Below are 52,748 nucleotides of genomic sequence, written 5' to 3' on the forward strand. Positions count from 1 at the left end.
CACTGGCCAACGAGGCGGCAAGCGACATGGAGGTCCACACCGTCGACGCTTGGGGCTCACTGGAGAAGACACACGCGCTCCAACCGAGAGCGGCGGCGACCATTGGCTTTACACCTTCTGAATGCGCCACGATGCTGGAAGTCGTTCTCGCCGAGGTGCGGCGCCGGGTCCAGCAGTGCGAGCTGGAAGGCGTAGCGGCCTTCGGCGGCCTTCAGGATCCGCCTCGAAGGATTCTCGTCATTCTCGACGACACACGGCACCTTCTGTCTGATGACGACTACTCACCTTCCGGCGACGGACAGTCGAAGGCGCGGTCGATCGAGTGCATCGAGGAGGTCGTTGAGTCTGCGGAACGCGCCGGCGTCACGTTCGTCTTCAGCTCGCAGTGGCGAGAGGGCGAGTCCGGGCTGCCCGCCAAAATTCTGGACGGCCCTATCGCCCGGCTCCACCTCAAAGCCACCCGCTACGAGTCATTCTCAAGCGATTCGAGCCGGGTGGTCTATCGGCACGGCTATTGGAAGCCGAGCGTTCAGTCCGAATCAATGCTGCTTATGCAGGAGCGGCAGGATGATCGACCGCTCTTAGGCCCTGCTGAGCCGCGGGGTCACCTTGCCGCCCCTGGATGTTGCTGACCAAACCATTTGCTGTTAACGTCTGCCCCAGCGCCACGACCGGTGGCGGACTCCGAGCAGAATGATGGACCTGTGCGCCATGTCTGCGGTGAGGACAAGGTTCCAGGAATCCCGGTCCCTCAACAGCCGATTCATTCAGGTGTTGGGCACAGGACAGCACCTTGATTGGATACTCCGTGGTTGCCAACCGCACACTCAAGGCCAGATCCCGCGAATATGCCGACTGGTATGGCGTCCCCTACCCGCGAGCCCTCGCCGATCTCACCGCACCAGGGCTGAGCGTTCCGCTCAACAGCAAGATCCCCCGTGAACGGATGGACTTCGACCCCGCGAAAGACCGCCACCTCATCCTTACCGGTGACTTCGAGCTCCGCGCTGGTTGCCTGGAGCGTGTTTTCGGGCGCTTTTCCTACAAGCCCCATGTGGAGTGCTTCATCATCGACGTGACAGGGGACCTTGCCCGGGCTTTCAGTGATGTGGCTGAGGACGGTTCGGAGGGCGCAGCGATGAACCCTACGGCCGCAACCATGTTGCTGGAGTCGCTTGTCGCTGCCGCCGACGACCCAACCGCGGTGCCGGCTGACCAGTTCGACGTGATCGCGGTCCACGGTCTGTCAGAAATGCTGGAGGCAGCACCGGAGTCGGCAGGGATCCTTGGCCGTCTTCTTGAAATTGACAGCCCGCAGCAGTGCTTTGTTCTTGCCGGCGACTGGATCGGTAACTGCCCTGTTCCGGGTGGCCCAAAGATCAGCGGAGCGACCCGGCTGCACCACGGGCCGCTGGGTGACCTCACCGGCCTCTCAGCCAAAAACCAGGAGCGGTGGAGGGAGCTGGACCCTGCAGAAGGGGATGTCGTTTACCAGAAGCGGGGCTACGTGCCGATCAAGGGCACTGCAAGAAAGCGAGCCTCCTGACAACGATGAAGGGCCCGCACCGTTTGGCGCGGACCCCTCATTCGGGTTCCTGGCAGCTGAGGCCAAACCAGGCGTTCATCGGTGGTCTATTGGTTGTCCTGCGGACCAGTGTCCCCCAAAAGGGACCGGATGGCGCTGACGAGAGCGGTGCCTTCCAGCCACGCAGAGGCAGCTGCCTCATCGCGGGGCACGACGGACACGTCCACGCCGTTTTCCCACCCGGTCATCTCAGCCAGCAGGATGTCGCGGTCCCGACGGCGGAGCTCCAGGGAGTACAGCGTCCGTCCCATCTTGCGAAGGTGCGCCAGGGTGTTCTCGAGGTAGCTCTGCGTCATTTCGGTCAGGGCATGCTGGTTCCCGTAGCGGTCCACCCAGTACGCAGACTGCTTCAGTGTGTCGAGGCTGATCGTCCCGGCGTTCTCGTTCATGGGCGACATGTGTGCGGCACCGCCTGGGTGCTTCACCGCCGCCGCGCCCGCACACAGGAAGAATGGCTGCTGACGAGACACCAGCCCGCTGACTCACAGAATGGAAGCATGCGTGATCGCTGAGAAGCCGAAGCATCCGGCCCTGCCGAAGTACCTGTACGCGACCGGAGCATGGAGCAAAGAGGTGCACGCCTACACCCAGGAAGAGTGGGGGCTTGGCGGCTCGCTGCCCAGCGGAGGCAACTACCAGGCCAGGACCTTCACCGGCCTGGCCATCGTCGCCATCATCGCGACTATCCCAGCGATCCTCGCGCCCCTGGGGTTTCTCTTTGGAATCCTCGCGCTGGTCATGTCGTTCTTCGGCTCTGCCAGCATCGGCATGGCTCTGATCCTCATCGTTGGCGGCGCCGTGGCAACCGTCCTGTTCACCGGCGGCTGGCTGCTGAGCATCCACGCCCTGCGAGGTGAGCTAAAGGCCCGAAAGCTCCGCAAGACCAAGGGCCTCCCAAAGCCAACGTACGGTGTTACTGACGACCAGGCCCGCCGGTGGTTCGAGGAACACCCCGGCACGCTGGAGATCACCAGGGAGAACTTCCCGCACAGCACCCGCCCGTTCCCGAGCGAGCCCGACTACCTGCCCAGCCAAGAGAAGCGAGCCTAGAGATGGTGTACGACCGTGAGCGGTTTGAGCGCGAGGACGCCGTCTACGCCGAGCACAAGAAGGCAGTGGCTGCCGGCGAGAAGCGCGTCCTGCGCAAGACCAGCACCGGTGAGCTGCACAGCTACCCGGCCGACGAGATCGGGTTCACGCCCGGACGGGGCCAGGCGCAGGTCAGCACCTGGTGGGGCATGGGGATCGTCACTGCCTTCCTGGGGCTCGTGCTGATCGTCGGCCTGTGGCTGTTCCAGCGTCCGCTGTGGGAGGGCGGGTCGCCGGAGTGGGGTGCCCTGTGGCTGATCGGCTTCGCCGGACTCATGACGCTCTACACGTTCAACCTGGCCCGCGACGAATACCGGGCCACCAAGCTCCGCAAGCTGCGCGGCTCCCCCAAGCCAGGCACGTCCGGCGCCGTCGACATCAACCTTCTCGAACTGGGACAGTCGTCGAACGGACGGGAGCAATAACGTAGCGGCTGGCTGCTGTCGGCTCGGCTAAGCTCGTCGGCATGACGGGAACGACAAGCCCTGCCGATTCGCCGGCGGGGAGGGCGGCGGCAGCCTCCAGGGCGCAGTACAAACAGGACGACTACCTCCGGACCCTGCAGGATCTTAGCCACGATGAGATCCGTGACCGGATTAGGGAAACGGCGGCTCTGGAGAAGGCTGCTATGCAGGAGTGGCTGGACTCCGGGGACTGCTACATCATCTCCCTGGCCGGGAAAGTCCACCTGCCCACCTGTGACAGCATGAAGCGGTTCGTGGACCGCGACTCTGCCTGGATCACGAACCTCCGCTTCCCGCAGCGGCTCCAAGGAGAATCGCCCGATGAGGACCCCATCCCCGTCTGGCCGATCCTGCGGACACGGGCCCAAATCGAGGCGATGCCGAGACGGACCGCGTGCCCCCTGTGCAAGCCGGACCTAACCCACCTGGACAAGGCCCGGCGGGCTATCACGTGGACGTACCTGCCGGCTCGCAGCCTGAAGTCCAAGCACTTCGGCACCGAGTTCCGCCTGCCCGAAGGCACGCTCCTCGGTGCTCTCACGAGAATCACCACAGTCGAGACCATCGACGGTCTCGACTTCAAGGCCGAGTTCGAATACGCAGAAGCCCCCGTCTCCGATCCGGACACCGAGTTGATGTACCAGACGGGGACGAGGGCTTTGGCCCAGCAACAGTCCTAGACCGCCACGGGTGCTTTGATCGCATCGTACGGGTCGTAGCCGACGATCTCGAAGTCTTCGACGCGGTAGTCAAAGATCGAGTCCGGCTTCCGGGTGATCTTCAGCTGCGGGTAGGGCCGGGGCTCCCGGGAGAGCTGCAGTGTCACCTGCTCCTCGTGGTCCTTGTAGATGTGGGCGTCACCGAAGGTGTGAATGTACTCCCCGACCTCGAGACCTACCTGCTGGGCGACCATGTGCGTAAGAATCGCGTAGGAGGCGATGTTGAAGGGAACGCCGAGGAACATATCCCCGGAGCGCTGGTAGAGCTGGCAGCTGAGCTTCCACGGCTTTCCGTCAGCGTCGGGGGTGACGTAGAACTGGAACATGGTGTGGCACGGCGGCAGGGCCATGTCCTCGATCTGCGCGACGTTCCACGCGTTGACGATGTGCCGGCGGCTGAACGGGTTGTTCTTCAGGCCGTCGATGAGGACCTCGATCTGGTCGATGTAACCCCCGCCCGCCTCAGCGGGGATGTCCCAGTGGCGCCACTGCCTGCCATAGACGGGGCCGAGGCTGCCGTCCTCCTTGGCCCACTCCTTCCAGATGTTCACGTTCTTGTCCCGGAGCGTGTGCTCGTTGGTGTCGCCGGCCAGGATCCACAGCAGTTCCTCGATGATGCCGCGGGTGAAGACCTTCTTGGTGGTGATGAGCGGGAAGTACTCCGCCAGGTCGAACCGGATCTGGCGGCCGAAGACGCCGATGGTTCCGGTGCCGGTGCGGTCAGGACGCCGCGTGCCGTTGGCCAGGACGTCAGCGAGGAGGTCCTCGTACGGGGTGGGGATGGTCATGGATGAGCCTTTCGGAGGGCAGGTGTTCTTCTACCTTCTATGCGGTCGCAGCCCTGACGGCACCTGACTTCCGGTTCTGCCGCACACAGGAGGGATAGACTCCGTCCAGGGCCCTGGCCGGCGCACCATTCAAGGGAGACACCATGGCAGAACAGAATCGCCTGACACCGCAGCAGGAGGCCAACCGTCAGCGTGACGGGAAGTTCGGCGCCTACGGGCACTCGGACAGGGACCTTCCGGAGTTGGGCGACCGCCGTCTGGTACCGGCCGGGACCAGTCAGGGTGGCCTTCCTGCCTGGGCGGGCAAGGGCCCGCGCGAGAGGCAGCCGGCACTGGATCAGGAGAGCCAGGCACTGCTCGACAGCGACCTGGGCGCCATCCTGGAGGACACCTCTCTCAACGAGAAGGACAAGGCCCGGTTCCAGGACATGGCCGAGCAGCTGTCGCGCTATGGGACGGTCGACATGGCCGCCACCCGGGGGCCACGGGCCATCCGCTTCGGCAAAGGCAGCAGGTACGGCGGGGACATGGTGCCCCGCCAGTTCAAGAGCTTCCACGCGAAGACGGAGAGCAATGCTGCCCGCCGAGCAGAAGAGTCCATCGCCTTGGTCAGTGCCGCTGCGAAGGTTGTGCAGGAGAACCCGGCGGTGCTGAAGAAATCACGCTTCGCCAGGTTGTTCGGGCAGTAGCGGGCGCAACAAACACAAAAAAGGGGAAGGCCGGTGTGGCCTTCCCCTCTTTGCTTGCCGCGGGCGCTAGGCCATGGGCTGGTCGTACTGCTGGCCGCGCGGGTCAGGACCGAGCAGCATGAACACCAGCAGAATGATGGCGCCGGCGAACGGGATCAGGCCCAGCAACAGCAGCCAGCCACTCTTGTTGCTGTCATGCAGCCGCCGTACTGACAGGGCCAGCGAAGGAATGATGACGGCAAGGACCCAGATGGCTGCCAGGGCAAGGCCGAGGTACGTCCCCGGCCCCGCAGTGGAGCCGTAGGCGGTGTAGCTGACGCCTGCGTTGATCATGATGTTCAGGACGACGCTGACGAGGACCGACACGAGGGTCCACCACCAGTATTCGCTGCGGCTGGCGCGGCCTGAGAACGTGGCGTACTTCTTGAAGAACCGCTTGGCGGCAGCCGTGAACGGGGCGCCGTACCACGGGGCCCACAACGGCGGTTCACCGCCGCCCGTCCAGGGCTGCTGGGACACGTGCGGCTGCTGCGCAGCGTAGGGCTGTTGCGACGGATATTGCGGCTGGCTCAAAGGTATTCCCCCAGATGACAAAGTGATGAGACAGGCTGATCATACGTTTAGTGCGGCCAATTGCGTCCTGACCTGCGGTAACAATTGCCCCAATTCGTGGGACTGACGTGCCGCCGGCTGCCGCAGGGCTACACGCCCAGGGTGCTGAACACCGACTGGCAGACCGACAGCCAGGTCACCGACGCGGCCGCGATCACGACCTTCTCCCACCAGACGTCCTTGCCGGACACAATCCCCGGGCGCCAGTGGAACATGATCAGCACGACAGCAAGGAGAAGCATGACTGCTGCTGTCAGCATCCGGCCCTGCAGCTGGTCCCATGGCATGCCGTTACGGATGTCCTGGCCCAGGAGGAGCCCGAGAATGGCGGCAAGGATCATTGCCGCAACGACGCTAGCGCCAACGGCGGCCACCTTCACGAATATGGCAAGGGCACTGTCCCGCTCCTCGTGGGCTGCGGCGTCCGGCATCTCAATGTCCTGTGCCATGGCTTAGCTGTCCTCGTGGCGGAGGACGGTGCGCAGCTGGGCGCTGCGGGTTGCAACCCGGCTGGTCCTGCCGACCTTGTGGTGGCGGGTGTTCTGGTTGGCGTGGGTCCCGGCGGCACCGGCACCTGCCAGTTGGGTGCGGGGCCTGGCCGGCTCACTGACCAGGGTCAGACCGTGGCGGTTCTTCAGGGTCGGCATCGGGCGTCCTTTCGGGATTGTCTGGAAGGTGGTCTCTTCCACACTCCGATGTGTGCGGCGCTGCCCGGTGCCGTCCCCATCCCAGCCGGCGTTTACCGCCGCTTCATGTGGGGACTCTACCTTTGGGGAACGACATATCAACGACAGGACGAGAAGCCATGAGCACCGATGAATTGACCGAAACGACCACCGACGCCAGTGCGCTGTTGCGGGGCCAGGAGGTCCGGGTTCACACGCGCGGCCATGACCTGGGCACAGGTGTCGTCGATGACCTCACAGAGGACGGCTCCATCGTCTGGGTGGTGTTCGGCGGCGCCGAACCGCGGCGCATGTTCCTTGAGGAAGACGCTGCCCGCTATACCGTCCTCCCGCCGACGTCGGTCCGCTAACTGCCCGATCGTTCCGCGATCCGGCGGGCGAGGTCACTGTCCCCTGCCCCGATGCGAGCGGTGACTTCACGGGCCCAGGAGTCGGTCTCGAGGTCGAACAGGGAGCCGCCGGCCTCACGTACCTGGACGGCCAGCTCGCCGTAGCGGGACCCGAGGATCTTCTTTCTGCCGGTCAGTATCTGGAGCCCGTCCCGGAATGTGGTGACGTCCTGCGCCTGGCGGCCGGAGAGGGTTTCGGGGTCGATGTTCCGGACGTAGGTGCGGACCAGGTCGGATCCGAGCCGATGGTTGTCCTGGGCGTAGGCGAGACGGTCCAGGGAGATGGCGAAGCGGGCCCTCGGCTCGTCGGAGATGTCGGCCTGCAGGGTCTGGAGCTGGGTGTTGGTCATGGGTGCTCCTAGAAGGGGGTCGGCACTGGCTGGGCGGTGATGGCGGCTGCCAGGGACGGGACGGCGGAGATGATGCGCTTGGTGATTTCCCGCGCCTCGGCGGCAGAGGCGAAGTTGGAGAGGTCGCCCATCATGTCGTGGACGTTGGCCTGCAGGTTGTGCAGGGTCATCCCTTCGAGCTTGATGTCGCCCCCGACGATGTCCCAGGCCCGCTGGAGCCGGCGGACGTCGTCGGCGAGCTTGCTGTCCAGGGTTTCAGCCTTAGCTCCGCGGACGTAGGCCCCGACCACGCCGACGCCTTCCCAGTGGGCGTTCTCGCTGTGAATCAGGTTCCGCAGCGAGACGGCGAGGCGGCCTTCGGGATCGGAGTCGAGGGTGCGTTCGATGTCGGCGAGGTGGTCTTCCAGGTTAGGGCCGCCGCGGTAGCCAGGGTTCCGTAGGCGGATCTTCTGCTGGTACCTGTCAGCGACCAGCCAGCGCAGCACGGGCTCGGAGTCGACGATGCGCCGGACCAGTGCCCGGGCCTCACCCTCGGTTGCGAGATCACCAAGCCGGCCGCCGAGGTCGAAGACGTTCCTTCGGATGTTGCGGCAGGACTCGTCGCGGCCCAGCAGGACCCGTCCGGCCTGGATGTCCTGGGCGCGCCGGAACAGTGCGACGTCTGCCTTCTGCGCTTCGGTGAGATGCTCGGGGTCGGCAGCCCGGACGAACCCCTTCACCAGGTCCAGCCCGATTAACTGGGTGTCCTCGGAGCGGTTCAAGTTGTCCAGGGAGATGGCAAGGCGGGATTCCGGGACGGCATCCAGAGCCTTCACGGCCATGGGCAGGTATTCAGCAAGATCCATGGGCTGCATGTGTGCGGCGGCGGGAGAGCAGCTCCACGGGCGGCGGTGGATGGTGCCTTTCGCCGCCGCAGTTCACCGGCCCATACCCGGACGGTGCGGCGCTACGAGGCTGCTACTCGTTGGCGACAATTTCGGGGCAGAACTTTGCTGCCGCCACGATGGAGTCCTGGTACTCCTTGGCGACAGCAGGATCCTGCATGTATGTGTTCAGCTCGCGGGTACCGGCCCTGCCGTCTTTTATTGCCAGCTCGGCAAACGCAGCGATGGGCGGAACAATGTCCTTGAGGTCATCGGAGGCCTGCTCAGGCAGCGTCCGCATCTCGGCTTCAACCGCGTCTATCCGGCCCAGCTCTGCTTCGGTGTCGTCCAGGGGCGGGCGGTAGAAACGGTCAAGGACCGCACAGGTCTCTGCGGTGGACAGGCGCGCATCAGAAACAGACGCGACTTCAGCGGGTGCCGTGGGAGCAATGTCAGCAGATGTCGTGGGCGCCACCAATGTTGCAGGGGTGGAGGGCTCGAACGATGGTGGGGAGGCGGTGATGCTGCCCGAGCATCCGGTCAGCAGCAGCGCGCTGGCAATGAAAATGGCGCGCTTCTTCAAAATTTTCCCCCCAATAAACGTACGCAGTTGACGGTCGATTCTATGCACGAGCCGGCCGTGAAGTGAGGCAAGAAGAGGCTTGGCCTGCATGTGCCCTGGGCTGGACTTGAACCAGCGACCTGCGGTTTAGGAAACCGCCGCTCTATCCGTCTGAGCTATCAGGGCGTGCCCTGGAGTGCGGATCAATACGGTGGCAGCACCGAATCTCCGCCCCGGACGCCCGCGGTGGGGTGATGTCCGGCGCTCCGTGGCACCAGGTGTCCACGGCCGGGCAGTATGAGTCCCGGGAGCCCTGTCCGGACAATTCCCTCGGCCCCGGCGCTGTCGCGTGATCCGGCGTGCACTCCTTACTATGCGTCCAGCACCCCGACGGCCGGTCCCGGTTGTGCCCGGTGGCCGCTTTTGGCACGTGCCGCACACATCTATGGTGAACGCCGCCGCTTCACGACCGACCCTGTGATGATGAAGCCGATGAGGCGGGACGTCACGAAAGCAGCGGAAATTCCACCGAGCTTTCCGGGACCACAGAATAGTTCCGGGCAGCGCCGCCCAAGCCCGGCCAGCACCATACCGGGCGCATCACCCATGGGGATCATCATGAACGAATACCACCTCGCCGACGGCTCGCCACGTTACGGGCACCGGACAGAGACACCCACCGACCAACCAGCAATCATCGCCAGCGTCCGGGTCGAAGAAGCAGCGGAAGGGGCAGCGCGCCTGGGCCTGGACGAGATGGCGGCCGCCATCGACAAGCGCCTGACCAGCGCCTGGGCGGACAGGCCGGACAAGTCGGTGGCCATCCTGCGGGAGCAGAATCCCGAAGAGCTGGCTGCAGCCCGCGCCCTCGTCAAGGTCCACCTGGGCTCCCCGCGCCAGTGGCGGATGAAGGCCCAGACTGTGCGCGACAAGCAGCTGGCCAGTGTCGCGGCACGGCGGAAGGCCAGCGGCAGCGCGCGGGAGGTCCTGGCTCTGCGTCTGGGGCTCATCGTGGCCCTGATCGCCCCGCCGGCCTACGTCGTGGCGACCAGCCAGGACATCCTGAAGCTGCTGATCGTGGGCGCCATCTGCTTCGTGGCCGCACTGGTTGGAGGTCATTTCCTGACCATCCGTGCCCGTGTCCCGGTGATGCCGAGCATCCGCGGTCCATGGCTGGCCGAACTGCGCGAGGACGTCGTGAACGCAACCCTCGTGGCCATCCTGCAGAACAAGGGCATCGCCATGAGCCCGGCAGCCGCTGCAGCGGGCCGCCGGGGCTGGACCAGCATCCAGGAAGCTGCCGCAGCTGTCGCCCTGCTCCGGCGCTAAGAGGTAAGGTCCGTCAGTCCGGGTCGATCCAGTTCCGGATGCCACCCTCGATGTGGACGACGGCGCCGCGGAAGCCCGGGTAGTCGCTGGGGTCGGGTCCTTCGGGGCCGGCGGTCATGGCGTCCAGGTTGATGGTCTTGCACTTGATGCCGAGGGACCGGAGTGCGGCGGCCAGGGCGTCCTGGGGTTGCATGGTTTCGTACTTCTCGTACATCGCCTCGAAGGCATCCTCGATGGCCTTGCCGTCCAAAGCCTCGAAGGCTTCCTGGGCGTCACGGCGCACGGCGACGAAGGCAGTCAGGACCGGGCCGTGGCCGTCCTCCACGGGCGGAGGCGTCGCGGCGAGGGGGCCTGAGCTGACCATCTGGACATTCGAGGCGCTGGCGGCACCGCTGTGCTCCATATCGAACTCGTTCTGCACCCGGCCGGCACGCATCAGAAGGTCCAGCTGCTCTTCGCCGTCGCCGCCGAGATTATCGAACCACTCCTGCATGCCCGGGTCGCTGCCCTGCCAGCCGGAGGCCCACCTGCCGGGTTCGACCTCGGTCATGCCCATTTCGGCGAGGAACCGCAGTTCCTCTTCGGTTGGCCGTTGGCCCTGCTGCCCGCTCATCGTCTCCCCTGTCCTCCGGTTTCTTGCATCCTAGTGGGACAGGGTGCGGGCGGCCCTTCATTTATGCGGCCAGCCGGTACACGTTGCCTTTGCCGAGAGGGTTGGCTTCCGGAAGTCCCATGCCAGGGCCAAGGACCAGGTACTCCCTGCCAACGCGTGAGCTTCCGGCCGTGTGGGGGATGTCGAACTCGACGATCTCGGAGTCCGGGTAGAGCAGCGGGATCTGCGGGTGGGCGTCGTAGGTGAGCAGCCACGGCGCTGTCAGCCGGTTCAGCGCGCGGGCCAGGCGCTGGTGCAGGTCATCGTCCATGCCGATGGCGTACAGGTCGTTGCCCACTCCAATGTAGGGCGGGTCAACGAAGCAGAAGACCTCATCCTGGACACCTGAGTGCTGGAGGTCTTCGAGGAAGCTGATGCCGTCGCCGGCGAAGACCTTGAACCGGTCCCCCAGCGCGTGAACGGAGCGGATTCGTTCTGCCAGCGCTGAGGCGTTGAAGCGGGCGCCGATGGTGTGTTGTCCGTCCTGCGTTTTGCCGCCGATCGGCCCGACACTGGGAAGGATCATTCCGGAGCGGGAGCACCGGTTCAGGATGAAAGCGGACAGTCCCAGTTCGAAGGGATCGACCTGCTCGCCACCCAGCGCGGCCGCGACGTTCTGTCTGGAGTCCTGGAACAGAGCCAGTGTGGGGACGGTGCGCTCCACCCTGGCGGCAAGGGCTGGCCCGTCGCTCATCACGGTGGTCCAGAACGCCGCCAGTGCGGGGTTCGCTTCGACGATCCACGCTTCCGGGACATTGCCGGCAGTCAGTGCCGTGAGGGCTGCCCCGGCGCCACCACCGAACGGCTCAAGCCAGATTTCAACGTCCATGGGCCACTGGAGGGACTCAAAGGTCTCGGTCAGCCATGGCGCCATACGTGCCTTGCCACCCGGGTACCGCAGCGGTGATGAGTAGCGGGTGCGGGCAGGTGTCCGGTGCGGGGTCATGGACGCCATGTGTACGGCCGGCCGGTGGCTGCTCCCCGGCCCGTCATGGCTGCGGCGCCCTTCTTCTGATTGCTCATCGTCCGTGATGGCCGCACACAAAGTGTCAGCAGCCACACCGACCGAAGGGCCCTCCCATGAACAGCCTTAGCCGCAACCGTGTCCAGCGCGGCATTCCGACAGGCGGCCAGTTTGCCGCCGAGCGGCACAGCGACCCGACCATTGCGCTCAGCGCTCCCCCTGCCAAGAACTGGGGCGAGGTGAACCTGCAGGAAGGCTCCCGTACGCCGTGGGGCCAGGCTCAGGAAGTCCGCCACTACGCCCCGGGAATCGCCGTCGTGACCTGCGCGGGGCACGGTGGCATCAAGCTGTCCCCGGAACGCAACCGTGAAGTCCCTCCCTCCCTCCGCCGCAGCTCGGGCTGGTACGAGGAGGACTGTGAATTTCAGATCGCCGGCATGTACTTCCCGGAGGAAACCCGGCCATGCGCGGCCACCGGGCACACCCGCGACTGGGAGCTCGATGAATGGAAGGACTACTGCCGGTCCAGCGTCCGTGGCTGGTTCCCGGACGGGTATGAGAAAGCCACCGGCGAGACGGTCCTGCCCGGCCAGTCCAGCGTCCGCGACCGTGAAACGTGGCTCGCCGCCCACGCTGATGAGTGGGTATGCCGGTCGGCGACCGACCTCGGCGACGGTACCGTGGCGGTGACCGCCACCCGGCACGGCGAAGAGAAGCGGTTCGTGGTGCCCCGCGAGGAATACAGCACCCGCACCGAGAACACGGAGCTGGGCGCCGAGAAGACGTTCATCGTTGACCCGACCCGGCACCGCGAGCTGCCTCCGGAGCCGGTGAAGCCGAAGACGCCGGCGCCCCGCTTCCATGGGGTGGACACGTCCGCGCTGACTGACCTGCAGCGAAGCCGCGCCAACAACGAACTGTGCAAGCGGTGGCGGTCCGAGGACGGCCGGGTCCGCACCATGCGCGAGATCATCGAAGACGAAGGCATCACCGGCAAGACTGCCTACACGTCCAACGGGAAGACTGAGTACCACCTGTCCTCCTATGCGAACGTCGAAGACAGCAGCGGCTACAGCTTCCCCGTTTCGAAGGCGCTCTGGGACGCGGTGGAGGCACCGGACCGGCGCACCGAAGCCCAGCGGGCCGGGCAGAAAGCAGACCGTGCATTCGAGCGGTGGCAGAACGCCGACGGGAACGACCGCAAGAAGGCCAAGGCTGCGTACGAAAAGCTCGCAGCTGAAGCGGATCAGGCCCGGGCCAGGGAACGTGATGCCGCCCAGTAGCCTGGCCAGCGACGACATCAGCCCCGGAGCGAGTTCGATGCTCCGGGGCTGATGTGTTTCCCTTACCGGTCCATGTCGAACCGCGGGTGGTGGGGCGCGCTGGTTTCGAACCGGCGTCTCCGGGGCATAGGCCCGGCGTCTTTGACCAAAGGCGGTGCTGCCCCAGTGCATCAAGCCGGCTTCGAAGCCGGCAGGTCAGCCATCGCCTTCCCGGTCCAACCGTCATGCACTGGACACCGCTCCAGACGAGCGCTCCAGGGATGGTGCGGTTGCCCCGCACCAGGGGTATTACTTCTTCCTCTTCGTCTTGCGATCGGAATTCTGCAGAACGCCGCGGACATACACCGCGGGTTCGACCCCGTCCTCGACAAGCAGGACCTGTTCCTTCTCCTTCCAGAGCCGCGCGTTCTCCGCCTGGGCCAGAACACGGGCGCTGTAGGCGTCGTCCAGGAAGTTACTGAGCTCCCAGAACGACAGAGGCACACTGTGACCCTCGACGGTCAGGACGGCACCGTTGATCTCCTCGTCATAGACGATCGACAGGCCCTCTTTCCGGCTCTTGGAGCCCCTCGGGTAGCGCGGGTTGCGCCACTGCCCGTCGGGGTCCTTGGTCCAGCCTGGGTACTGCTGTGAAGTGGTCATGGTTCTCCTTGCTTAGATGCCCTGACGGGGGTCGAACCCGCCCGCCGAAGCGGTCCCCAAGCGGAACAGGGTGCGTTGCGCAGTCCCCGATCCCGCAAGTGGCACTCTTTCTCTACCCACGCACACACCTGGGCGTGCCGGACAGAAGCGGGGACTGCTTGGAAGACGGCGCGTGTGCGAGACGGACGCCTTCCCGTTGCCTCAGGGGGACTCGAACCCAGGAGAAGCGGCTTCCGCCGATCCCACTGCCCGGACCTGTTACGGTTCCCGGCCCCAAACCTCCGGCTCTTCGCCGGTGCTCTGCCAATCGAGCTACAAGGCACTCCAGTTTTTGTTTTCCGGCCGTCACCGGGGGATGGATGGCTCCACCCTGGAATATGCCGCAGACCGTCGTCGCAGCTTCCGAGCCCGTGACTGGGTTCGCACCAGCACGCCTGTCTAAGGGGTTGACGACCCCGGCGCAGTCTTTCCAATGACACACGGACATGAGAGCACCCGAAGATGCTTCGTAGCAGGCACGGGTCTCGAACCCGCCACCCCGGCCCGCCGGCAGACGGGCCAAGGCCAGCACCTTCCGGTACCGGGCGCCACCGGGACGCCTCTCCTGCAGCCATTCATTTAGCGTGAGGTCTTCGAAGCCTGTTCCTGCCGGGACCAGGCCAACCGCACGTGGGTACTCACGCAACTCCTGCGCCGCTGTCATGGATTTGTGTTGCCGCCAAAAACGAGGAGCAACCCCCGCTAGCAACGAACCGTCAGTCAGCAGATTTGCGGTTCAGCGCGGACCGGCACCCCTCGACGGATGCACCGTTGGAAGCTAACACTCCCCCGCTCTGCCTTTGAGCTACGGTCCTTGGTCTCTGGTCAGCCGTAGCCGAAATTCCCTATCCCTATCACACGGCTTTCCTAGGATCCGTGCGCTTACTCTTCAGGTTCAACGGCGCTGGCAGCCGAGTGGTCTCGACCGGACCCCGCTTGCGCTGGTGGGGTCCTGCATCGTCCTGCCCGGCATACGCCGTTCCAGAGTGGGCCGTCCCGGAATCGAACCGGACCGCCGGAGCGGTTCCACATTGGCCCTGCCAGGTTCCTCTCCCCAGCGGTAGATTTTCTTCTCTGGCCTCTATGTGTGCGGCGACTTCAAAAGCTCTCTCCGCTCCCCTGCTTCCTGAATCAGGACTGTCCGCAGGTCCAGCCGGCGGAGCACCCTGTCAGCAATCTCGGGGTCGACGTCCGGCTCGTTGCGGGATTCCACGATCACCTGCCGGGCGGCGTCCAGGGCGATGGTTCGAATGGCCACCTCGGAGTCGTGCCGGCTCCCCTCATCGGTCAGAGGCGAGTGGGCGACATCGATGACGAGGTCTTCGCTGAGACGCTTGATGCCGCGTTCTATGGCGTCCTGGCGCTGGTGCGGCAGGTCATGGACGAACGGTGCGTTGTGCAGGGCGATCAGCGCAGCGTCCTCTGCCCGCTGGGCCAAAACCATTTCAGCTTCGTGTTCGGCGGCCGGGGACTCCCGCATCTTCAGCTTCCGCATGAGCGCCGGCAGGGTGATTCCGGGGATGACCAGGGTGGTGAACAGAACGGCGACGGCGGTCAGGACGATCTGGTCCCGGGCAGGGAACGGTGAGCCGTCCGCGGTGGTCTCCGGCAGTGCAAGGGCCAGTGCAAGGGTGGCCAGGCCGCGCATGCCGCACCAGGTAAGCAGCAGGACATCCTTGGGTCCGTTGGGCGGCAGGCCGTCATTGCGGCGCCGGTTGAAGGGCACCAGCACCGCGAGCCACAGAGCCCGGATGATGACGACGGCGGCGCAGATGATTCCGGCAACCCCCAGCATCGGCAGCATCCGGTCTCCTACGTCATGGATGACCGTCCGGCTGACCAGTCCGATGAGGCCGAAGGCCAGCCCGGTGGCCAGCAGCTCGACGACCTCCCAGAAGGCGTTGCCGGTGATCCGCTCGGCCGCGTCCTGGGGACGGGTGCGGCGTTTCATTTCGAGGGCCGTCACGACGACGGCGATAACCCCGGAGGCGTGAAATTCTTCGGCCAGAATGTACACGGCGAAGGGTACGACAAGGGTGACCGCGCTGCGGGCTGTGGAGGACTGGATGTAGCCAATGAGCTTCTTCGCGGCCCAGGCCATGGCCAGGCCAAGAACGACGGCGATAGCGGCTCCGGTGATGAACTTGAGGGCGAGCCAGCCGTCGATGTCGTGCCCGTCCACTGCTGCGAGAACGGCCGTCTGGAAGATGACGATGGCGGCGGCGTCGTTGAAGAGACCCTCGCTCTGCAGGACGGTCAACAGCCGCCGGGGCATATGGACCCGTCCGGCGACCGATTCGACAGCCACAGGGTCCGGCGGGGCGACCATGGCACCCAGGGCGATGGCGGCGGGCAGGCCGATGCCAGGGATCAGCAGCCAGGCGGCGCCGGCCACGACAGCGACAGTGACAACCACCAGGCCGATGGCGAGGAGGATGACGCTCCGCCAGCGGATCCGGAACACTGACCAGGAGGTCTTCTTCGCGGTGGCGAACAGCAGCGGTGGAAGGAACAGCGGCAGGATGAGTTCAGGCTCGATGTGCAGCTCCGGGATGCCCGGGATGAAGGCCATGCCGAGGGCGATCAGAACCATCAGGACCGGGTACGGCAGGTGCAGCCGATCGCCCAGGCTCACTGCGATCACGGTGGCCAGCAGCAGCCCGATGATGAGGGCCAGCTCGTGCATGTAGTTCTCCTCGGATGTGGGAAAGGCCAGCGCCTGGTGGGCGCCGGCCTTGGCTCATGCCGCACAGAAGGTGCGACGAAAAAGGTGGAACCCTGGCAGGCAACGCTGTATCGGCGTCAATGGAAGTAACAAGAAGGACTTCTCGTACCTTTTACCTGGCCGATGGCCGGGTTCGCTAAGTGGTGCTCTGGTCAGCAGTGACGCTGAAATCCCCTATCCCTATTACGCGTCTTTACCGGTGTCCGCGCTTTTACTCTTCGGGTTCAACGGCGCATGCAGCCAGGTGGTGTCGACCGGCCCCGCCTAGCGCTATATTCGGGTCCTGCATCGTCCTGCCCGGCATACGCCGTTCCAGACCGCGAGCCGCCCGGGATCGAACCCGGGGCCGTTGCCGGCACCATCAGCCCTGCCGGCTCCTAACCGGCGCTTCCATGCCGGATTCTTAGTCCGGCCCTGCTCTGAACCCCATGTGTGCGGCGCTTCGGGATACCCTCACCGCTTACCAGTCCCCGGCGCCGGACGCGCGGAGCCGAATGTCGTGGGCGATGTACTGCTGGTCCGGCTCCATCTGCCCGGCGGGCTCCACCATCAGGTTGAAATTCCCTGAGGCGTCCAGATACCAGGCGACCCGGTTGTCAGGATTGCGGTCTGCGACCTCGTCGCGGACTTCGTTGAGTTTCCGGACCGCGTTGTCGATCCGCTTCTTCTGCGCGGCCGTCACCGGCACCCGGACGGACGAGGCGGGGATGTCCACGCCTTCGTACTCCAGGAAGTCGCGGATCTCCTCCACCTGGTTCGGGTTGGCCTTCTTCAGCAGGCCGAGCAGGTGTTCCCGGGTGGTGTAACCGGTCTGATGGGCCGCAGCAAGCGGGAGCGTGTCCGGCAGGTCGTTGACCTTGTAGGCAAGGATGCGGCCTGCATCAAGGAGCTTGTTGACTGCCTTGTCCCAGGTGGGGATGTCGATACCGTCAGCCTCGCCCTCATGGAACAGGTCATCGGGGCCAATGCGGGTGATGACGTCGCGCTGCAGGAGGTGGTTGGCCAGGCCGCGGCTGATGAGTCCCTCGGCCCTTGCTTCAGGAGTTGGGTCGCCCATGCCGGTTCAGCCCTCCCCCATCATGCAGTCATCCCCGCAGTGGTGGTCCGGGACGAGGTACGCGGCGAGGTCCTTGATGTTGCCCCTGTACCGCCGGGTCACGCCCTGGTCGGGGCCGTCGATGTACTCGTATTCGATCCAGCCGTCGCCCTTCTTGGTGACGAGCCGGTGTCCGTAGGATTCGCCGAAGACCCCGCCTGCGTAGCCGTGCAGAACTGAGTTTTTGCGGACCTTGGGTGCCTTGACCCTCGGGACCAGGGCCAGCTTGGTGACATGGTCGTGGAGTTTGGCTGCGGCCTGGATTGCCTGCGCCCTGAAGGTCCCGCTGCGGGGGTCCGGTCCGGCGACGATGAACTCCAGGGCGGAGCGGACGACGTTGTCGTCGTAGCCGGAGGGCGCGGGCAGTTCAGCCAAGGCGTCCTGGAAGGAGCTGATGACAAGGTCCTTCGCGGGGAACTCGTACTGGGTCAGCCAGGCCATCGGCAGATGCTGTGCGGCTTTGGCGTAGTGGGTCAGGGTGCTGGTCATGGACCCTATGTGTACGGCGCCGCGGAGTGGACTTCCCGGTTAGTCCTCCGGGATGTAGAGTACCCGCGCCGGCAGGGCGATCTCGGACGATTCGAAGTCCTCCTCGATACCTGGGACGTTCCAGTCGTCCAGGATCTTCTCGAAAGGCCGCGGCTTTCCCGCGATTCCTTCGGTCCTGGCACTCAGGACGACGGCTCCCTCGGGCAGTGCGTCAAGTCCGGCAGCGTCCTCGATCAAGTCACCTTCAGCGCTCATGGTGTCCTTTCCTCTCTTCATCCTCGTTGAGCAATCCTGCCATTTACGCGCCTTTGCGGGTCGTAGGCCGGCAGTGGTGCCCGGTAGACGTAGAGCACCTCGAGAGCGAGCTGCTGGACGTTGCGCCGCCATTCATCGCTGGAGGCCTCTTCGATGGTGCGGCCGTCGATCAGGGTTCCTCAGCCTGAGCAGGGTGACCGACCTCTTCAACGTCCTGCTTGTCGTACTGCATGAACCCGGACTTTCACTTGAGTGAAAGGTTCTACTTCCGCGTCATGCTGAGGCTGACCTCGTAGGTTCCGTCAGGCTCTTCAGTCACGCATACCGTCGTGGCACTGTTACCGTCATATGGAGTTTCCTTGAGGCAGTCCCCGCTCACCTTGGTACGGTCCATGTCCAGGCCGAGCCTACTGGCGATCTCGCTGGCGCTGACCTCATGATCTACAGACCAACCCGCAATAAGCTTGAGGCAGTGGGTATCAATGGATACGCAACCGCTCTCCCAATTCGGATCAGAGCGGCCTGTGGAAACCCAGTCGGACTCGGGCACGCTGTCGGCGGCAGCCATCATTGCCGCAGCCTTCTCGGTGTGACTTCCTCCACCGCCGTTGAGTTCATTGACCAAGGCGGAGCATCCTGCAAACGCAAGGACGCATAGCAGAACGATGGAGGCGCCAACGATTCCGAGGATCAGGCCAACCTTGCTCTTCTTGGGAGGCTGAGGCGGACCCCAATCCTGCGGCGGCCCGTACTGTGGCTGCTGCTGGTAGTGGCCGTAGTGAGGCTGACGCGGATGAGGTTGCTGAGGTTGATGTTGCGGGTACGGCGGCTGGTTCTCTTGGTACGGGTCCATGCCGTAGCCTCTCTTTCTGATTTGTGCGCGTCTTCCGTAGACCCTAGCCGTCTATCTAAGGTGCTAACCTGCCAGCCCTGGTCCGTATCGAGCTGCAGGGTGGCAGCTTGCCGACCCGAATGTGTGCGGACGATGCTGATCGCCTCATCAGGCCGGCACCTACTGAAGCGTTCCGGGCGATGCCGCACACTGGTAGGCATGAGCTCTTTCGACGAATCCAAGCACCCGCGCAACCGGGGAAAGTTCACCGCGGTCTCCCACCGGGAGCCGGAAGCAGCCCTTACGACCGGGTTCGATGCCAGGTATTGGGGTCTGCCGGAGTCGCGCCCGGGTTCCTGGGTATTCGGCACCTCGCGGTACGCCGAGACTGCCGCAGGATCCGTGGTGGACGGTCCGCTGTCCCGCGGAGTTGCTGGCAAGGACAGCCTGGACTCGTTCCGGCGATGGCAGGATGCCGCGGCCGGGTACGGCACCGCTGAGGGTGACGACTTCGCAGCCGGTCTGGAGGACGGGCTGCGCGCTCTCTGCAGGTCGGATGGAAGTGAGTCGGCTGCCGAGCTGCTCGACACAGCGGCATCCGTTCCGACGACGGAAACGGCACGGGTGAACTGGATGCTCGGGCTGAAGGCAGCACCCACCACGGCGGGCTACCGGGGAAGGCTGGCAGCCGGTGTGATCCTGTCGGGCTCCGACCAATGGTGGGGTATTTCCAATGACCCCGACCTAGCCATCAACGGTCCGGCACAGGACATCCCGCGCGCCCGCGGCGCCTGGGCCTCCCTCGCCGGCTGACCAGTCTCGCCCTCACCTGCGCTGCTAGGCTTCGATCAAACCGACGAGGGGGCAACGTGGCAGAGCGCAGCGAATCAGACTGGAAAGAACTCGCCGCAGAGGGCCGGCGCATCCTGCAGGGCGTGGCCCGCCGGGAAAACCTGATCGACTACGGAGAGTTCAACACGGAGCTTGCCGAGGCAACTGGCCTGCCCGCCTTCGACCTTTCCACGGACCGGGGCCGCGCGGACATCAGCCAGCTGCTGGTGCGGATCCACAACCTCGACTGGGACGAGGAGAACCCGTACATGCTCACCTCGCTGGTGAAGCTCAGCGGTGTGAACCACCCGGGCAAGGGCTTCTTCACCCTGGCCGCGGACAAGGGCCTCTACAACCCGGCCATGCCGGAAGACCCGTTCTGGGCACAGCAGGTCGGCCTGGCCCACCAGGCACACAAAAGGGTACGGCCCGCACGAAGCTGATCGGGCCCAGCGACCGTCACGGCTGGGAGGGCACGTCGCTGGCCTCGCGGCCTGACAGGATTCCCTCCAGCTCGGATTCGCGTTCGATGTTCCGGTTCAACTCCAGCGCCAGCTCTTCTCCCCGCGCGCGGACTTTGATGAGCTCCAGCTGGAGGTCGTCGCTTTCCTCTTCGGCGAGCTCTTCGGTGCGGATCTTCTGGAGGGTCGCCATCACCCAGGTGCCCATGGTGACGGTGACCAGACCGATAAGGCTGATGCCGGCAACGGCCAGCCCGACGGCGATCAGACGGCCCTCAGCTGTCACCGGGAAGCGGTCACCGAACCCGATGGTGGTGATGGTGACGAAAGCCCACCAGAGGGCGTCGCCGAAGTTCAGGATATTCGCGTTGTCGGCGTCGCGTTCGGCGTCAAGAACAGCCAGCGCTCCGGTGTAAGTGAGCAGCATGGACGAGCTGACGACGTAGGACATGATGCGCTGCCCGAAGGCCAGGCTTGTCGCCCGGTTCAGGACACGAAGCAGCGACACCACCCGGAGCAGGCGCAGCGTCCTGAAGACCGGAAGCACCACCACCGCAAAATTGACCAGGTTCATGAGGCTCCAGCGTTTCCGCTTCTCCGTGAGTGCCATGGTGATGATGAAGTCGGCCAGAAACACCGCCCAGGTCAGGAACATCACGAGCTCTGTGACCAGGTGCTCGGTCCCGGCTGGATCTGCGACGACCTGCCAGGTGTAGGCGCCCAGGAAAACGAGCGAGACGACGACCATCGGGATTTCGCTGGTCTCGGAGTAGCGGCTGAGAGCGACCGCCTTCTTTGCTGGGTCCTGCGGAATGCTGAGCTTCATGTCAGGGCTTTCTGGTTCGTGCCGCGGCCTCCGCGTCACCGGCTTGTTTACGGAAAGCCATGTGTGCGGAATCCTGCGGCGCCCTCCCCATGAACGCAGAACAGCCCCGGCCGTTCGCGGCCGGGGCTGCTGGGTGTCCGTTTATCTGGCTTCGGTGAGATCAGTACCGGCGCTGACGCCAGCTGCGCGCTTGCCGGCGGTGGCGTACCAGGCCATCATCAGCACGGCACCAAGAGCCAGGGAGCCCACGCCGATGAGGAAGGTCCCGCCGATGTCGGCGACCGCGGTTTCTCCGTAGTCGGGGCGGATCATGTCGATGGCCGAGACGATGAATGCGATGGTCATCATGATGCCGCCGGCCAGCGGCAGGATGCCGCGCATCCAAAGGTTGCGTGCGGATTCGGTGAGGGTCTTACGGAACAGCCAGGCGCAGGCGAAGCCGGTGAGGCCGTAGTAGAAGGCGATGTAAAGGCCTATGGCAGCGATAGAGTCAGTGAGCAGGTCGGCACTGATCGCCGTCATGCCGACGTAGTAGGCGGCGGCCACCACACCCATCAGAACCGTGGAGAACGTCGGGGTCAAGTACTTGGCGTGCACCTTCCCGAACCGGTCCGGCAGCGCGCCGTGGACAGCCATGGACAGGGTTCCGCGGGCGGTCGGCAGAATCGTTGTCTGCGTGGAGGACACGGCTGAGATCAGGACGGCGACGATGACCAGCCAGGACCAATCACCCATCACGGACTCGGCGAGGGCGTACAGGACGTCATCGGTGTTCTCCTCGTTGGCCAGCCCGGTGCCTTCAGACCCGGTCCCGGCGACCATCATGGCGACCACGGTGACCCCGACGTAGGTGGCAAGCAGCAGCACGGAGGACAGGATGGCGGCCCGGCCAGGGTTCTTGGTCGGGTTCTTCGTCTCCTCGTTCAGGGCCAGGCAGGTGTCCCATCCCCAGTAGACGAACAGGCCCAGCAGGATCGCCTGGGTGAAAGCGGTGAAGTCGGTGACTGTGAAGGGGTTGAACCAGTCCCAGGAGAAGGGTTCGGCGGACGGGGCACCGCCGCTGGCAAGGCTGCCCACGGCGAACGCGACGAACGCAGCCAGCGCCCCGTACTGGATCCACACGAAGAGCTGCTGCATCTTCTCGCCGATGTCGATGCCGCGGTAGTTCACCCAGGTCATGGCTGCGATGAAGGCGACGCCGGTGGCGGTGGTGAGCCAGAGGTTCTCGGCGAGGTTCTGGTCGATGAGCAGCCAGAGGTACTTGCCGGCGATCTGGGCCAGGTTGGCGAGCACGACGATGCCGGCGACGGCCATGCCCCAGCCGCCCATCCAGCCGGTGAACTTCCCGAACGCTTTGGAGGCCCAGGTGAACGTGGTACCGCAGTCGGGGTCCTTGGCGTTGAGCTCTTTGTAGGCGATGGCAGTGAACAGCATCGGGACGAACGCCAGCAGGAAGGCTGCCGGCATGTGGGTTCCGACCGCCACGGCCATCAGGCCAAGGGTCGCGGTCAGCGAATAGACCGGGGCCGTGGAGGACAGCCCGATCGCCGTACTCCCCCATAGGGAGATGTCGTCTTTGGACAGCCCCTTGGCGCCGACGGGGCGAGGGGTCGTTCTGGTGGTCACAGGGTGCTCAGTTCCGGCGCGGGTGCGTCAATGGTGTTGGGGACAAAACGGCAATAGTAGTCGGTGATGGGACCGTCGGATTCGCGGATGCCGACGCCGACGGATTCCCCGTCGACGACCCACGCGCCCAGCACCGGCCGGTTTCCGTCGAAGTCGGGCAGCGGGTACCAGGCCTGGTAGCACCAGCCTTCGGCGCCGTAGTCGCCGGGCTGGACGATGTCGATGCCTTCAGCGTGGATGACGATGTTGTCGCCTTCGCGGCCGTGCAGCGGCTTGGCAACCCATTCCTTCATGTCGTGAGGGCCGTCGATGTAGGCGGGCAGCAGGTTCGGGTGGTCCGGGTACAGGTGCCACAGCGCGGCCAGGAGGGCCTTGTTGGAGAGGAACATCTTCCAGGCCGGCTCGATCCAGCGCAGCGCATCCGGATGGTCGGAGACGCACTTTCCGAACGGCTCCTTCATCATCATTTCCCACGGGTAGAGCTTGAACATGGCCTCGATGGGCTCGTCGTCCAGCCCGACGAAGACCTTGCGGTCGGCATCCCAGCCGATGTCAGACATGTTAATTCCGACGGTGTCCCAGCCCCCTTGATCGGCTGTGTCGCGGAGGTAGGCGGCCGTCAGCCAGTCCTCGCCCGAGGTTTCGACTTCGGTGTGCGCGACGTGCAGGGTGGTGAGGCCGGTGTTGGCCTTGTACTTGGCCCAGGAGCGGATCAGCGCCTCGTGGATGCCGTTCCACTGGTCCGACTCGGGCTTGACGTCCTGCAGCCAGTGCCACTGGGCGATGGATGCCTCGATGAGCCCGGTCGGGGTGTCTGCGTTGTATTCGAGCATCTTGGGCGGGTTGATGCCGTCGTAGGCGAAGTCGAAGCGTCCGTAGACATGCGGCTCACTGTTTTGGAGGGAGCGTGCGGCCAGGGCCAGTGCCTCGCGGCCGATGCCGAGGTCTCCCAGGGCGCCGGTGGCCATGTACTTGGCCGCCTCGATGCACATCGTGTGGAGTTCCTCGGTGACGCCTTCGAGCATTTCGACTTCAGGCATGGTGAATTCGTAGTAGGCGCCCTCATGCCAGTAGTCGATCTGGGAGCCGTCCTCCATGATGGTCGTGGAGAACATCAGGCCTTGGGATTCGATTTTCGCGGACCAGTCCGGGCGGGGTGTGGAGAGTATGCGTTTCATGGTCAGCTTCCGCTTCCGCCCTTGGCGGTTCCGCCGAAGCCGCCACGGGACACTGCTGTCGAGCCCTTCGACGTGACGCCGCTCTTGGACGTCGCGCCCTGGGGGATGGAGGTGGCACCGCCGGTCAGCGGGGCGCCGACAGCAGGTACGCTGCGGGCGGTGGTGGATCCGCTGTTGCCCATATGCAGGAAGTACCAGCCGTAGTGTCCGCTGGAGCGGCCCTGGTCGGAACATTTGTCGTCCTCGACCCTTTGCTGGGTGGTTTTCTCTTGGCAGACCTGGGCGTAGTCAGCGTCGATCACGTCGCCGCCTGGCGTGCAGCCGGTGAGGACGGCGCTGGCGAGGATGCCGGAGATTCCAAGGACCACCGCCGCGGACTTGCGGCTGCGGGTACTACTCCGCACGGGCAGCTGTACTTCCGGCTCGGCGTGCAGCTGGGCGCCGAACTTCCCGTCGGCCATCCGCGCTGCTTCGCGGCGTGTTTCTTTGCTCTCCTGCACGTGGCGTGCCTTCCTCTTTCTCTGGTTGATGCAACCGGAATGTGTGCGGCGGTTGCCGGGCGGTATGTGTACGGAAAGCTCCCCTTCCATCTCCGCCGGCCCGGCAACCCCGCGCAAGGGCCCTCCGGCTTCAGGTCATCCGCAGCACGACGGACGCGTGCTCCACCTTCAGCAGGGCAATGCGGATGGCCATCTCTTTCGACTCGAGCTTGAGGTCTTTCAGATGGTTGAGCGCGTGCCGGAGCCAGGCGGCCGCAAACTCATGCTGCTCCGGCGTCAGCGGACGCCGACTCCGGGAGATCCGGAGCGCGTGCTTGACGCACTGCCTCGGCGTGGCCTTGACGTCGACATCGGTTCCGCCACTAAGTAGCGAACTAACGAGGTGGCCGATGAATTCGAGCATGATGTCCTCTTTCTCCGCTGTGCGGATGGAGCGCAGGCGGTTGAAGCTGTCCTAGCCGGCTGACCTGGCTGATTTCAGCCTCCGTGCCCCGTAGATCGTGGCTCCCGAGGCGAGGACCAGGGCGGCCGGGATCAGGACACCGATGATCCAGCCGGGAGCGGTCGCCGCGGGGGTTTCCGGCGCACGCTTGGAGGCCGCGGCCTCTACACCTGGTGCTGCAACCTCAACGGCGCGCGCTTCCGGCTCCGCGGCTCCCATGGCTGGTGCCTGGACCTGTACGGGAGGCGCTTCGTCCCCGGCTGGCTGGGCCACATCGCTCTGTACTGGCTCAGCGGGGGCGATGGGCTCCACCGGTTGCGCGGCTGGCGGCGTGTCCGTCGGTGTGGGCGCTGCTTCTGCTGCCGGGGCCAGTGAGGCGGCTTCCACCCGCTGCGGAGCCTCGGCAGGCTCAGCGGGCACTGTGGTGTCAGCCCCCGCGGCTGTGGCGTACCCGGGGCTTTCGACCCCAGCTACAGCGCCTTCGGCCGAAGAGGGGGCAGAGAGCGCCGATCCCCGCAGGCCACAGTGCGTGCCCACTCCGGTCCAGCCGTCCCCCAGCTTGAGGTTCGCGCAGGAGGGGTGGGTGTACACCAGGGCGGGGATGAAGAGGAACCGGTTGGGGGTCCATCCCTTGTTGGCGCCGACGACGCCGGTCGTGGCGTTGTTGATCATTGACTGGTGGACCTGTCCGGGGGAAAGGGAGCGGTCGCGGGAGAGCAGGATCGCCGCCGCCCCGGAAACGTGGGGAGCCGCCATCGAGGTGCCGTCCAGGGTGTTGTAGCCGGTCGGGGCATTCGTCCAGGCCGACCTGATCGACGCCCCGGGGGCCTGAATATCCACGCAGGAACCGTAGTTCGACCAGGACGTCTGGGCATCGTAAATGTTCGTTGCCGCGACGGTGATCGCGGAGGAAACCCTGGCAGGGGATGACCAGCAGGCGTCCACGCCGTCGTTGCCTGCTGCGGCCACGACGGTGATTCCATCGTTGACTGCGCTTTGCACGGTCTGGTCGAAGGAGGCGTTGGTGAAGCCTCCGACACTCAAGTTCAGGACGGCCGGCTGACCGGCGACGTGGTGGGAGATTGCCCAGTCGATACCGGCCATGACCGTTGATGACCAGCCGAAGCCGGAGCAGTCGAGCACCCGGACCGGGATGATGCTGGCTTTCTTGGCCACGCCGTAGGTTGTGCCTGCAGCGGTTCCCGCTACGTGGGTGCCGTGTCCGGCGCAGTCGCTGACTCCGCGGCCGTCATGGACGTTCCACCAGGTGGCCGGCACGCGGCCGGCGAATTCCGTGTGGGACATGTTCAGCCCGCTGTCGACCACGTAGATGTTCACTCCAGCGCCTTCGTCGCCGATGCTGAACTGTCCGTCTCTTCCCGATCGCTGGTCGACGCGGTCCAGGCCCCAGATGGAGGTGGCACCGGAGACTGAAACCGGGGTGTCGATCTCGACTGAGGCCACATTGCCTGCCGCCTTGATGGATTCGATCTCACCCGGGGTGGCGACGACGGCAGACGCCTTCATGGCGTGGGTGATGGTCTCTTTGACGTCGAGCCCCTTCTCCTCCATTGCCCTGGACTCTGCCTCGGCGTTGACGTCGTCGCTGTATTTCACGATGTACCGCTGTTCGCCTTCGGGAAGGCCGAGGGTGTGGACCGGCGTTGGTGGCGGGGTGGCTGCGGCGGGTGTGGACATCGCTGGTACAGCAGCGCCGGCGCTGGCCAGCAGAAGACCGGCCAGGGTGATGCCGAGGGTTCGCTTTTTCAATTCGTGGCTTTCACTCAGGGGGCACCCAAGTGCAGAGGCGGCCTGTTACAGGGCAGCCTTCATCGGGTTCACAGCTGATGTGTGCGGCACGGGCGTGAGCAGTCACCGTCATGTCCCAAAAGCCCTCCGTGGCCTGTCAATACGGACCCTCACGGCGTGGCAGGCAGAAAGTGGCCCCTGTGCTGGTGGTAGGTTCCGTCAGGACAGAACCCCAAACAGGAGGAGTTACCCATGGCTATGAACCGCTCTGAACTCATCGATCAGGTTGCCGGCAAGGCGGGCGCCGCGAAGACCGACGTCAACAAGATCCTCGACAGCCTGTTCGAGGTTTTCGAAACTTCTGTCGCCGCAGGTGAGAAGATCACCATCCCGGGCTGGCTCGCCGTCGAGCGCACCGACCGTGCAGCACGCACCGGCCGAAACCCGCAGACCGGCGAGACCATCCAGATCGCAGCAGGCCACAGCGTCAAGCTGACCGCCGGCTCCAAGCTGAAGGCAGCCGTCGCCAGCAAGTAACCCAGCAAAAGGCGGCGGGAGGCTGACCTTCCGCCGCCTTTTGGCGTTCCGGGTTCTGCCCCTGTTACTCGCGGGCGGACAGGGCCGTCGTAAAGGCTGTCGCCGCGGACGAAGAGCTGTTGAACCGCCAGTCCGTTTCCTTGTTCAGGTTGAACCAGACCAAGCCCGTCACATCTGGCTGTGCGTCCAGGTAGGCGACGGCGTCGCGGATCCAGTCCGCCTTGGAGCCGCCCAGTTCGGTGCAGGCCGTTTCGGTGACGACGATTTCCTTGCCGGGCGCCAGGGCACGCAGCGCGTCCAGCCACCGCCCGAAGACCCCGATGGCTGGGGTCCATGTGCTGCCCCAGGAAGAGCCGACAGTGCCCCAGTTGTAGCCGTCGATGCCGAGCACATCGACGTAGCCGCTGCCCGGGTAGAGACCTGCGATGTCCACGGGGCCACCGGCGTTGATCGCCCAAAGCCAGCGCACATTGGTGGCGCCCTGGGCCACAAGGACGTCGTGGACGTGCCGCCAGGCGAGCACGTAGTCTCCCGAACTGTTGCCGTTGACGGCTTCGCTCCACGGGTACCAGTCGCCGTTCATTTCGTGGGCAAAGCGGAGCATCACGGGCTTGCCCCAGCTGGCAAGGGCACTCCCCCAGCTGCGCAGGTAGCCGTCGTGGGCGCCGGCGGCGATGGCGGCCAGCGAGTAGGCGGGCTGGCTAACTCCGGCCCCTGCAGCCCAGGGCTCCCAGGTCAGGATCGGGGTGGCCCCACGGGCGACCACGGCATCCAGCTCGCTGACCGGGGGTGCCTGCTGGAAGTCCTTGAAGAACTGGATCAGAACGGGCTTTTCTCCCGCAAGGCTGGCGGCGCTGTCGAGTTCCCTGCTGGCCAGGGGCCCGCCCAGGTTGGTCAGGCCGAAGCGCAGCGGGTGTGCCGGCGCAGGGGCCGGACTTGGGGTTGTCGTTTTACCCGGCCTGGGCTTGGGGGCAGCGCTGGCTGACGCGGCGCCGCTGAAAACGCTGGCCGCGCCAAGACCCAGACCCACAAGGGCTGAGCGGCGGGATGGTTGATGCATGGTGTCCTCCTAGGTGTGTGGTCCCCCGAGGAAGGCATGCGTAGAAAGATCCGCCCGCGTCACCGCCATGGCGGCAAGGTCAGCACCAGGCGATCACCGGGAAGGCTGGTTGCGCTGGCTCGGATTGTCCGGCGGTGACCCATCGGAAGGTGCCAGACGATTCCTCGTCGCTCCACCAGGAGAACAGGGCTCCGTTGGCGTCGACGGCGTAAAACTCGTCCCGTGCCTGGTCTGCCTCGTGCTGGCTGTGCAGCACCGTGTTCTGCCCGGGGATCAGCGCCGGAAGGCCGGGCCCGGCGACGATGTAGGCGGGCAGGACGACGCTCTCGTCCGCCGGGAATGACCCGGCCAGCCCGGTGTCGGTGAAGGTGCCGTCGCCAGTGGCGACCGCGCAGCAGTCGTCGGCGCCGATGGTGATGGTTCCGGCGGGCAGGGCTGCCCGCGCTTCCTCGGTGCGGACGCAGCGTTCCTCGGGGAGCCCGTCGGCCAGCCGGGTGGGCTTCAGTTCGATGACCCGGGCAATCTGGATGTTTGTCATGGTGCTTCCTCCGGTGGTGTTCAAGCCGCTGCCAGCTGGGGTGCCTTGGCTTCGGCGTCTATTGCCTTGTCTACCTCGGGAACCAGCAGGTCCAGGGGAAGGCCGGCGCCGGTCCAGGTGGAGGACAGTGCGTCCAGCAGATCTGAGGTCAAGCCCTCTTCGCCTTCACGGTGCCGCAGGGCCGCCGACGCGGCTGCGTCCACGGCGGTGTCCCAGACCAGGGATGCGGCAAGGCCCGCGTCGCCGAACATCCGGGTCGGAATTTCGTCGGTCAGCTTGCGCGCTGCCTGGAAGGCACGGAACAGCAGGTATGCACCGATGACGACGCCCGAGACCGCGATATTGAAGCTGAGGGCCCCGGCGATGGCTGCGATGGCCGAAGCCGGTGCCATGACGATGCCTGCCACAGCCTGCAGGGCGGCCATCCGTCCGGCGCGGGTTTTCACCGCGGCGTTGAGGTTTCGCTCGTGCAGCTCCCGCAGGGCTTCGAAGCGCGGCATGTCAACCGGCGCTTCTTTCTCGTGCAGGTCATCAAGGGTCTGTACGAGGACCGGGTCGGCTGCACGGACTGTCTCCCAGAGAACGGGAAGGACCCGTCCGGAGCGCTGGGTGGAGGCGATCAGAATGTCGTGGAGCTGGTCAGTGCTGAGGTTCTTCACAGCTGCTGCTGTCCGGTCCGCGATGCGGGTGGGCAGGGCCATGTCAGGGGTAGTCATGGGCCACATGTGTACGGGCCGATCCGTTGCCCTCCCCGGCGGCTGCGGGCGCGGGCTCCTCTTAGGGCCGGGCGAGTCTGCGGGCGCGCAGCAGGATCACCGCAGAGGGGGTGACTTTTCCGGTGAGGTAGGTGGAAAGCCGGGATTGGGATGTCCCAAGGCGTCGTGCGAATTCTGCCCGGCTCAAGCCGCTGCGTGCCAGTGAATCTTTCAGCTCGGTGGCGACCGCTGCTCTCTCGGCGGAGTCTGATGTGGCCACGGCCCGGTCCAGCAGGTCAGTGAAGAGGTTGGCCATCGCCGGGTTCTCGACGGCGTCGAGGACCTCGCGGAGCTCTTCGGCGACCTTGCCCCGGGGATCGTGCCGCAGCGCCTGGCTGATCCGGCGCCAGTCCCTTACATCTCCGCGTTCAACAGCAGCCAGCAGCCCTTCGAAACCCCAGTCCTCCACGGGGTCGGATGGGTCGACGTCAAGGTTGCGGAACTTCAGCATCGTTCTCTCCTTCCACGATGGCTGCCGCCAGGGCGCGGCAGGTCAGGACCGTTTCGTTCCAGTCGTGCCACCGCTCGGCGAGCCCCTTGTAGCGGGGCAGCTGGGTGGTGGTTCTGGAGTCCTTGGGTGCCGGGTTGGCGAGCTGCCGTACGACCTGGCTGGCCACCGCAGCACCGTCGGCGTTTTGGTCGGCGTAGTAGTCATCCATGCGGGCCAGGACGCCGGCTGCCTGATCGATGCCTATGCCGTCAGCCAGGGCGGCGACGTCGAGGTAGTCGCGTGTCTGGTTTCGGCGGGTGATCAGGAAGGCCTTGATCCTGAGTGTCTCGTCAGGCGTTGGCACCCGGACGTCGGCCCCGGATGCGAGCATCACGTTGGTCACTTCAAGTGGCCGCAGGCGAATCAGCTGCCGCAGCCCGGTCTCGATCCCGCCCAGCTCGCCGAGGATGATCTTCCCCGGGGTCACCCGGTTGGTGGCCCACCCGTCGTCGGATTCGACGGCGTCCAGGACTACCTCGAAGCTGTCGCGGAGCCCGGCAAGGACGCGGTCATGATCGTAGGAGGCGCGATGGCCGGTATAGAGGGCAGCCGCGCTGCCTCCGACGAGGACGGCGTCGGGGACGAGCTGCTGAAGTTTGGCAGCGGATTCCAGGACCTCGGCGAGATCCGGCTGCAGATCAGGGCGGGCGCGCAGGGCGACTTCCGGTTCCGCATGCCTGGCAGCGGAAAACTGACCACGGTTCTCTGGGCTGTCCCCGCGGGGGTGCTTTGCGTCATCGAAACCAGCCACGCCCGATTATATCACTTCCGATAATTGTCGGCCCGGAGGATCTGCAGTGGAAGAGCAATCACCAGGGTCAGTGCCAGCCCCGTGCCCAGGGCGAGAGTCCAGACGGGAAACGTGCCGGTTGCGGTGACCAGGGCAAAGGCGCCAGCGAGAACGGCGCACGCCAGGGGTGCCCTTACGGTCCGGAACCAGGTGTCGGCAAAGACTGCCGCTAGGGCCCCGACGGCCCACAGGACGAAGTAGACGACGGCCGGGGTGCCATTGGCGGTGTACAGCCTGTACGGCGTCTTGGGCTGGGTGAGTGCCAGGAGCCCGACGCACTGGAACACAAAGTAGGCGCCGACAGCGGCGACCACGGCAGCCCAGACGATCATGGCCGGCCGGAGCCTCTTTCGCTGCGGAACCGGGGCCTCGTCCTCGTACGCCGGCGCGTCATCCTGCTCGTCGTGGCCCGCGTCCTCATAGCCGCCCTCGTCATACCGGGCGGCGGGAGCGTCCGGGACCGGGGCGAAGCCCATTTCCCTGTCGTAGGCGGCACGCAGGTCCGGGTCGGACAGCGTCTCGTAGGCCTCCTGGACCATCCGGAACATGTGGGTCATCCCGCCGCGGTCCGGGTGGGTCTTGCCCGCCATGGAGCGGTAGGCCCTCTTGACGTCCTCGGGTGCGGCGTCCGGGCTGATGTCCAGCACGGCGTAGTGACTGATGCTTGCCAACGTAATGTCCTTCTGCAGAGCGGGGCGGGATGTTTCAGCTGAGGGTTCGGCCTGCCAGCCACTGACGCACCCCGTCGGCAATGATGTCGGTGGCAATGATGCCCGGGGTATTCATCATCAAGTCGAAGTGTTCGGTGGGGTCGTCTGAGTAACGGCCAGTGTCGAAAACCATGTCGGCATACACCGTGGCCACGCGCGGGTCAGTGGCTGGGATTCCGAAGTGCTCGGCGATGATGGCTTCGAGGTCCTTACGGCTGTAGTTGGTCATTGCGGTTTTCCTGTCGGTAGGGCGTCCGGGTCAATGACCATGTGTACGGCATGGGGGAAGGAATGGAACAACGGCATGGTGCCGGCAACAAGAAGAGCCGGGAAGACGTATCTTCCCGGCTCCGTTATGTTGCAGGACGTTGCCCGTCGGGGGTTGAACCCGCCCGGCCCGCGAGGACCGGTAGCGACTCGTTCACGCTCTCGGCTCCGCCCTGCTCATCCGTCGGCTAGTTCCGGAGGCCACGGTCTCGGGCCCTTTGTCCATTGCCGGTAATCGATTCCGGGCCCCGTCTCAGGGGGTTCCAATCAAGGACCAGGGGGACGGATGCCGATCCGCCTACCTGTCCGTCCTCCGGGGCGCGCTTTCCCCGTTCTTCGGATGGCCGGTTCCCCGGCTTGAACCCCATGTGTACGACAGCGGTGAAAAACGTCACCACCCTGGGGCGGCCAGGCTTAGGGAGTGAAGGTCTTCGAAAAGAACGTCGTCCCCTTGTGCTGCTTGAAACCGAGGCTGAAGCTCCCTCCGCAGTGCTCGCATGAGCCAGTCAACGTGAACTTGTGCCGGCGCCCATCATGAGGTTGACCGGTCTCCAGCCGAACGTCGAGGCGGGCACCGCTGTCTTCACCGTCGGCTTCCACCTGGACCCGCTGGCCGCCGGCGTTTTCGACCACAACCCCATCGATGTGCAGGCCGGTGGCCTCGCCACATTCCGGGCACCGGAGAGCAAACTCGTTCTCCTCCGGGCTGGACATTGAATCGTCAGCGGCCAGGAGTACCTGGCCGGATTCGTTGTTATGCGTCATCGTTCCTTCATCTCTGAAGCCCTGGCGGGCGCCGTCCGTCTTCTGGCAGTTCTCCAATGATGGCGCAATCCAGAGACAGGGGTGATGACAACACACGCCATGCAGCTGCTTTGCTCGTTAGTGGCCGCGGCCCCTCTGGCCAGCCGTCAGGAGGCTGCGGCCAGGTACTCCCCGAGGGTGGCGAACCGGGCGTGCGACGTCCGGCCGCTTGCGTCCGAGATCCGCACCTCCACGCTTTCCGGCTTCCCGGCAGCACGAGCCGCTTCGAACAGGTAGGCGGCTGCGTCAGGCGTCGGGTCAATGACGCGCAGGCGGGGCACTCCGTAGTCGTTGGTGACCAGACGGTAGAGCTCTTCGGCGTATTCGCGGGTCATCAACTCGTTGCGCCAGCAGTGGGCGGTGACGGACGAGGTGGTGGCGAACTTTGCCTCGCTGACACAGATGGACAGCTGGCGCATGTGCCCCTGGGCCTCCTCGGCCGTCAGGGCGTGAACGGGCGGCGGTTCAAGGACGACGTTGCCGTTGCGGTGGCGTGACATGGTTAGGCCTTTCGGTGGACTGTATGCAGGGCGGGCAGTGCCCGCCTGCGGTACATCTAGGGTTTTCTATGCGGCCAAGGCCCTGACGGGGCTGTCACGTGCTCCGAAGTCCGCAGCAATGTGCCGGTTTCCCTCGATGAACTCACGGGCGTCCCTCCGCCCCCGACCGTGACGGAACTCCAGGACGGTCAGCGCCCAGGCCCAGGCGAGAAGGCGCCGGGGATCGGCTGCGGCTTCGCTGTAGTGCCAGATGGCGGCGCTGCGCGGCCCTCCTGAGCCGGTCCCGATCCAGAGTCCAAGGTCGGAGTAGGGGTCGCCGGCTGCCGGCAGGGGGTCGATGGCCAGGGCTCCGGTGGCCGTGTGGATGACGTTCTTAGCCTGGAAATCCCCGTGGACCGTCGTCGGCTGGGCGGTCCGTTGGAGGGCGGCGATGACGGCAGCTGCGTCCTGAAGGGCCCCGGTCTCGGGCGCCAGTCCGGTGAACCGTGCGGCGGCAGCCCCAATCCTGGCCTGCAGGACGTCGTCCAGCGGGTGTAGCCGTGGCGTCGTGGGCACGTGCAGCCTGTCCAGGAGCCCGGCGATGTCTTCCTCGTTGGGCTGCGTCCCGGTGGCCGTAATGAACTCCATCAGGAAGGCACCGGAGCGTTGATCGGTGGCCAGGACGTCGGGGGCGCTTTTGCTCCACATTTGCAGGGCAGACGACTCTGCTGTCCCGGCGCCGCGGCTTTCCGGGATCTTCAGTACAGCCGCAGACCCGTCCTCCAGTCTGCACAGCATGCACAGGGACATGGCCCCGCCTTCGAGGATGGTCTCTGGTGCGACGTGCCAGGAATCGGCGAGCCGCTGGGCGAGATCCAGGGCGTCAGCCAGCCAGGCGTCGGCGGCGTCGCCCCTGAAGTATGCGATGTTGCGGCGCAGGGACTCGGGGATCACCAAGGGGGCGGCAAGCAGTGTTGTAGTCACGCCTCCCTGTGTGCGGCATGGCCGGAATCACGCAGGTTCTAGGCGGCCGCCCGGGACTTTCCACGCCATCCTGGTGCTGCCGCGTCCAGCCGCTTTGCCCGGTCACCTGTTGCGTTGGCACGCTGCTTCTGTATCCAGCGGGAAAGGCTGACTTCCTCGGCGTCGGCGCCGGCCGCCTGGCCACGGGGATGACGTCCGCGATTGCCCAGGAACGCCGCATACGCTGACAGGGTGGATTCCCACTGTGATTCAAGGGTGACGTGCCAGCCCGGGAACTCGGCGTCCAAAACAGCCCGGCGCTCCGGTGAGGCGGTCTGGCGCTGATTGCTCAGCCACAGGCCCAGCGCCCTGGCTTCGCCTTTGTCGGCGGGGCGCGGGAGCCTGCCGTTGGCGGCATGGAATGCTTTCAGTGCATCGAACTGGGCCTCGAACGGGTAGGCGGGCTCGTCCCAGTTCTTGCAGACCTCATCCAGCCGGGCACGCTGCTCGTTGTCGGCTCGGCGGCGCTGGTCGTTCAACCAGTTCCGAAGCCTCATCTCGTCATCAGCCGCGCTCCAGCGGGGAAGCCTGCCGTGTGAGGTGACAAAGGCCCGCAACTCCTGAAGGGAGTCCTCCCAGGCCCGGTGACCGGGGTGGCTGCCCCGCCAGCCGGGAACAGCGGCATCCAGGGCCGCCTGGCGCTGTGGTGTTGTGTTCCTCCGCTGGTCCCGAAGCCAGAACGCCAGCCGGGCGACCTCCGGGTCGGGATTCGTCTGTGCAGGGTTCTTTCCGTTGGCCTCAACGTAGGCAGCCGTGCAGGCGAGCGATTCCCACCAGGTGCGCCTGCGGGGGCCGGAAGCAGCGTCGGGGCGGGCGGTGCCGGTGGTTGGCGCTGTCACGGGGATACTCCTGCAGTGTCTATGCCGCGGGTCGATTCCCGGGCTTCTTGACCCCATGTGTGCGGTGACCGCGATTAGTCTCCACGCCCCGGTTACGTGCTGTCCTCATGCACGGTGACGGGGATGCCCTTCTTCCTGGCGTAGTTCAGGGTGTGGGTGGCGCCGTTGGAGCCGTCCATGATGAAGGCGATGAGGTGGTCCGGGCCTGTGTCGACCATGGCCGCGTTACGTGTGAAGCCGGCGCGCTTGTCCACCGTGCCGTCGGGCCTCTTCCACTGCGCAGGGTGTCTCTCCACCTTGAGCTTGTTCCTGGTCCAGATTTCCTCGCAGATCCGGTCAGCACCCCTGGGGCAGCCGCCGGATACCAGCACCGCCTCTGGGTCCCTGCCGGTGGAGTCCCACCAGTCGCGCAGGGCTTTGTGGATGACTTTGCGGTCCACCCAAGTGCGGGACCCGGTGATGAGCAGGCGGGGAGGCATCAGATTCCATCCAGTCGTGCGGCCAGTAGGTCATAGTCGAGGATCATCTGGTCCTTGATGAGGGACACCAGTTGCGGGGTAAGCCCGAGGGACCGTTCATCGCGCAGTACGAGGGAGCCGATCCGGCGGGAACGCGGTGTCAAAGACATTGATCCTTTTCGGATGCCGGCGTTCGATGCTTCAACTGCTGTGACTGCCGACCTGACTTCTTCAAAGGCTTCGAGGTAGCGCGGGTTCTGGTCGAGCACTTTCTCCGGCTGGTCAATGCCCATCTCGCTCATGAAGTGGACCGCAATCCGGTACACGAAGTCGTCCAGCTTGTTCCGGCGGATCCTGGACTTTGCGACTCCAAAGACAGGCGCACCTGCGGCCAGGAGCACAACGCCAATGAGCATGGTCGCGATCAGGGCGGCCCCTTCCAGCCCATAGGTGTACGGGTTGAACGGTGCGCACACCGCGGCGACTCCGAAGCCGAAGGCCGTTCCACCGGTGAATTCCAGGCGACGCCATCGTTGGAGCCTCTTACGGTAGAGCTCATGTCCTCGGTCGTAGGAGTCTTCCTCGACACGTCCCGTCGTCTCAGCCACGGTTCACTCCGCTTGCCTCATGGTGTTGGGAGGTTCCGTGTGCCGCCTTAGCGGTGCCCACTCCCATCCCTGTGACAGTGGCCCTGCAGTTCTCGTTCATGATGGTCCTTCGTCGGTCGGGCCGCGGCCGGCAGCCACGTAGTAGGTCAGGCATGGGTCGTCCGCGTGTCCGCAAATCAGGCATCGCACGGCGGCAGAGGAGCCGGAGCAGGTTTCGCAACCACCGCACATCCCGGCGTTGGTCTCGAAGTTCTCGTGGAAATCCAGCAGGACCTCCCGGGCGGCTTCTTCGTCGGTGCCGAGCAGGGCAGCGATATGGGCGATGTAGTCGGTCGTGTTCCCGCAGGAGCAGGAAAGGATGTGGCTGTCCACGGCCCAGTGAGCCCTGTGGCTCTGAAGGTCTGCGCGTTGGCGGTCCCGGACAGCCTGGCGGTGATTCCGGTGTACGAGCCAGTACATTCGATCGGCGTGGTGGGCGGCCGACAGGTCGTTGGCGAGACGCCTGATGGTGAGGGCGGCGCGGAGCCTGGCGGGAAGGTTCCAGCGGGGCGGCTTCACCCTGCAGGCCTCGGAATATCTTCTGGCGGACTCCTCTTCGAGAGCGGTGGTCCGCTCATGGGCGAGCTCCTCGGTGGGCTCCAGTGCCGCGATCTCCAGGTAGCGCCGGACTTCGTCCAGGCCTCTGTCCCGGCGCCGTGACGCTGCGGCTTTGTAGTCAGCGATGAGCCAGTCCAGCACGGGGTGGCCGGCTTGCTGCGTGGTTTCAGCCAAGGCTCAGACCGTTCTTCCGTGTCGAGAAGGCCCAGGAGAGCCTGCACGGCTGGCCAGTGGTGCGGCAGGCCCGGAAATAGGTGATCGCCCGCTTGGCGTTGCGGCCAAACGGCTGGACCCAGTCCAGTGCCGGCGCGGCCTTCATGCCTCGGATTTGCCCTGGCCCCTCAACAGCCCACCCGACGTCAGGGGTTTCGATCGTGGGCCAGGAGAGCATTCCGAGGGCCGCCAAGCTATTTGCGTGTGCACGGAATTTCTCCATCCGCTCCTGCCGTGTCGCGTCATCGCTGCCGATCCAGTCATCGAAGGTCGTGCCGGGATGGCCAGTCTCTGCGAATTTGCGGCGGGCCAGCAGCTCGGCGGTGAACTCTGCCAGCAGGGACGCCTCATCCTGGTCCGGGTATTCTGCGCGCTTTGCCTGGCTGTAGGTCATGGGTGTCTCCGTAGGTCGGGGAAAGGTCTGCTCAGGCTTATGTGTGCGGACCGGGATCCTCCCCTGCCCGGCAGGCCAGGTACTAGTCGTCACTGACGAGGATGGCCCGGACAACCTCGACGACTTCGTCGCGCAGCAGCCATTTCACGGCGTAGGCGTCGTTGGTGCAGCGCCGCAGCCACCGGGTTGCGGTGAAAACGTCGGCCACGTTGGCGCTTGCGTCCCAGTCCGCCTGCATGCCGCCGTCGAGCCGCTGCACGGTCAGTGACTCCGGGTTGCGGGCTTTCACCCGCCGCCGGCTCTCATCGACGATGAACTCGGCTGCGCGGAAAGCTGACATGAAGATCCGAACCCCAGGCCCGGTGCAGCTGACAGACCACATGGTCCTTACCGGCGCCGGTGCGGCATCCGGCCCCATGAGCAACTCGCGCAGGGCCGCGAAGGCGTCGTCGTTGGTGGGGGCGGGAACTGTTGCGGTGCTCATGCAGCCAATGTGTACGGCAGCGTGCTTTACCGGTTACGGGCCGTCCAGGTAACCGAAGGGCTCTCCGTGGCCGAGCAGGGGTGCGAGGAGGTTTCCGGGGAAGGATTCCCTGAAGCTGTTGTAGCGCTGGGCTGCCTTGTTGTAATCGGCGTTTGCCTCGTCGATACCGGGTGTCATGTCGTTGAGCTGCTGGACGAGGGCGGTGAAGTCCGGCGAGGCGACCAGCGCCGGGTGCTCCTGCGCCCTGGCCACCAGGTGTTCCAGTGACGTGGAGATCGCCAGGTCTGCATCGGCGTATTTGCTGAACATCTCGCCGCTGCCGTCAGCACCGGGGTCATGGACGTCCAGCGCGTTCCGTGCCAGAACCACCTCGTTGATCGTCTCCTGCTCCAGGGGCGGGTCATTGCGCAGCGCGGTGACCATCTTGGGTGCCAGGTCCACCTGCCGCTGGGCCGTTGTCACGGCCGTTTGCAGGGCAGAGCCGGCATCGTGGCGTGCCACTTCCAGACACAGCCAGGTGGCGCCGGTGCTGATGCCGGATGCGAGCAGGACAGCTGCCGCCGCGGCCATGACGGCTTGTGGTCGCTTCGCGCCTTGAAGGCCGAGACGGCTGGGCAGAAACCTCCTCTTCTCCGGGGCGGTAATCGCATCCCAGGGGTCCAGGGGCTCGGTCTTGGAGTCAGTCAGAGTCATCTAGTTCTCCGTGGTCGGTGTTGCACTAAGGGGCGGCCGGATCTCCGGCCGCCCCTGGGTGTCCTCCTGTCCGCATACTGGCCCTCAGCGAGAGGACTCGCACGCGGTTCAGTCATGCATGCATGCACGCTTTCAGGAATGCTGCTGCTTCGTGACGGGAGCTTCGAACGGTGCTGATCGCCACCTAGGCCAGTTTTCGCCAACTACTTAGGACGAAATCGCCAACTAGTCGTCAAACCGCCAATTAGCCTCCGATTTCACAGCGCTTAGAAGTTCCAGTCGTCGTCTTCGGTATCGACCGCGGCAGCGATTTTGTAGCTGCTCCCGCTACCGCTGAAAAAGTCGTGGTTCTCGTCTGCGTTGGGCGACAAGGCCGAGAGGATCGCCGGGTTCACGTTGGTGGTGTTCGCGGCGAACATGGGCTCGTAGCCGAGGTTCATCAGCGCCTTGTTGGCGTTGTAGTGCAGGAACTTCTTCACGTCCTCGGCCAGACCGACACCGTCGTAGAGCGAGTGGGTGTACTGGACTTCGTTCTCGTAGAGCTCGTCGAGCAGGTCGTACGTGTACTCCTTCAGCTCCGCCTTGCGGGCCTCGGATTCGTTTTCCAGACCCTTCTGGAACTTGTAGCCGATGTAGTAGCCGTGGACGGCCTCGTCCTTGATGATGAGGCGGATCAGGTCAGCGGTGTTCGTGAGCTTGGCGCGCGAGGACCAGTACATCGGCAGGTAGAAGCCGGAGTAGAAGAGGAAGCCTTCGAGCAGGGTGGAGGCGACCTTGCGCTTGAGCGGGTCGTCGCCCTGGTAGTAGTCCATGACGATCTGCGCCTTCTTCTGAAGGTGCTCGTTCTCGACGGACCAACGGAACGCTTCGTCGATCTCCTTGGTGGAGCAGAGCGTGGAGAAGATCGAGGAGTAAGACTTGGCGTGGACGGACTCCATGAAGGCGATGTTCGTGTAGACCGCGGCCTCGTGCGGGGTGATGGCGTCCGGGATCAGGGAGACTGCGCCGACGGTGCCCTGGATGGTGTCCAGGAGGGTCAGGCCGGTGAAGACGCGCATAGTCAGCAGCTGCTCTTCGGGCGTCAGGGTTGCCCAGGACTGCACGTCGTTGGACAGGGGGATCTTCTCCGGCAGCCAGAAGTTGTTGACCAGGCGGTTCCAGACGTCCACGTCCTTGTCGTCCTGGATGCGGTTCCAGTTGATGGCGTGGGATTGTTCGACGAGCTTGAGGGTTCCCATGGGTGTTTCTTCCTGATCGGTGTTTCGGGTCCTGAAGGGCGGGCCGCCGTTCAGGCGACCCGCTTCAGAAGGGTGTCTCTGGTGGTATCTATGCGGCCGGGGTCCTGACGGGCGGCCTACGCAGTTCTGTGTGCGGCGGGGATGGGTACGGCACGGGCGTCCTGCTTGCCCGCGCCTAGCCTTGGTCGAGGATGTTCTGCAGCTCGTCCCTGGAGATGCCCAGCATGTCCGCGACAGAGGCCGCGAACTCCTCCTCCGGGCTGACCGCTGCTGCGGGGACGCCCACTGACGGCAGGTCGGTGACGGACAGGCTGCCGTCGGCGCCGACGCCAATTCCGATGCCGTAGCTGCTGCCCGGACCGACCCCGATGACCTGGGTGCCGGACAGGTCGATGCCCAAGGAGTCCAGCACGGATCGGGCCGGGTGCCCCTCGGGGAGGACTGTGCCGCCGCCGGCCGTGGGAACGTCCGCAGGCAGCGGGGCCGCGGTGGCGATCTTCCGGATGGCAGGCGTGGCAAGGCCCAGTTCGACGGCGCGGCGCAGCACGCTGTTCAGTTCTTTCTCGACCTGGTCTTCGTCAAGGCCGGCCGCGGAGGCGATCTGGTCAAGGTCACCGACGGGAAGTGCCTGGAGGGTGGCCCAGTCAAGGTAGATCTCGATGTTCAGGGCGTCCATCGATTCGACGCCTGTGCGCCGGATCTCGTTGGCGAGCCGTGCGAACGGGGACTGGCTGAACGCCGCAGCCAGGGCCAGGGCGTCGATGAGGTCGCCGGCCGGGGCTTCCAGGAAGGTGTTGCGGAACAGCATCCGCGTCGGCCAGGTTGGGTCCGAGACGTTTGAGGCTGCACTGATCCCGGCGGTGGTGACATTGCCGCCGGTCTCCTGGATGAGCGCGGACACGGTGAAGCCGTACCCGGTGAGGGTCAGCTGCAGGCTCTCGTCCTCGGCCGGTTCGGCGGTGATCGTCCAGTCGCCGCTGCGTTCTGCGCGGAGGGGTCGCTGGAGGAAGGACAGGAGAACGCCCTGGCGGTCCGTGAATTTGCCGGCGGCCGTGATGGGACCGGAGACGTCGTGGCCGTGGCGAAGGTCTTCTGCAAGCGGCCTGCCCCACCAGGTTTTCAGCTGGCGGTAGCGGGCGCCGTCGTCAGCTGCGGCGAAGTCGAACATCGGGTTGGCATCAGCCAGGCGGCTGAGGGCCGCGTGGAGCTGGTTGTCGTAAGCGTTCATGTGGCTCCATGTGTGCGGAGCCGCAGATCCCGCTCCCCCGCGGCGGTCGATGACCTATCCGGCGGTTATCTACGCATGCTCGGTGCTGTTCGCGTTTCAGCGTCCGCGCCTTTGCCGCGCCAGCTCGTATCCCTCGAGGAGTTCATCCATGGGCCAGCCCCAACCCAGCAAGAAACGGTCCGCCGTAGCGGTCCTGTCCGTCGCCGCCCTGTCGGCATTCGCCCTGTCTGCCTGCACCCCATCCCCATCGGTGAGCTCGGCACCGAAGCCGACGTCGTCCCCGACGAGCACTCCGACGGTATCGCCTACCAAGGCCCCCGAGGCTCCTTCAGACGGCGGCGAAGAGATCCCAACGCCTCCGGCGCATGAGGGTGAGGGCACGGACAAGCCGCCCGTGGACGAAGAGGCGCCTGTGGACGGCCCTGCTGCCATCCCGGATGAGAACCTGACCTACCCGGCACCGGCCCCGTCATACACTCCGTCGTACGCTCCGACCCGGACCACGACGGTCTTCTACTCGGCCCCGGCTGCGGCCCCGGTCTACTCCAGTGTCACCACCACGGACGCCCAGCGTGCCGCCATCGAAAAGGCTGTCCAGGACGCCCTGAACGCTGATGCCGCCGCCCGCGCGGCAGCCGCAGCCCAGGCAGAGAAGGCCGCCGCCGATGCAGCGGCCAAGGACGCAGCCGCAAAGCAGCAGGCTCTCACCAACGCCCGCACCACCTACGACCGTGCAGTCTCGGCCCTTGACGCTGCCAACGCCAAGGTCACCTCCACGGCACAGGCCGCCGCCGAAGCACAGGCAGCCTACGAGGCAGCCGACAAGGCCGCAGCAGACGCCAACGGCCCCTACGCGGCCGCACTGGCTGCACAGCACGCGGCCAAAGCCAACCTGGACGCACTCACGGTAGCGCAGGGCGCCACCGCCCGAGATCTCGCAGCGGCGACCGCCGCCTACAACGAGGCCTCCCAGAAGATCGGTCCGGCACAGCAGGCAGCCTACTTCGCCCAGCAGGCCGCCAAGGCCACGCTGGTACCCCTGGCAACAGCCCAGCTGAACGCTGACGCAGCACTGGCCGCACAGGCCGATGCCGCCGCTGCCTGGGAAGCTGCAGCCTCGGCCACTGCCGCATCCCAGGCTGCCTACGACGATGCTGCGGCCAAGCAGGCTGCTGCCGCAACAGCTGCCACGAACGCCCAGATCGCTCTCGACACGGCCAACCAGACGCTGGCCGATGCGCAGTCAGCCACGCCGCCGGTCCAGTCCGATGTCGACTCCGCTCAAGCTGCGGTTGACGCCGCAACGGCCGAGCGCGAAGCAGCAGACGCCGCTGCGACACAGGCCGCCGCGGACGCCACAGCTGCTCAGACCCAGCTGAGCGCCGATGAGTTCACTGAGGCCACCGCTGATGCGGCCCTCAACGTCGCGTACGACAACGTGGACGCTACCGCTGAAGCACTGTCCGAGGCGACCGCAGCCAACGCCGCCGCAGTGCAGGCAGCAGCGGATGCCGCGGCAGTGGCGAACCAGGCGATGAGCGACTTCAATGCCGCCAGCGCCACCTGGAACGCCGCTTCGGCTGCTGACGCCGCTGCCCAGACCGCGGTCACCACGGCGACCGTAACCCTGGCAGAGGCCACGGCCACCACTGAGGCCGAGGCTGCCAAGATCGGCCCGGCCCAAGTTGCCGCCGACACGGCCCTCGTCACTGCCACCACCACGGCTGCTGCCGCCGCTGCCGCAGTCCAGGAAGCCACCGTGGCGCAGGCCAGCGTGGTGACCGCCGCGGACCAGCTGAACGCCCTGCAGCCCGGCGCTGTCCCGGCCCCGTAGCCGACCCAGCGTCACGACAAAGCACCCCGCCAGCTCATGCCGGCGGGGTGCTTTTCTGTCCTGCGAGAGTGTCTTCAGCTCGGGTAGGGCCTACGGGGCCTGGTCGGCCTGGCCGATGTCGGTGAGGAACTGCTTCATTTCGTCGGTGTGGGACGGGCAGAACATGACGATTCCGGTGCCCATTACGGTGCCAAAGCCCTTCAGGTCGTTGACGCCGGTGCTGGCGTCCATGGCGACGTCCTGGATGGACTCCCCTGCATCGAGACGTGCGCACAGCGCCCGGGCCTCGGCGACGACCTCAGACTCTGGCCGGCCGGCGGTGTACTCGCCGCCGGCGCTTTTCACTGCCTGGTTGAACGCCGGCTCACGGGCCGAGTCAGGGATGGGCATCTTGGAGGCTGCGGAGAGCAGGGCCTCCGGGCCGCCGTTGGCGTAGATGACCCCGACGGTGATTCCGCCTGCGGCCAGCAGGGCAACCACCAGCAGCCCCACGGTCAGGGCGATCTTGGCGACCAGTGACTTCTTCTTTTTGACGGGCTGTTCGGTGGCGGGCTGGTCCAGCATTTCGTCGGCGTTCATGGGGCTCCTCGGGTCGGTGTCTGGCACTGAGCATGCGTAGACCCGGGAGCGGCAGGCAGCAGAAAGCCCCGGTGACCGTGCAGTCACCGGGGCTTCCATCAGGACATCAACCGATTAAAGTTGACAAGAAACACAGCCCTCCACCTGAGTTCCTTCCAGCGCGAGCTGGCGGAGCCGGATGTAGTAGATGGTCTTGATGCCCTTGCGCCAGGCGTAGATCTGGGCCTTGTTGATGTCGCGGGTGGTGGCGGTGTCCTTGAAGAACAGCGTCAGCGACAGGCCCTGGTCCACGTGCTCGGTGGCCACGGCGTACATGTCGATGATCTTCTCGTAGCCGATCTCGTACGCGTCCTGGTAGTAGTCCTGGTTCTCGTCCGTCAGGTACGGGGCCGGGTAGTAGACGCGGCCGATCTTGCCTTCCTTGCGGATCTCGATCTTGGACGCCACCGGGTGGATCGAGGAGGTGGAGTTGTTGATGTAGGAGATCGAGCCCGTCGGCGGCACGGCCTGCAGGTTCTGGTTGTAGATGCCGTGCTCCATGACCGAGGCCTTGAGGGCCTCCCAGTCCTGGATGGTCGGCAGCGTGATTCCGAACTTGGTGAAGAGCTCGGTGCCGCCGGCCGTCTTGGGCAGCCAGGACTTGGTGACGTACTTGTCGAAGAACTCGCCGCTGGCGTACTTGGAGCGCTCGAACCCTTCGAATGTGGTGCCGCGTTCCTTGGCGAGCAAGTTGGAGGCGCGGATGGCGTGGAAGGCGACGGCGGCCATGTAGGAGCCGAAGAAGTCGAGGGACTCATCCGAACCGTAGTGGATCCGCTCCCGGGCGAGGAACCCGTGCAGGTTCATCTGGCCCAGGCCGATGGCGTGGGACATGCGGTTGCCCTTGGCAATGGATTCCACGGCGCGGATGTCGGACTGGTCCGAGACTGCGGTGAGGGCGCGGATAGCGATCTCGACGGTGGTGCCCAGGTCGCCGCCGTCCATTGCCTTGGCGATGTTCATCGAGCCCAGGTTGCAGGAGATGTCCTTGCCGATGCCGTCGACCTCATAGTTGAGGTTCTCGTTGTAGGTCGTCGGGGTGGACACCTGCAGGATCTCCGAGCAGAGGTTGCTCATGATGATCTTGCCCTCGATCGGGTTGGCCTTGTTCACCGTGTCCTCGAACATGATGTACGGGTAGCCGGATTCGAACTGGATCTCCGCGATGGTCTGGAAGAACTCACGGGCGTTGATCTTGGTCTTCTTGATCCGCGCGTCGTCGACCATCTCGTGGTACTTCTCGGTCACGTTGATGTCCGAGAACGGGATGCCGTAGACCTTCTCGACGTCGTAGGGCGAGAAGAGGTACATGTCCTCACCCTTCTTGGCCAACTCGAACGTGATGTCCGGGATGACGACGCCGAGGGAGAGGGTCTTGATGCGGATCTTCTCGTCAGCGTTCTCGCGCTTGGTGTCCAGGAACCTGAAGATGTCCGGGTGGTGCGCGTGCAGGTACACCGCGCCGGCTCCCTGGCGGGCACCGAGCTGGTTGGCGTAGGAGAAGCTGTCTTCGAGGAGCTTCATCACGGGGATGACGCCGGAGGACTGGTTCTCGATCTGCTTGATCGGCGCACCGGTCTCACGGACGTTGGTCAGGGCAAAGGCCACGCCGCCGCCGCGCTTGGACAGCTGCAGGGCGGAGTTGATGGAGCGGCCGATCGATTCCATGTTGTCTTCGATGCGGAGCAGGAAGCAGGAGACCAGCTCGCCGCGCTGCTTCTTGCCCGAGTTCAGGAACGTCGGGGTGGCCGGCTGGAAACGGCCCTCGACGATCTCGTCGGCGATCTTCCAGGCCTGCTCTTCGTTGCCGTCACCCAGGCCGAGGGCGACCATGAAGACGCGGTCCTCATAGCGCTCCAGGAAACGCTTGCCGTCGAACGTCTTCAGCGTGTAGGAGGTGTAGAACTTGAAGGCACCCAGGAAGGTCTCGAAGCGAAACTTCTTCCCGTAGACGTGCTTGACGAGCCTTTTGATGAAGTCATCGGAGTACTTAGCCAGCACCGCCGGGTCGTAGTACTCGTTCTTCACCAGGTAGTCGAGCTTCTCTTCCAGGTCGTGGAAGTACACGGTGTTCATGTTCACGTGCTGCTTGAAGTACTGGCGGGCAGCCTCGCGGTCGGCGCCGAACTGCATCTTCCCATCAGCGCCGTAGAGGTTCAGCATGGCGTTCAGCTCGTGATAGCCAAGGCCCTTGTATGCCTCCGGCAGGAGGTCGTCCTTGCTCACGCGCTCTGGCGCGAGGGTGTTCGTTTCCAAAATATCTCCAATCCAGTGCGGACACGCTCCACGTCTTCAGGGGTGCCCATGAGTTCTACTCGGTACAGCAGTTGTGTGCGGCACTTGGCCGCGATGATGTCTCCCGCCAGGCAGAAGGCGTCGCCGAAGTTGGTGTTGCCGGCCGCGATAACCCCACGGATGAGGTTGCGGTTTGCTTCGACGTTGAGGAACTTCACGACCTGTTTCGGGACCGCTCCCCCGTCATTGCCGCCACCATAGGTGGGGACAACCAGGACGAAGGGTTCGGTGGCGAGGTGGGTCTCATCGCGGGTGTGCACCGGCAGTCGGACACAGTCCAGGCCGAGCTTTTCCACGAACCGGTGGGTGTTGTTGGAGGTGGAGGAGAAGTAAATCAGCTTCGCCAACAGTCCACCGTCCCGGTCCATGACCACCGCTGTTCGGTAAGTCCTGCCCTGCTTCTATGCGTCGTAGGTCCCGACGGCCGGACACCGTGGGTCAGAGCGGTCCCAGGCTGCAGGGTTGCTATGGCCTTCGAGGGGTGTTTTTGGATCGTGCATCCTCACGCTCGAATCATTGACACATTTACAATTATTTGAATATGCTTAGAAAGCACCCAATAGACCGGACGAAAGAGAACCCATGGCAACGCCGAGCATCACCCTAACCCCCGCAGATCCGGTCATTGAGGAGGAGCTCTCCCCCAATGCCGCCGCCGGCTACTTGCTCACATCCCGCGCCAACGTGACTAAACTCCGGGCTGCCGGCTACCTGGCCGACCTCACTGTCGAGTCGTTGAAGCCTGTTCGGACAGCCGATCTCGTCACTGCCGGCGGTAAGCTTCCCCTGATCCAGACGGCACCCGCCGAGCGGAGCACCGACGGCTGGCGGACCTGGTGGGGCGATGCCCCGCACCTGAGCAACTCAGACTGGCTGAACGCCCAGCGCGGCGACTGGACCGGTGCCGGCGCGGCGCGCATCGTGGATGCCGGTTATCTGCTGGTCGGAATCGGAGGGCTCATCACCGGTGTCACCAAGGTCGTCAAGGCCGTCCCGTCCGGCGATCCCCGCAAGTCCCGGTTCGAGCTCGAACTCCTCGGACGCCTCACTGGCGAAGTCCGCAGCCTGGAGAAGGACTTCCCGGAGACCGCCTCCGACGAGGACCAGCTCTTCGCACACAGCCTTGTCGGCAAGCGCTACGAACCGCGCGCCGGTGGCAGCATCATGTGGCTCTGACCCTGCACGCCAACCCCGGAAGGACACCATGAGTGACAGCATCATCACCATCTCCCACCTGATCGACCTGGACCTTCTGCATCCTGCCGCGGCGCACAAGCACCGCGGAAAGCACAAACGCTTCAACGAGATCCTGAACGGCGTGGGCAAGCCCGCCCTGGAATCGCAGGTGACCACGTTCATGACGATGTTCACTGGATCATTGGAGCAGGCGGTTGTCCGGTTCTTCTGCACGGCGGCAGGAGCGGCGTTCACGACGGAACTCCAGATCATCTCCGGCGGAGAGTTCCGCAGTGACTCCACGATGTCCACGCGCAGGACTATCGACCTGGTGGTCGTGGGACGCAATGACGACAAGGACCCAGTTGCCGGCGGCCTCCACTGGCACCCGGTGGCGGCCGTCGAGGCGAAGTACGGTGCCTGGGTGAACGCCGGCAATGGCTACTGCGGGTTTGTCGGGGAAGAAGACCGCCACCAGGACGGTCACCTCCCATACTCCAACCAGGTGATCTGCTACCTGCACGGGTGCATCGATGGACGCCTGAGCCTGGACGAGAAGGTGAAGTTCATTTGGCTGGGCGAAGGAAAACGCGCAGTGGAAGGCCTGGGCCCGTGGGGTCTCAAGGGACTGCACCCCGGCGACGCCGCGAGGATCCCCGGCTACGCCGAGGCTTACCCCAAGCAGCAGGCCGCCATCGAGTCCTGGACCCCGGTGACCTGGGGTGAACTCGGTGAGGCCATCACGCGGGCCGTGGGCGGCCCCGAAGCCGAAGCGATTGTGCGGTTCCTGCGCGCCGGAGGTCCGTCCGCCAATTAGCCGCCGCTGGCCGATGCCGGGCGCCACCGGCGCAGATTCAGCGGAGCATGCAGCCTCGGTGCATCGGCGAGGTGTGGTGCCGGTGGATCGTGCAGCAGTAGTTGTCGTGGTCGCAGCCGACATGCTCGTAGTCGTCGGGCAGGGTGGTGTCGACGTCCACACGGTCCCGGTATTCTCCGGTTTCGTTGCGCGTGAGGATCACCGCCCGGCTGGCACGCAGCGCGGAGATGGTCCACAGGTCGCCCGTGGCCTTCTCCCGGTAGGTGAAGCCGATCCCGACCGGGATACGCAGCTCAGGAGTTGCCGCGGTTTCAGCTGAGACGGGCAGTGGGATGCCGGTCCGAACACCTGGGCGCGGGGCGGGACGTGGTGATTCACTCATGGAGCGTATGTGTCCGGCATGCTCGCACCGGCTTCCCATGCACCTCGCATGTTCACAGGGATGACATCTAGAAGATATTGCCCCGGGTTTCCGCCGTGCTGTGATTTGATGTCACTCACAAGCACTATGTTTCGGCAGTCCGACTGCCGGAGTGGGGGAACGGAGCTTCATTGATGGGTACGACGTCGGCCTGGCGAGCAGGCGCTTTGGTCCTGGCTCTGGCTTCGGTCCTCGCATCCACGGGATGCACCGCTGTAGAACCTGGCTCATCCGCAGCGACTCAAAGCCAAAGCGCAGTTCCTGCCCCCGGGTCGACAGCGACAGCGACAGCGACGGGGCAAGGGGAGCCAGCAGCCCCTCAATCCGCAGACGCCACAGGCTCCCTCCAGGCAGCCTCAGCGTTCCTGAACAGCATCACCACGGATCTCTCAGGACTCAGCGACGCAGAAATTGCTGAAATGGGCCATGTTACTTACAAGACCTGGGCAGACGGTAATTATCAAAGCCCCAAAATCACCACACCTGAAATAAAGGCCGCCGCCGCCCAGGAGCTGAAAGCTATCGGGGTCGAGACCCTCAGCGGCGACGTCACCTACGATCCCGCACAGAAGTCTCTGTGGAGCGGCGGCGTTTATGTGTATTGGGTGTCTGCAAGTCGCAAACCCTTTGGGCTTGAAGACAAGGCGGACGAGGAACGGCTCGGACGGCCGGCGAAAGGCCAGGTCAAAGACGGACTATTGGGGAGCACCTGCAGTTTTGGCCGTTTGGTGCGAATAGCTGACGGCAAGTGGGCCGCAGTCCGGAACACCGGTGGCACAAGAGAATCGCCCTGGGTCATGGACATCAGGAACTTCGGCGTTACCCCTGTGAAGGTAGATCCCAACAAGTCCGGCCAAACCTGCCTTCCCGCGGAATAGCCCCGCTCCTGACACAGGTTCGACATCAGCCAGGGATGTAGTCGGCTGCCAGCTCGTCGGCGGTCATGTAGGACCTGCGTTCGCAGTCCGCGCCGTAGTATTCCTCGGTCAGTCCGATGACGCCCGTGGCGCCGATGCTGCTGACGTGCCAGGTCCGGCCGGTTGAATGGCTGGTGAACTGGGTCCCGATGGCTGGAGCTGCGGGAGCGGTGAGTGTGCTCATGACTTCCTGTGTGCGGCGTAGAAGGCGGGGCGCTCAGGCGATGCCCAGGCCCTTGTACAGCCCGGTGATGGTGCCGGCGTTCCGGCGCCGGGCAATGGCCAGCGCGATCCGGGCGCAGGTGAGCGCATCGTCACCGGCGTTGTGGGAGGCGAACCCGGGCAGGTCCAGGTGTTCTGCCACGTCTCCCAGCTTGTTTTTCGGCAGCCCCAGGGCGGCGCGGGCGAGCTTCTCTGTGCAGCGGAATTCATTGGTCGGCTGCGGGAGTCCTGCGATCTCGAACGACCGGCGGAGCACCCCGGCGTCGTAGCCGATGTTGTGGGCCAGGATGGGATCGTCACCCAGGATGCCGGCGAGGGTGTGCATGGAGTCCTCCAGCGAGGGTGCCCCGGCCACCGTGGCGCCGTCGATGCCGTGGATCCTTACGGCGTAGGGGTCAAAGGAGTCCACGCCGGTGTGCGGCGAAATGAGCCACGACCTGGTGTGCGTGATGATTCCTCCCCGGACCACGGCGAGACCCACGGCGCAGGCGGAGGCGCGGTTGGAGTTGGCTGCCTCGAAGTCGATGGCGGTGAAGTCCAGTCCGGCGGTCGTCGTTTCCATGGGCGGTATGTGTACGGCGAAGGGGTGGGCGCTGCCCGGTATCAAACGGTGTCAGGACCGGTTGATGCGGGGCCTAGTTGCGCCAGTCCCGCTTGAGGTCGCTGACCAGGAATCCGATCTGCAGGGCGATGCCGACAAGCTTCTTTCGCAGGTAGTCCTTCTCCTGGACTTCGCGCGGGCCGGTGAGTCCGGGGAGCAGCCCGAGCTTGTGCTGGAAGGTGCCCTGCAGGGTTGCTGCGTGTCCTGCCAGCGGTTGCGGAAGCGCGGCGACGTACTCCGTCGCGGACCGGTAGGCGTCATCGCTGTCCTGCAGGGGATCCAGGACGATCGTTTCGGCCGTGACGATGTGGTGCTGGGCAGCTGTTGGCATGTGGTTCCTCGGGTCGGTGGACGATGTGGGACCCATGTGTGCGGCTGCGCCGGCACGGCTCTCCGGCCACGGTAGACACAGAAAGACCCCGGCAGCTCCATGCTGCCGGGGTCTTCCGCTCTGGCTTAGCCGTTGGGATATTCCTGGGCGTGCCAGTCATCGACGACACCGTGGATGTCCATCATCCCGTCCCAGCCCGAGTCCATGTAGGCGTTGGCTGCGAAGCCGGCGAACCGCTCTGCTTGGTCGCGGCTCTCGAACCCTTTTGTTCCGAGGACACTGGCCGCGTAGTTGTAGGCGAAGCGGTGGTGGCTGTCCCACTGGGCGCGGTCCTCGGGGCTGAGCGGGTCACCCTCGTCCTCGGGCCAGTCGAAGTCCCGTTCATCGTCGTCCTCAACCACCGGCTCCGCAGCCGCCTGGCCGGCGGACTTTTCGGCAGCAGCGGCCAGGGCGGCCGAGGATGCTGCGTTGGCCTCCTCTTCGGCCTTCCTCTCCGCCTCTTCAGCGACGTACTGGGGGATGCACTCCTTGGCGAGGGTACCGGGCTTGAAGTCCAGCTCTCGCTCGATCGGCAGGCCGAACTGGCCGCGGAGCTGCTCGATTTCCGTGAGGCTGGAATAACCCCACTCGCCACGGCCGTGGCCCGCCAGCTGGGCGAATCCGAAGACCTGGTTCCTCTCGGGGTCGTATTCGGTGACCCACCAGTCGGCGCCGCCCTGGAAGTAATGCGCAACGATCGGCTGGTCGGGCAGGTCGATCGAATCGTTGGTGTAGATCGGCGGCCACTTCTCCATTTCCCTGGCGGAGGGGTAGAAGTTGTGCCCGCGCAGGCGCCGGAGCGTCTCTGCGGGGCGGACAGGTTTGGCCGCCAGGGACGGCACCTCGTCCGAGTGGGCGGTGGCCGCGAACTGGCCGCCTTCGGGGATGCCGGCGGGCTTGTGGACGGGCTTGGTGGGCATGACGCCTCCTTGATTTTGGGTGCTTCTTCTTCCCCTGTGTGCGGCACAGGCAAGAAACGTCACCGCTAACGGCCCGTCCCTTGAATTTCTGCGCATGACCCGTTGGGACTGCCCAGTCTCCGCGCGCACCCGTGCGCGGGCATGACCATCCAGCACCCGAAGGACATCATGACCGATTCGTTCACCCCGCCGCCGCCCGAAGAGAAGAAGCCACCGCGGCTCGGGACCTTCCTTACCGCCAACCGGACCAGGCTCATCGTCACCGCAGGCGCCCTCGCCCTCCTGGCCGGCGCACCGGCCGCGTTCGGCGCCGTCCTGGCGCCCCAGGCTGCATCATTCACAACCAGCATCACGGCGGAGACCCAGGCTCCTTCACCGGCAGCCGAGGAGTCAGTCGAGGAGGCAGCGGCCACCGAGCCGGCCGAGGAAGCACCGGCGCCTTCACCTGCGCCACCCGCAGACCCGGCCCCCGCTCCGGAGGAAGCCCCTGCACCGGCGCCAGCTGAAGCACCGGCACCGCCGGCGGAGGCCCCTGCGCCTGCACCGGTCAGCAATGAGTACACCGTCGCCCCCGGCGACACGGTGGGGTCCATCGCCTCCCGGTTCGGGGTCAACTTCATGGAGATGCTGGCCGCCAACGGACTGAACACGTCCTCGCTGATCTTCCCGGGCCAGGTCCTGAAGCTCAGCGGCCCGCCGGTCACCGTGATGGTCACCGTCCCGGCTGCCCCCGCGGCCGCTCCGGCACCGTCAGCACCACGCGCAGCAGCTCCTGCGCCGGCCGCCCCAGCCCCTGCCGCAGCACCTGCTCCCGCGCCGGCTCCTGCCGCCCCTGCCGTGCGCACCATCTACGTCACGGGCTCCGGCGGACAGGCGGCCATCGACCGCTGCGCCGGACCGGTCCACTTCACACCCATCACAGAGTCCGTCTCGATCACCGAGCATGACTTCTGCGGTGGCTGGGGCCGGTTCTCCGGCATCCAGGTCGGCGAGACGGTGAGCCTTCCGGGCTACGGCACGTTCACCGCCTACGCCCGCGGCAACGTCCCCCAGGGCGGGACGATGAACAACGTCCGCGCAGTCCTGGGCGGCACTCCCCCGGTGTTCCTGCAGACCTGCATCCCCGGCACCAGCCAGATGCTCGTCATCGGCCTCAGGTAAGCCACCAACAGAAAAGTCCCCGGCCAGCTCACCCCGGCCGGGGACTTTTCTGTCTTGGCTTTACCGCCTACGCAGGCTTATGCCGCAGCACGGAGGACAACCGCGTGTGCCTGGCGGTAGGCCGCTGCCCACGCCTCGATGGGGGCGATCAGGGTCGGCTCCCCGGTGCCTGCCAGAAGACCGATGCGCTCCAGCCGGTCCCAGGCGCGGAACCCGTGCGGTGCTTCATCGGCGCGGACCCACTTGAGGGCTTTGGAGACCATTGCGAAGTCGGCGACCGGTTCAACAGGGACCGGCCAGCGGCCCGGGGTGACACAGGCGAGCCAGCGCACCTGGTCTTTGCGGGCTCCCAGGATAGGGACCATGCCGAGGGCTATGTCCTTGTCCCCGTGACCTGCCTGAATGACGGCGCCGGCGGCAGCCGCGCGGATTCCGGCGCCCATTTCCTTCCACGCCTTCACCTGTACGGCGGCGTC

67 protein-coding genes and 2 tRNA genes (2 of these 69 cut by a window edge) are annotated in these 52,748 nt (G+C 65.3%); 17 read left to right on the plus strand and 52 right to left on the minus strand.

Annotation, left to right across the window (positions count from 1 at the left end; translation table 11 throughout):
* A protein-coding gene (locus tag IDT60_RS22770) for an AAA family ATPase (protein WP_191082228.1) crosses the window boundary here: on the plus strand, positions 1-632 show its 3' portion. The gene continues 220 nt to the left of window position 1, outside the view; the window shows 632 of its 852 coding nt (coding positions 221-852); the start codon falls outside the window, past its left edge; the stop codon is at positions 630-632.
* Between the two features lie 161 nt (positions 633-793).
* Complete coding sequence (locus IDT60_RS22775) at positions 794-1,546, plus strand: hypothetical protein (protein WP_191082229.1); 753 nt, start codon at positions 794-796, stop codon at positions 1,544-1,546.
* 86 nt (positions 1,547-1,632) lie between these two features.
* Here the strand turns inward: IDT60_RS22775 and IDT60_RS22780 are convergent, their stop codons facing one another.
* Positions 1,633-1,974 carry a hypothetical protein gene (locus tag IDT60_RS22780; RefSeq protein WP_191082230.1) on the minus strand — a complete coding sequence of 114 codons (342 nt, stop codon included), beginning with the start codon at positions 1,972-1,974 and terminating at the stop codon, positions 1,633-1,635.
* 112 nt (positions 1,975-2,086) lie between these two features.
* On the opposite strand from IDT60_RS22780, the gene IDT60_RS22785 reads away from it, so the two are divergent.
* The 3 genes from IDT60_RS22785 to IDT60_RS22795 are packed head-to-tail and all read left to right on the plus strand — an operon-like array spanning position 2,087 to position 3,818.
* The gene (locus IDT60_RS22785; RefSeq protein ID WP_191082231.1) at positions 2,087-2,635 is read left to right on the plus strand and encodes a hypothetical protein; all 549 of its coding nucleotides are present in this window, start codon (positions 2,087-2,089) and stop codon (positions 2,633-2,635) included.
* 2 nt (positions 2,636-2,637) lie between these two features.
* On the plus strand, positions 2,638-3,099 hold the full coding sequence (locus tag IDT60_RS22790) for a hypothetical protein (RefSeq protein WP_191082232.1): 462 nt from the start codon (positions 2,638-2,640) through the stop codon (positions 3,097-3,099).
* A 41-nt stretch (positions 3,100-3,140) separates the two neighbouring features.
* Positions 3,141-3,818 carry a hypothetical protein gene (locus IDT60_RS22795; protein ID WP_191082233.1) on the plus strand — a complete coding sequence of 226 codons (678 nt, stop codon included), beginning with the start codon at positions 3,141-3,143 and terminating at the stop codon, positions 3,816-3,818.
* Here the strand turns inward: IDT60_RS22795 and IDT60_RS22800 are convergent.
* Entirely contained in the window at positions 3,815-4,645 is an 831-nt protein-coding gene (locus IDT60_RS22800; RefSeq protein ID WP_191082234.1) for a thymidylate synthase, read from the minus strand. The two genes, IDT60_RS22795 and IDT60_RS22800, sit on opposite strands and share 4 nt — an antisense overlap.
* Positions 4,646-4,788: 143 nt before the next feature.
* Between IDT60_RS22800 and IDT60_RS22805 the strand changes: the two genes are divergently transcribed.
* A complete protein-coding gene (locus tag IDT60_RS22805) occupies positions 4,789-5,334 on the plus strand; it encodes a hypothetical protein (RefSeq protein ID WP_191082235.1) in 546 nt (181 codons plus the stop codon).
* Positions 5,335-5,400: 66 nt separating this feature from the next.
* Here IDT60_RS22805 and IDT60_RS22810 read toward each other — a convergent pair whose 3' ends face one another.
* From IDT60_RS22810 to IDT60_RS22820, 3 genes are all read right to left on the minus strand, one after another.
* On the minus strand, positions 5,401-5,907 hold the full coding sequence (locus tag IDT60_RS22810) for a DUF805 domain-containing protein (RefSeq protein WP_191082236.1): 507 nt from the start codon (positions 5,905-5,907) through the stop codon (positions 5,401-5,403).
* A 128-nt stretch (positions 5,908-6,035) separates the two neighbouring features.
* Positions 6,036-6,395 (minus strand): hypothetical protein, encoded by a 360-nt coding sequence (locus tag IDT60_RS22815; RefSeq protein WP_191082237.1) that lies wholly within the window; start codon positions 6,393-6,395, stop codon positions 6,036-6,038.
* Between the two features lie 3 nt (positions 6,396-6,398).
* A complete protein-coding gene (locus tag IDT60_RS22820; protein WP_191082238.1) occupies positions 6,399-6,593 on the minus strand; it encodes a hypothetical protein in 195 nt (64 codons plus the stop codon).
* A 158-nt stretch (positions 6,594-6,751) separates the two neighbouring features.
* Here IDT60_RS22820 and IDT60_RS22825 point away from each other — a divergent pair, with 158 nt between their 5' ends.
* Positions 6,752-6,982 (plus strand): hypothetical protein, encoded by a 231-nt coding sequence (locus tag IDT60_RS22825; protein ID WP_223884043.1) that lies wholly within the window; start codon positions 6,752-6,754, stop codon positions 6,980-6,982.
* Here IDT60_RS22825 and IDT60_RS22830 read toward each other — a convergent pair.
* From IDT60_RS22830 to IDT60_RS22845, 4 genes are all read right to left on the minus strand, one after another.
* Positions 6,979-7,371 (minus strand): hypothetical protein, encoded by a 393-nt coding sequence (locus IDT60_RS22830; RefSeq protein ID WP_191082239.1) that lies wholly within the window; start codon positions 7,369-7,371, stop codon positions 6,979-6,981. The two genes, IDT60_RS22825 and IDT60_RS22830, sit on opposite strands and share 4 nt — an antisense overlap.
* A gap of 8 nt (positions 7,372-7,379) precedes the next feature.
* The gene (locus IDT60_RS22835; RefSeq protein ID WP_191082240.1) at positions 7,380-8,216 is read right to left on the minus strand and encodes a hypothetical protein; all 837 of its coding nucleotides are present in this window, start codon (positions 8,214-8,216) and stop codon (positions 7,380-7,382) included.
* Between the two features lie 112 nt (positions 8,217-8,328).
* Positions 8,329-8,817: a hypothetical protein gene (locus tag IDT60_RS22840; RefSeq protein WP_191082241.1), complete on the minus strand. Its 489-nt coding sequence runs from the start codon at positions 8,815-8,817 to the stop codon at positions 8,329-8,331.
* A 91-nt stretch (positions 8,818-8,908) separates the two neighbouring features.
* Positions 8,909-8,982, minus strand: a tRNA-Arg gene (locus IDT60_RS22845).
* 432 nt (positions 8,983-9,414) lie between these two features.
* Between IDT60_RS22845 and IDT60_RS22850 the strand changes: the two genes are divergently transcribed.
* Positions 9,415-10,125: a hypothetical protein gene (locus tag IDT60_RS22850; RefSeq protein ID WP_223884044.1), complete on the plus strand. Its 711-nt coding sequence runs from the start codon at positions 9,415-9,417 to the stop codon at positions 10,123-10,125.
* 13 nt (positions 10,126-10,138) lie between these two features.
* Here the strand turns inward: IDT60_RS22850 and IDT60_RS22855 are convergent, their stop codons facing one another.
* Positions 10,139-10,738, minus strand: coding sequence for a hypothetical protein (locus IDT60_RS22855; RefSeq protein ID WP_191082242.1), 600 nt, complete (start codon positions 10,736-10,738; stop codon positions 10,139-10,141).
* 61 nt (positions 10,739-10,799) lie between these two features.
* On the minus strand, positions 10,800-11,723 hold the full coding sequence (locus IDT60_RS22860) for a DNA adenine methylase (RefSeq protein WP_191082243.1): 924 nt from the start codon (positions 11,721-11,723) through the stop codon (positions 10,800-10,802).
* Positions 11,724-11,857: 134 nt separating this feature from the next.
* Between IDT60_RS22860 and IDT60_RS22865 the strand changes: the two genes are divergently transcribed.
* Complete coding sequence (locus IDT60_RS22865) at positions 11,858-13,024, plus strand: hypothetical protein (RefSeq protein WP_191082244.1); 1,167 nt, start codon at positions 11,858-11,860, stop codon at positions 13,022-13,024.
* 288 nt (positions 13,025-13,312) lie between these two features.
* On the opposite strand, the gene IDT60_RS22870 is transcribed toward IDT60_RS22865, so the two are convergent.
* From IDT60_RS22870 to IDT60_RS22900, 7 genes are all read right to left on the minus strand, one after another.
* Positions 13,313-13,666, minus strand: coding sequence for a hypothetical protein (locus IDT60_RS22870; RefSeq protein WP_191082245.1), 354 nt, complete (start codon positions 13,664-13,666; stop codon positions 13,313-13,315).
* 196 nt (positions 13,667-13,862) lie between these two features.
* Positions 13,863-13,988, minus strand: a tRNA-Leu gene (locus IDT60_RS22875).
* Positions 13,989-14,786: 798 nt separating this feature from the next.
* Entirely contained in the window at positions 14,787-16,391 is a 1,605-nt protein-coding gene (locus tag IDT60_RS22880; protein WP_191082246.1) for a Na+/H+ antiporter, read from the minus strand.
* A gap of 499 nt (positions 16,392-16,890) precedes the next feature.
* Positions 16,891-17,487, minus strand: coding sequence for a hypothetical protein (locus tag IDT60_RS22885; protein WP_191082247.1), 597 nt, complete (start codon positions 17,485-17,487; stop codon positions 16,891-16,893).
* Between the two features lie 6 nt (positions 17,488-17,493).
* Positions 17,494-18,015 carry a hypothetical protein gene (locus IDT60_RS22890; protein WP_191082248.1) on the minus strand — a complete coding sequence of 174 codons (522 nt, stop codon included), beginning with the start codon at positions 18,013-18,015 and terminating at the stop codon, positions 17,494-17,496.
* Between the two features lie 39 nt (positions 18,016-18,054).
* Entirely contained in the window at positions 18,055-18,270 is a 216-nt protein-coding gene (locus tag IDT60_RS22895; RefSeq protein WP_191082249.1) for a hypothetical protein, read from the minus strand.
* Positions 18,271-18,532: 262 nt separating this feature from the next.
* On the minus strand, positions 18,533-19,123 hold the full coding sequence (locus IDT60_RS22900) for a hypothetical protein (protein ID WP_191082250.1): 591 nt from the start codon (positions 19,121-19,123) through the stop codon (positions 18,533-18,535).
* Between the two features lie 198 nt (positions 19,124-19,321).
* Between IDT60_RS22900 and IDT60_RS22905 the strand changes: the two genes are divergently transcribed.
* On the plus strand, positions 19,322-19,915 hold the full coding sequence (locus IDT60_RS22905) for a hypothetical protein (protein WP_191082251.1): 594 nt from the start codon (positions 19,322-19,324) through the stop codon (positions 19,913-19,915).
* Between the two features lie 56 nt (positions 19,916-19,971).
* Positions 19,972-20,376 (plus strand): hypothetical protein, encoded by a 405-nt coding sequence (locus tag IDT60_RS22910; RefSeq protein WP_191082252.1) that lies wholly within the window; start codon positions 19,972-19,974, stop codon positions 20,374-20,376.
* Between the two features lie 16 nt (positions 20,377-20,392).
* Here IDT60_RS22910 and IDT60_RS22915 read toward each other — a convergent pair whose 3' ends face one another.
* The 6 genes from IDT60_RS22915 to IDT60_RS22940 all read right to left on the minus strand — a co-directional run bounded on the left by IDT60_RS22915 (position 20,393) and on the right by IDT60_RS22940 (position 26,736).
* Complete coding sequence (locus tag IDT60_RS22915; RefSeq protein WP_191082253.1) at positions 20,393-21,220, minus strand: potassium channel family protein; 828 nt, start codon at positions 21,218-21,220, stop codon at positions 20,393-20,395.
* 141 nt (positions 21,221-21,361) lie between these two features.
* The gene (locus tag IDT60_RS22920; protein WP_191082254.1) at positions 21,362-22,846 is read right to left on the minus strand and encodes an APC family permease; all 1,485 of its coding nucleotides are present in this window, start codon (positions 22,844-22,846) and stop codon (positions 21,362-21,364) included.
* Positions 22,843-24,024 carry a glutathionylspermidine synthase family protein gene (locus IDT60_RS22925; RefSeq protein ID WP_191082255.1) on the minus strand — a complete coding sequence of 394 codons (1,182 nt, stop codon included), beginning with the start codon at positions 24,022-24,024 and terminating at the stop codon, positions 22,843-22,845. Before IDT60_RS22925 ends, IDT60_RS22920 begins: the two co-directional genes overlap by 4 nt.
* Positions 24,025-24,026: 2 nt before the next feature.
* Positions 24,027-24,524: a tRNA-dihydrouridine synthase gene (locus IDT60_RS22930; RefSeq protein WP_191082256.1), complete on the minus strand. Its 498-nt coding sequence runs from the start codon at positions 24,522-24,524 to the stop codon at positions 24,027-24,029.
* A 130-nt stretch (positions 24,525-24,654) separates the two neighbouring features.
* Complete coding sequence (locus IDT60_RS22935) at positions 24,655-24,927, minus strand: hypothetical protein (RefSeq protein ID WP_191082257.1); 273 nt, start codon at positions 24,925-24,927, stop codon at positions 24,655-24,657.
* A gap of 51 nt (positions 24,928-24,978) precedes the next feature.
* Entirely contained in the window at positions 24,979-26,736 is a 1,758-nt protein-coding gene (locus IDT60_RS22940) for a S8 family peptidase (RefSeq protein WP_191082258.1), read from the minus strand.
* A gap of 231 nt (positions 26,737-26,967) precedes the next feature.
* Here IDT60_RS22940 and IDT60_RS22945 point away from each other — a divergent pair, with 231 nt between their 5' ends.
* Positions 26,968-27,252: an HU family DNA-binding protein gene (locus IDT60_RS22945; RefSeq protein WP_191082259.1), complete on the plus strand. Its 285-nt coding sequence runs from the start codon at positions 26,968-26,970 to the stop codon at positions 27,250-27,252.
* 64 nt (positions 27,253-27,316) lie between these two features.
* On the opposite strand, the gene IDT60_RS22950 is transcribed toward IDT60_RS22945, so the two are convergent.
* The 19 genes from IDT60_RS22950 to IDT60_RS23040 form a co-directional block, all read right to left on the minus strand.
* Positions 27,317-28,312, minus strand: a complete 996-nt coding sequence (locus IDT60_RS22950) for a glycoside hydrolase family 26 protein (RefSeq protein ID WP_191082260.1) — start codon at positions 28,310-28,312, stop codon at positions 27,317-27,319.
* Positions 28,313-28,391: 79 nt separating this feature from the next.
* Entirely contained in the window at positions 28,392-28,850 is a 459-nt protein-coding gene (locus IDT60_RS22955) for a hypothetical protein (RefSeq protein WP_191082261.1), read from the minus strand.
* A gap of 20 nt (positions 28,851-28,870) precedes the next feature.
* Positions 28,871-29,566, minus strand: a complete 696-nt coding sequence (locus IDT60_RS22960) for a hypothetical protein (RefSeq protein ID WP_191082262.1) — start codon at positions 29,564-29,566, stop codon at positions 28,871-28,873.
* A gap of 61 nt (positions 29,567-29,627) precedes the next feature.
* On the minus strand, positions 29,628-30,056 hold the full coding sequence (locus IDT60_RS22965; protein WP_191082263.1) for a helix-turn-helix transcriptional regulator: 429 nt from the start codon (positions 30,054-30,056) through the stop codon (positions 29,628-29,630).
* Complete coding sequence (locus tag IDT60_RS22970) at positions 30,034-30,846, minus strand: hypothetical protein (protein ID WP_223884045.1); 813 nt, start codon at positions 30,844-30,846, stop codon at positions 30,034-30,036. Before IDT60_RS22970 ends, IDT60_RS22965 begins: the two co-directional genes overlap by 23 nt.
* 11 nt (positions 30,847-30,857) lie before the next feature.
* Positions 30,858-31,556, minus strand: a complete 699-nt coding sequence (locus tag IDT60_RS22975) for a J domain-containing protein (RefSeq protein WP_191082264.1) — start codon at positions 31,554-31,556, stop codon at positions 30,858-30,860.
* A gap of 34 nt (positions 31,557-31,590) precedes the next feature.
* Entirely contained in the window at positions 31,591-31,824 is a 234-nt protein-coding gene (locus tag IDT60_RS22980; protein WP_191082265.1) for a hypothetical protein, read from the minus strand.
* Positions 31,825-32,276: 452 nt separating this feature from the next.
* A complete protein-coding gene (locus IDT60_RS22985) occupies positions 32,277-32,627 on the minus strand; it encodes a hypothetical protein (RefSeq protein WP_191082266.1) in 351 nt (116 codons plus the stop codon).
* Positions 32,628-32,773: 146 nt separating this feature from the next.
* Positions 32,774-33,166, minus strand: coding sequence for a hypothetical protein (locus IDT60_RS22990; RefSeq protein ID WP_191082267.1), 393 nt, complete (start codon positions 33,164-33,166; stop codon positions 32,774-32,776).
* 66 nt (positions 33,167-33,232) lie between these two features.
* Complete coding sequence (locus IDT60_RS22995; RefSeq protein ID WP_191082268.1) at positions 33,233-34,129, minus strand: aminoglycoside phosphotransferase family protein; 897 nt, start codon at positions 34,127-34,129, stop codon at positions 33,233-33,235.
* A gap of 38 nt (positions 34,130-34,167) precedes the next feature.
* Positions 34,168-35,007, minus strand: a complete 840-nt coding sequence (locus IDT60_RS23000) for a helicase associated domain-containing protein (protein WP_191082269.1) — start codon at positions 35,005-35,007, stop codon at positions 34,168-34,170.
* A gap of 92 nt (positions 35,008-35,099) precedes the next feature.
* Positions 35,100-35,486 carry an SLOG family protein gene (locus tag IDT60_RS23005; RefSeq protein ID WP_191082270.1) on the minus strand — a complete coding sequence of 129 codons (387 nt, stop codon included), beginning with the start codon at positions 35,484-35,486 and terminating at the stop codon, positions 35,100-35,102.
* Positions 35,486-36,073 carry a hypothetical protein gene (locus tag IDT60_RS23010; RefSeq protein ID WP_191082271.1) on the minus strand — a complete coding sequence of 196 codons (588 nt, stop codon included), beginning with the start codon at positions 36,071-36,073 and terminating at the stop codon, positions 35,486-35,488. The genes IDT60_RS23005 and IDT60_RS23010 overlap by 1 nt, the downstream gene beginning before the upstream one ends.
* Positions 36,074-36,169: 96 nt before the next feature.
* A complete protein-coding gene (locus IDT60_RS23015) occupies positions 36,170-36,844 on the minus strand; it encodes a hypothetical protein (protein WP_191082272.1) in 675 nt (224 codons plus the stop codon).
* Positions 36,837-37,277: a hypothetical protein gene (locus IDT60_RS23020; protein WP_191082273.1), complete on the minus strand. Its 441-nt coding sequence runs from the start codon at positions 37,275-37,277 to the stop codon at positions 36,837-36,839. Before IDT60_RS23020 ends, IDT60_RS23015 begins: the two co-directional genes overlap by 8 nt.
* A gap of 82 nt (positions 37,278-37,359) precedes the next feature.
* Positions 37,360-37,761, minus strand: a complete 402-nt coding sequence (locus tag IDT60_RS23025) for a hypothetical protein (protein WP_191082274.1) — start codon at positions 37,759-37,761, stop codon at positions 37,360-37,362.
* Positions 37,762-37,794: 33 nt separating this feature from the next.
* Positions 37,795-38,454 carry a LemA family protein gene (locus IDT60_RS23030; protein ID WP_191082275.1) on the minus strand — a complete coding sequence of 220 codons (660 nt, stop codon included), beginning with the start codon at positions 38,452-38,454 and terminating at the stop codon, positions 37,795-37,797.
* A gap of 266 nt (positions 38,455-38,720) precedes the next feature.
* Positions 38,721-39,692, minus strand: a complete 972-nt coding sequence (gene nrdF, locus IDT60_RS23035; protein ID WP_191082276.1) for a class 1b ribonucleoside-diphosphate reductase subunit beta — start codon at positions 39,690-39,692, stop codon at positions 38,721-38,723.
* A 175-nt stretch (positions 39,693-39,867) separates the two neighbouring features.
* A complete protein-coding gene (locus IDT60_RS23040; RefSeq protein ID WP_191082277.1) occupies positions 39,868-40,920 on the minus strand; it encodes a hypothetical protein in 1,053 nt (350 codons plus the stop codon).
* A 148-nt stretch (positions 40,921-41,068) separates the two neighbouring features.
* On the opposite strand from IDT60_RS23040, the gene IDT60_RS23045 reads away from it, so the two are divergent.
* The gene (locus tag IDT60_RS23045) at positions 41,069-42,754 is read left to right on the plus strand and encodes a hypothetical protein (RefSeq protein ID WP_191082278.1); all 1,686 of its coding nucleotides are present in this window, start codon (positions 41,069-41,071) and stop codon (positions 42,752-42,754) included.
* A gap of 90 nt (positions 42,755-42,844) precedes the next feature.
* Here IDT60_RS23045 and IDT60_RS23050 read toward each other — a convergent pair whose 3' ends face one another.
* From IDT60_RS23050 to nrdI, 3 genes are all read right to left on the minus strand, one after another.
* On the minus strand, positions 42,845-43,333 hold the full coding sequence (locus IDT60_RS23050) for a DUF732 domain-containing protein (RefSeq protein WP_191082279.1): 489 nt from the start codon (positions 43,331-43,333) through the stop codon (positions 42,845-42,847).
* Between the two features lie 114 nt (positions 43,334-43,447).
* Positions 43,448-45,580, minus strand: coding sequence for a class 1b ribonucleoside-diphosphate reductase subunit alpha (gene nrdE, locus IDT60_RS23055; protein ID WP_191082593.1), 2,133 nt, complete (start codon positions 45,578-45,580; stop codon positions 43,448-43,450).
* A 14-nt stretch (positions 45,581-45,594) separates the two neighbouring features.
* Positions 45,595-46,014, minus strand: coding sequence for a class Ib ribonucleoside-diphosphate reductase assembly flavoprotein NrdI (gene nrdI / locus IDT60_RS23060; protein ID WP_223884046.1), 420 nt, complete (start codon positions 46,012-46,014; stop codon positions 45,595-45,597).
* 235 nt (positions 46,015-46,249) lie between these two features.
* Between nrdI and IDT60_RS23065 the strand changes: the two genes are divergently transcribed.
* Positions 46,250-46,843 carry a hypothetical protein gene (locus IDT60_RS23065; protein WP_191082281.1) on the plus strand — a complete coding sequence of 198 codons (594 nt, stop codon included), beginning with the start codon at positions 46,250-46,252 and terminating at the stop codon, positions 46,841-46,843.
* 28 nt (positions 46,844-46,871) lie between these two features.
* Positions 46,872-47,660, plus strand: a complete 789-nt coding sequence (locus IDT60_RS23070) for a hypothetical protein (RefSeq protein WP_191082282.1) — start codon at positions 46,872-46,874, stop codon at positions 47,658-47,660.
* Between the two features lie 37 nt (positions 47,661-47,697).
* Here IDT60_RS23070 and IDT60_RS23075 read toward each other — a convergent pair whose 3' ends face one another.
* The gene (locus tag IDT60_RS23075; RefSeq protein WP_191082283.1) at positions 47,698-48,042 is read right to left on the minus strand and encodes a hypothetical protein; all 345 of its coding nucleotides are present in this window, start codon (positions 48,040-48,042) and stop codon (positions 47,698-47,700) included.
* A gap of 458 nt (positions 48,043-48,500) precedes the next feature.
* Here IDT60_RS23075 and IDT60_RS23080 point away from each other — a divergent pair, with 458 nt between their 5' ends.
* A complete protein-coding gene (locus IDT60_RS23080) occupies positions 48,501-48,959 on the plus strand; it encodes a hypothetical protein (RefSeq protein ID WP_191082284.1) in 459 nt (152 codons plus the stop codon).
* 25 nt (positions 48,960-48,984) lie between these two features.
* Here IDT60_RS23080 and IDT60_RS23085 read toward each other — a convergent pair whose 3' ends face one another.
* The 4 genes from IDT60_RS23085 to IDT60_RS23100 form a co-directional block, all read right to left on the minus strand.
* Positions 48,985-49,182, minus strand: coding sequence for a hypothetical protein (locus tag IDT60_RS23085; protein WP_191082285.1), 198 nt, complete (start codon positions 49,180-49,182; stop codon positions 48,985-48,987).
* 33 nt (positions 49,183-49,215) lie between these two features.
* Positions 49,216-49,782, minus strand: coding sequence for an exonuclease domain-containing protein (locus IDT60_RS23090; protein WP_191082286.1), 567 nt, complete (start codon positions 49,780-49,782; stop codon positions 49,216-49,218).
* A 73-nt stretch (positions 49,783-49,855) separates the two neighbouring features.
* Complete coding sequence (locus tag IDT60_RS23095) at positions 49,856-50,152, minus strand: hypothetical protein (protein WP_191082287.1); 297 nt, start codon at positions 50,150-50,152, stop codon at positions 49,856-49,858.
* A 125-nt stretch (positions 50,153-50,277) separates the two neighbouring features.
* Entirely contained in the window at positions 50,278-51,111 is an 834-nt protein-coding gene (locus tag IDT60_RS23100; protein WP_191082288.1) for a DUF2958 domain-containing protein, read from the minus strand.
* 141 nt (positions 51,112-51,252) lie between these two features.
* On the opposite strand from IDT60_RS23100, the gene IDT60_RS23105 reads away from it, so the two are divergent.
* On the plus strand, positions 51,253-52,272 hold the full coding sequence (locus tag IDT60_RS23105; RefSeq protein WP_223884047.1) for a LysM domain-containing protein: 1,020 nt from the start codon (positions 51,253-51,255) through the stop codon (positions 52,270-52,272).
* A 77-nt stretch (positions 52,273-52,349) separates the two neighbouring features.
* On the opposite strand, the gene IDT60_RS23110 is transcribed toward IDT60_RS23105, so the two are convergent.
* Positions 52,350-52,748: the 3' portion of a hypothetical protein gene (locus tag IDT60_RS23110; RefSeq protein WP_191082289.1), read on the minus strand. The gene runs 153 nt beyond the window's last position; the window shows 399 of its 552 coding nt (coding positions 154-552); its start codon lies beyond the right edge, outside the window — the gene reads right to left on this strand; the stop codon is at positions 52,350-52,352.

It is taken from the genome of Pseudarthrobacter sp. BIM B-2242, from assembly GCF_014764445.1.
Lineage (GTDB): Bacteria > Actinomycetota > Actinomycetes > Actinomycetales > Micrococcaceae > Arthrobacter > Arthrobacter luteus_A.

Excerpts from the sequence above, each read along its gene's own strand:
- IDT60_RS22960 (WP_191082262.1), bottom strand. The coding sequence starts at position 29,566 with ATGACTACCCCTGACATGGCCCTGCCCACCCGCATCGCGGACCGGACA.
- IDT60_RS22835 (WP_191082240.1), bottom strand. The coding sequence starts at position 8,216 with ATGGATCTTGCTGAATACCTGCCCATGGCCGTGAAGGCTCTGGATGCC.
- IDT60_RS22825 (WP_223884043.1), top strand. The coding sequence starts at position 6,752 with ATGAGCACCGATGAATTGACCGAAACGACCACCGACGCCAGTGCGCTG.
- IDT60_RS22820 (WP_191082238.1), bottom strand. The coding sequence starts at position 6,593 with ATGCCGACCCTGAAGAACCGCCACGGTCTGACCCTGGTCAGTGAGCCG.
- IDT60_RS23070 (WP_191082282.1), top strand. The coding sequence starts at position 46,872 with ATGAGTGACAGCATCATCACCATCTCCCACCTGATCGACCTGGACCTT.
- IDT60_RS22915 (WP_191082253.1), bottom strand. The coding sequence starts at position 21,220 with ATGAAGCTCAGCATTCCGCAGGACCCAGCAAAGAAGGCGGTCGCTCTC.
- IDT60_RS23100 (WP_191082288.1), bottom strand. The coding sequence starts at position 51,111 with ATGCCCACCAAGCCCGTCCACAAGCCCGCCGGCATCCCCGAAGGCGGC.
- IDT60_RS23095 (WP_191082287.1), bottom strand. The coding sequence starts at position 50,152 with ATGCCAACAGCTGCCCAGCACCACATCGTCACGGCCGAAACGATCGTC.
- IDT60_RS22945 (WP_191082259.1), top strand. The coding sequence starts at position 26,968 with ATGGCTATGAACCGCTCTGAACTCATCGATCAGGTTGCCGGCAAGGCG.
- IDT60_RS22855 (WP_191082242.1), bottom strand. The coding sequence starts at position 10,738 with ATGAGCGGGCAGCAGGGCCAACGGCCAACCGAAGAGGAACTGCGGTTC.
- IDT60_RS22780 (WP_191082230.1), bottom strand. The coding sequence starts at position 1,974 with ATGAACGAGAACGCCGGGACGATCAGCCTCGACACACTGAAGCAGTCT.
- IDT60_RS22815 (WP_191082237.1), bottom strand. The coding sequence starts at position 6,395 with ATGGCACAGGACATTGAGATGCCGGACGCCGCAGCCCACGAGGAGCGG.
- IDT60_RS22965 (WP_191082263.1), bottom strand. The coding sequence starts at position 30,056 with ATGCTGAAGTTCCGCAACCTTGACGTCGACCCATCCGACCCCGTGGAG.
- IDT60_RS22935 (WP_191082257.1), bottom strand. The coding sequence starts at position 24,927 with ATGCTCGAATTCATCGGCCACCTCGTTAGTTCGCTACTTAGTGGCGGA.
- IDT60_RS22895 (WP_191082249.1), bottom strand. The coding sequence starts at position 18,270 with ATGAGCGCTGAAGGTGACTTGATCGAGGACGCTGCCGGACTTGACGCA.
- IDT60_RS22830 (WP_191082239.1), bottom strand. The coding sequence starts at position 7,371 with ATGACCAACACCCAGCTCCAGACCCTGCAGGCCGACATCTCCGACGAG.
- IDT60_RS22890 (WP_191082248.1), bottom strand. The coding sequence starts at position 18,015 with ATGACCAGCACCCTGACCCACTACGCCAAAGCCGCACAGCATCTGCCG.
- IDT60_RS22955 (WP_191082261.1), bottom strand. The coding sequence starts at position 28,850 with ATGACAAACATCCAGATTGCCCGGGTCATCGAACTGAAGCCCACCCGG.
- IDT60_RS23050 (WP_191082279.1), bottom strand. The coding sequence starts at position 43,333 with ATGAACGCCGACGAAATGCTGGACCAGCCCGCCACCGAACAGCCCGTC.
- IDT60_RS22880 (WP_191082246.1), bottom strand. The coding sequence starts at position 16,391 with ATGCACGAGCTGGCCCTCATCATCGGGCTGCTGCTGGCCACCGTGATC.
- IDT60_RS22805 (WP_191082235.1), top strand. The coding sequence starts at position 4,789 with ATGGCAGAACAGAATCGCCTGACACCGCAGCAGGAGGCCAACCGTCAG.
- IDT60_RS22795 (WP_191082233.1), top strand. The coding sequence starts at position 3,141 with ATGACGGGAACGACAAGCCCTGCCGATTCGCCGGCGGGGAGGGCGGCG.
- IDT60_RS22800 (WP_191082234.1), bottom strand. The coding sequence starts at position 4,645 with ATGACCATCCCCACCCCGTACGAGGACCTCCTCGCTGACGTCCTGGCC.
- IDT60_RS23065 (WP_191082281.1), top strand. The coding sequence starts at position 46,250 with ATGGCAACGCCGAGCATCACCCTAACCCCCGCAGATCCGGTCATTGAG.
- IDT60_RS22885 (WP_191082247.1), bottom strand. The coding sequence starts at position 17,487 with ATGGGCGACCCAACTCCTGAAGCAAGGGCCGAGGGACTCATCAGCCGC.
- nrdF (WP_191082276.1), bottom strand. The coding sequence starts at position 39,692 with ATGGGAACCCTCAAGCTCGTCGAACAATCCCACGCCATCAACTGGAAC.
- IDT60_RS22985 (WP_191082266.1), bottom strand. The coding sequence starts at position 32,627 with ATGACGCATAACAACGAATCCGGCCAGGTACTCCTGGCCGCTGACGAT.
- IDT60_RS22790 (WP_191082232.1), top strand. The coding sequence starts at position 2,638 with ATGGTGTACGACCGTGAGCGGTTTGAGCGCGAGGACGCCGTCTACGCC.
- IDT60_RS23080 (WP_191082284.1), top strand. The coding sequence starts at position 48,501 with ATGGGCCATGTTACTTACAAGACCTGGGCAGACGGTAATTATCAAAGC.
- IDT60_RS23090 (WP_191082286.1), bottom strand. The coding sequence starts at position 49,782 with ATGGAAACGACGACCGCCGGACTGGACTTCACCGCCATCGACTTCGAG.
- IDT60_RS22870 (WP_191082245.1), bottom strand. The coding sequence starts at position 13,666 with ATGACCACTTCACAGCAGTACCCAGGCTGGACCAAGGACCCCGACGGG.
- IDT60_RS23045 (WP_191082278.1), top strand. The coding sequence starts at position 41,069 with ATGGGCCAGCCCCAACCCAGCAAGAAACGGTCCGCCGTAGCGGTCCTG.
- IDT60_RS22980 (WP_191082265.1), bottom strand. The coding sequence starts at position 31,824 with ATGACCAACTACAGCCGTAAGGACCTCGAAGCCATCATCGCCGAGCAC.
- IDT60_RS22860 (WP_191082243.1), bottom strand. The coding sequence starts at position 11,723 with ATGACCCCGCACCGGACACCTGCCCGCACCCGCTACTCATCACCGCTG.
- IDT60_RS23105 (WP_223884047.1), top strand. The coding sequence starts at position 51,253 with ATGACCATCCAGCACCCGAAGGACATCATGACCGATTCGTTCACCCCG.
- IDT60_RS22850 (WP_223884044.1), top strand. The coding sequence starts at position 9,415 with ATGAACGAATACCACCTCGCCGACGGCTCGCCACGTTACGGGCACCGG.
- IDT60_RS22900 (WP_191082250.1), bottom strand. The coding sequence starts at position 19,123 with ATGGACCCGTACCAAGAGAACCAGCCGCCGTACCCGCAACATCAACCT.
- IDT60_RS23085 (WP_191082285.1), bottom strand. The coding sequence starts at position 49,182 with ATGAGCACACTCACCGCTCCCGCAGCTCCAGCCATCGGGACCCAGTTC.
- IDT60_RS23020 (WP_191082273.1), bottom strand. The coding sequence starts at position 37,277 with ATGACCTACAGCCAGGCAAAGCGCGCAGAATACCCGGACCAGGATGAG.
- IDT60_RS23005 (WP_191082270.1), bottom strand. The coding sequence starts at position 35,486 with ATGCCTCCCCGCCTGCTCATCACCGGGTCCCGCACTTGGGTGGACCGC.
- IDT60_RS22950 (WP_191082260.1), bottom strand. The coding sequence starts at position 28,312 with ATGCATCAACCATCCCGCCGCTCAGCCCTTGTGGGTCTGGGTCTTGGC.
- IDT60_RS22925 (WP_191082255.1), bottom strand. The coding sequence starts at position 24,024 with ATGAAACGCATACTCTCCACACCCCGCCCGGACTGGTCCGCGAAAATC.
- IDT60_RS23030 (WP_191082275.1), bottom strand. The coding sequence starts at position 38,454 with ATGACTCTGACTGACTCCAAGACCGAGCCCCTGGACCCCTGGGATGCG.
- IDT60_RS23075 (WP_191082283.1), bottom strand. The coding sequence starts at position 48,042 with ATGAGTGAATCACCACGTCCCGCCCCGCGCCCAGGTGTTCGGACCGGC.
- IDT60_RS22865 (WP_191082244.1), top strand. The coding sequence starts at position 11,858 with ATGAACAGCCTTAGCCGCAACCGTGTCCAGCGCGGCATTCCGACAGGC.
- IDT60_RS22990 (WP_191082267.1), bottom strand. The coding sequence starts at position 33,166 with ATGTCACGCCACCGCAACGGCAACGTCGTCCTTGAACCGCCGCCCGTT.
- IDT60_RS23040 (WP_191082277.1), bottom strand. The coding sequence starts at position 40,920 with ATGAACGCTTACGACAACCAGCTCCACGCGGCCCTCAGCCGCCTGGCT.
- IDT60_RS22905 (WP_191082251.1), top strand. The coding sequence starts at position 19,322 with ATGAGCTCTTTCGACGAATCCAAGCACCCGCGCAACCGGGGAAAGTTC.
- IDT60_RS23025 (WP_191082274.1), bottom strand. The coding sequence starts at position 37,761 with ATGAGCACCGCAACAGTTCCCGCCCCCACCAACGACGACGCCTTCGCG.